Source organism: Ruegeria sp. CH2, assembly GCF_056537065.1.
Genome location: NZ_JBQFQV010000009.1, coordinates 1 through 56,148, shown reverse-complemented (window position 1 = coordinate 56,148; position 56,148 = coordinate 1). Strand labels below are relative to the sequence as shown.

Sequence of the window (56,148 nt, the reverse complement as noted above, 5' to 3'; positions counted from 1 at the left end):
CATTATCGCGGCGCTGATCGGTCTGTTCGCGATCCCTCAGGTGCTGACGATGTTTGCAAAGGGACGCCACGACACGGGTGCTGAAGTCATCGAAGTACAGCGCCATTCGATCATGGCCGCATTGCGAGAACTGTTCAGCCGCACCCGAGCACTTAGCATCGGCACACTGACAGGTTCCATCATTGGCCTGATCCCAGGCGTTGGCGGGCAAATTGCCGGGCTGGTTGCCTATGATCAGAGTAAGAAGTTTTCAGCCGAGAAGGACAAGTTCGGCACGGGTCATTCCGAGGGCGTAATTGCCGCGGAGTCCGCCAACAATGCGATGGTGGGCCCATCTCTGGTACCGTTGTTGACCTTGTCGATCCCGGGTAGCCCAACCGCAGCCGTTTTGCTGGGCGGGCTGCTGATTCACGGAATTTTTCCGGGCTCGGATCTGTTCGACAACCACCCGGACGTTGCGTGGACGTTCATAAACTCCATGCTGATCGGCCAGGTCCTGATGTGCGTCTTCGGCCTATACATTGCTGGTCTGGCCGCGCGTGTCGCGCAGGTGCCGCAATCGGTCATGGCGGCCGTTGTTTTGGCCCTTTCGGTCTTCGGCGCCTACTCGGTTCAGAGTTCGATGGGGGATGTCTATGTCATGGCGTGCCTTGGCATTGGGATGTTCTTTCTGGAACGATTTGGATTCTCGGCTGCTCCGTTGGTACTGGGATTGATCCTTGGTCCGATTGCCGAAGCCAACTTCATTCAGGGCGGAATGATCGCGGACGCGACCGTCGGCAAGGCCTCTTACTTCCTGACGGGCGGATTGAATCTTCTGCTGATCGCCGTTGTACTGGCTTCAATTGCCTACTCGGTTTGGATGGAACTTCGCCACCGGCGCTATACCACCAAAGAGGAGGCACAGGCATGAACCGCACACAACACATAATCGGGTCGGGTTTGGTTTTTGCCGTAGGACTTTGGGTAACCTGGGTCAGCTTTACTCAACAACCGGTCGAGGCATTTCTGTTTCCGCGTCTTATCGCTTCGGTCTTTGTGGTTTTGGCAGGGTGGACCTTCGGCAAAGCGCTGATGGGATTGTCCAAGGTAGGCAACGGCGTGACCCGCATGATGTTCATCAACATGCTGCCGGGCCTGTTCGTCACCCTTATCTATGTCTTCTGGGCGTCCAAATCGCTGGGGTTCTACACAGCAACGGCAATCGCGTTTTTCATTCTGCTGTCGATTTACGATCCAGACCCACATTCCGAAGCCAAAACCTGGGTCAAGCGCGGTGTCATCACAGCGATCTTTGTGGCGGTGATGTACGGGCTCTTTGCCATGCTTCTGCAAGTCTACACACCAAGGGAATTTCTGTTCTGACCGCAAGGGATGCGGGTGAACCAAAATAGGGAGGAAACGCAAATGAAACGGTTGATTACAGGGGCAGCACTGGCCCTCACGAGCCTGACGGGCGCGGCGGTTGCCGAGGAGTATCCCGAACGCCCAATCATGATGATGGTCAGTTACGGCGCTGGTGGCGCAACCGACTTTCAGGCGCGGATTGTCACCATGACATCCGGGAATGAAGACGCGCTGGGAATGCCAATCGCCATCATAAACAAACCCGGCGCCGGAGGGCGTGTGGGTTGGAACTGGTTCGCAACCCAGGCCGACGCCGATGGCTACACGCTTGCTGCCTACAATGTTCCACATTTCATCGCCCAATCGATTAAGGGTGGGGTCGAGTATTCGGTCGACAGCTTTGAGCCCATCGCCAACTGGGGTGCTGACCCGGCTGTCTTCGTGGTTGGTGCGGACAGCCCGTTCAACTCGATGGAAGGTGTTGTCGCATATGCCAAGGAAAACCCCGGCAAGCTTACCGTGTCCGGGGCTGGGCTTTTTGTTGGTCACCACATTGCGGCTCTTCAAATCGACAAGGCTGCAGGAACAACGATGGCCTATATCCCGACCAAAGGTGGCGGCGCAGCGGCCATGAAAGCGGTAATTGCTGGCGAAGTCATGGGTGGTATAAACAACCTGTCGGATGCGTTCCGCGCAAAAGAGGCGGGCAACGTCAAAATCCTGGGTGTCGCAGATCTTGAGCGAAACGCGTTCCTGCCCGACGTGCCGACTATGATGGAACAGGGGCTTGATGTCGACAACTCGTCGGTCAATTTCCGGGGCGTGATGGTGCCCAAGGGAACGCCGCCCGAGGTGATCGAGAAACTTGCGGAAACGGTTCCCGAGATGTTCGCCAACGATCGTGTGGTGAAAAAGATGGAAGCTGGCGGATCGCCCATGCACATCATGACACGCGATGAAGTGATCAAGATGTGGGAGAAACGTCAGCAAACACTGAACGAATTGTTGGCTGGGCTCTGAACCAGTCAACTCCCTACGGGGCGGAGTGGGTCCGCCCCGATCAAACAATCGAGGACCGAGATGAACGCTCAGGAAGGGGTTTCCCCCCAGATCGACGAAGTTAATCGCATAGTAGCGCATGCGCGCAAGGCCCAAGCGACCTTTGAAGAAAGCGGCAGTCAGGCGCTGTACGACAAGGCGGCGCTGGCGGCGGGATGGGCAATCATGGAGCCAACACGCAATCGGGCACTGGCCGAAATCGCTGTTGCGACCACCGGTCTGGGTAATGTTCCGGACAAGATTACAAAGAACCACCGCAAGACTCTGGGCTTGTTGCGCGATATCGCTGACGTGAAAACCCACGGCATCATTAGCGACAATCCAGCAACCGGCATGACCGAGATTGCACGCCCAATCGGTGTAATCGGTGCTGTGGTTCCATCGACCAACCCCGCTGCGACGCCGGCGAACAATATCATCAATGCGCTCAAAGGAGGCAACTCCATCGTGGTGGCACCATCCCCCAAAGGAGTCGCTTCCTGCGAGATGCTGATCGCTTTTATCCATTCAGAGTTTGACAAGCTCGGCCTCGATCGCGATCTGGTCCAGATGATCCCTGCGCCCGGATCCAAGGCCAAGACACAAAGGTTGATGGAAGCCGTAGATCGCGTGATCTGTACCGGCAGTCAGAACAACGTCCAACGCGCACAATCCTGTGGAACGCCAGCAGTGGCGGTTGGTGCGGGCAATGTGACGGTGATTGTGGACGAAACCGCAGATCTGGCCGCAGCTGCTTTCAGGATCACGGCATCGAAATGCTTCGACAACGCGACGTCCTGCTCGTCTGAAAATGCGCTGGTTGTTGTAGATGCGGTCTATGACGCCTTTGTCGCCGCGATCGCCGTTGAAGGCGGTGCCTTGGTACCATCTTCCGAGGCTGGAAACATCATCGCACGGCTGTGGCCCGATGGGCATCTCAACCGATCTGTAATCGCGCAGGACGCTGGCAAGATGCTTGAAGCACTGGATATGGCGGATAAGGTCCCCGAAGGGACCAAGTTCCTAGCCGTGGAAACTGACGGAATTGGCCCGGATCATCCTTTGTCGGGGGAAAAGCTCAGCCGGGTTCTGGCGCTTTATCGAGCGGCAAATTTTGAAGAAGCCAAGGTAATCGCGGCTCGTATTCTGGAACACCAGGGCGCGGGGCATTCTGTCGGAATCCATACCAGCGACGACGCGCGCGCGGTTGGGTTGGGTCGTGACCTGCCCACCTGCCGGGTCATTGTAAACCAGGCGCATACCTTTGCCACTGGTGGCAGCTTCACCAACTGCATGCCCTTTTCGCTGTCAATGGGCTGCGGCAGTTGGGGAGGCAATTCCATCGACACCAATCTGCATTGGCGGCATTTCGTACAAACGACAAAGATCATCCGTGAAACGCCGCCGCGCGAGCCCGAATTGGAAGCGATATTTGGCGGCTATTGGTCGGAGGCGGGGCAATGATCGAACCACCCAAGGGAACCGTCCGGGACTGGCTTGACCGTCGGGCAAGCCGCGGGGGAACCGGGTTCGTTTTCCCGGACGGGGCGCGGGACCTGAATTGGGGTGAATTGCGTGACTCAGCTCGCCGCATCGCAAGCATGTTGACCGAACGGGGTGTGGCGAAGGGAGAAAGCGTCGCCATCCTCTACCCCAATTGCCGGGAAGCGCTTGAGGTCCTTTTTGGCGTTCTCTATGGCGGATTTCGGGCCACGATGATCAATCTTGTCGCGGGTGACAGCGCCGTTGCCTATGCGCTGGAACACAGCGGCGCGTGCTATGGATTTGTACATTCCGATCAAACGGACCTGTTCAGGCGAACGGCCAATCCTGCGAGAATCAAACAGTTGAAGGTGGCAGATGCCGTTGAGTCCGGCAGCAACCTGCATAGCCTCTCGCCTCATAGCCACGCTTTGTTGATGTATACATCCGGAACAACCGGTCGCCCCAAGGGGGTGGTCCACACACATTCCAGCCTGTTGGCAGGGGGTTGGACGACCAAAATTGCCCATGAATTGTCCGAGGCTGATCGCGGGTTTTGCGTCTTGCCGATCTATCATATTAACGGGCTCTGCGTGACGGTGATGGGAACACTGGTCTCAGGCGGATCGTTGGCCATGTGCGAACGATTTTCTTCCAGCAAATTCTGGGACAATCTTGGAAAGGCCGAGGCAACGTGGTTCTCGGTCGTTCCGACCATTATCTCGCATCTGCTGCACTCTGAGACTAGTCCGGATGCGCAAACCCGGCAACGCGTGCGTTTCGGGCGCTCTGCGTCGTCAGCCTTGGCGCCGGACGTGCAGCGTGGCTTTGAGGATCGTTTCGAAATCCCAATCGTGGAAACCATGGGCTTGACGGAAACTGCCGCTCAGATTCTGTCAAACCCGCTGCCCCCCGGCGTTCGGAAGATTGGTTCACCCGGCATTGCATATGGAAATGAGGTTGCAATTCTGGACGCGGAATTTCGGCCTGTACCTACCGGAACAGAAGGTGAGTTGGTCATACGCGGTCCGAATGTGATGCTGGAGTACCTCAATGACCCGGATGCTACTGCGGGCACATTTACTTCGGATGGCTGGTTGCTGACCGGAGATCTCGCCCGCATGGATCAGGACGGGTATGTTTATGTGACCGGTCGATTGAAAGAACTGATCATTAAGGGAGGGGAGAATATAGCCCCTCGTGAGATTGACGAGGCACTTTATTCACACCCCGACGTTGTTGAAGCTGCGGCCTTTGCCCGCCCTTGCAAAAGCTACGGTGAAACCGTCGAGGCAGCGGTAAAAATTCGAGAAGGTTCTGAATTGACGCCGCAAGCTTTGTCAAAGATCTGTGAGTCCCAGCTAGGCCGTTTCAAGTCTCCTGACAAAGTTCACATTCTGATTGATCTTCCAAAGGGCCCGTCGGGAAAGATCCAGAGAAACAGGATCCTACAAATCGTTAGCGAGGAGGCGAGCGACTTGAAGATGTAGATGGCAATGCCGGTCCGACTCTACCTGAAAAATAAATGCCAAAACAAAAGCGGGAATAGCCACAAAGGCAATTACCGACGCCAGCTTCAGCAGTGCCGAAAGCCTTTCAATCGTCATGATAAGCGTGTTTCCATCAACGGTTCTAGGCACCCGTTGTGGCAGGTGCCTGAACGCCTCTCCTCTTTCAGAGCGATCTTACTCAACCGCCACCGTCACCGAGATTACCTTGCAGGTAAAACGCAAAGCTGCTTCGGTGCCGTTCGCTTTGGCCATCGGTGTGGAAAGGTCGAAGCCAACGTCTGCTGTATCGTCCGCCGAAAAGATGATGGCCTGCGTCTGGTCGGTCCTGCCCTGTGCCACCTGCATCTCGTCAACAAAGAGGGTGCCGTCCCACCTTTGCCAGGGCTTCCACCGTCATAATCGAAATCGAGGACGATTTCATGAGTACCTTCGGTCACAGGTTCGGACGCCGAAACGGTAAATATCTCGATCCCCAACCAGTTGTAGGCATAGGCTGGAACGCCATTTTCAACATAAAACGACCAGCCGCCAAAGCGGCCCGCTTGTGCGATAATAGCTCGGTGGTCTTCGTTAGAAGGTTCTTCGATATGTTCTGCAATGCGTTTGGAGAGGTGCTGGATATTCGGGGTCATGCCGGTCATGCCACTGCAATCGCCGAAGCTGCATGACGACGGAAAGGCCCATGCGATCACCCGAACTACTCGGCGCGCTCAACTCTGTGCAACAGAGCCTGACAAAGCTCAGTGATCTGACCCGTGGTATTCTGAACCGTGTGATACATGTAATGGACCACAGGCTTGCTGAAATGACGTCACTGATTCGCGTATTTTTTGGTTTGTCCGAGGCCAGAATGCAGTCGCCATTCGGGCACGAAGGATTGTTCGGATTTCGCGTGGCTTCACGAAAATGTCACGAAGACCGAGCTGATCCTCAGAAAATTGCCAGCGATAGGTCGTTGGAGATATTTCTGCTTGTGGTTGCCTAAAATTTCATCAAGGCTTTATCCCAGAGCCAAAAGATGTCACGGTTCAACGCAGTGAAAGACAACTTTCGCAACTTCTTTACCGACAGAAACCAAGAAAGCTGCGACGCAGTGTTCCTTGCGAATTGGCAAAACCAAAATCGAAATGAACGAAGTCCCAGCGGGCGTCGGTCTAATCCGGCTGCTGCGTGCGACCCCGATCAAGTGGGGCCGCGCGGCGACGAACATATGGGAGAGAAATCATGAACAGATACATTCGGAACTCAATGGCGGGGCTTTTGTCGTCGACCATGATCACAGGTGCCGCGTTTGCCGCTGGCACGCATCCTGAAACCGGCGAAGCGCTGGCGGACGATCAAACCTTTACCTACCGCATTCTGGACGAGCACAGCTCGGTCGATCCGCAGGTTGTCGAAGACGTTTCCGGTGCTGAAATTGTACGCGACCTGTTTGAAGGGCTGATGAACCAGGATGAGGATGGCAATCTGGTTCCGGGCGTTGCCACAGGTTACACCGTCGATGACAGCAAGAAAGTCTATACCTTCACACTGCGCGGCGATGCTAAATGGTCGAATGGCGACCCGGTAACCGCCGGAGATTTCGTTTTCGCATGGAAACGCGCTGTTGATCCGGCGCTGTCCTCTCCTTACGCGTGGTTCATGGAGCTGATGTCGATCGAAAACGCATCAGCGATCATCGCAGGCGAAAAGCCGGTTGATGATCTGGGTGTCAAAGCCATCGATGACACGACCCTGGAAGTCACGCTGAGCGCGCCGCTGCCGTATTTCCCGCAGATGACAACGCATTCGACGACCTTCCCGGCACCTCAGAAGGTGATCGCGGAATTTGGCGATGAATGGACCAAGCCCGGAAACATCGTGTCGAATGGCGCGTATGTTTTGACCGAGCACCTGCCGCAGGAACGTTCGGTACGTGAGCGCAACGAGATGTACTGGGACAATGACAACACCATCATCGACAAGGTTGTGGCACTGGTCATCAATGACGAAAACGTAGCCCTGACCCGCTATCTGGCCGGTGAACTGGACCGGACCGAAGTTCCCGCCGGTCAATTCCCGCGTCTGCAGGAAGAGCATCCGGGCGAGGCTATCAGCTTCCCGCGCCTGTGCAACTACTACTACACGTTTAACGTGTCGGACAGCGGCCCTGAAGAATTCAAGGATCCCAAAGTTCGTCAGGCCCTGTCGCTAGCCGTTGACCGGGACATCATTACCAAGAATATCAAGGCCGGTGGCGAGCCGCCCGCGTATACATTCGTGCCAGAAGCAACCGCAGGTTTTACTGTCCCGGTCGTTGAAATGGCATCGATGAGCCAGGCTGAGCGCGATGAACTGGCCAAGGAACTGCTGGCCGAGGCCGGCTTCGGCGCGGATAACCCTCTGACCTTCTCGATGGTCTACAACACTTCGGAAGCCCACAAGAAAGTTGCCGTCGCGCTGAGCCAGATGTGGAAGCAAAAACTGGGCGCCAATGTTGAACTGGCCAACATGGAATGGAAAGTCTTCCTGGAAGAGCGGGGCAACCAGAACTTTGATCTGGCCCGCGGCGCGTGGTGTGGTGACTATAACGAAGCCTCAACCTTCCTTGACCTGTTGCAGTCGGATTCGGGCTACAACGACGGCAAGTATAACAATGCCCGCGTGGACGAGTTGCTGGCCGAAGCCAAAACTTCGGACGATCCGGCACCGCTGTACACCGAGGTCGAGCGTATTATCGCTCAGGAAACCCCCGTTATCCCGATCTATCACTATGCTGGTGTCTACATGATGGATAGCGATGTCGGAAACTGGCCGGTCAAAAACGTAGAGCAAAACTGGTACTCCAAGAACCTCTACAAAATCGCCGAGTAATCATCTTCTGACCATGACCTGCCCCGAAGTTTTCTTCGGGGCAGCGCCATCTATTGGGGGCATTGAATGCTTGCCTATGTCATTCGGCGGGTCCTGACCGCCATACCGACGATTCTGCTGCTGATCGTCGCCTGTTTCTTCTTGATGCACTATGCGCCCGGTGGGCCCTTTACCTCGGAACGGACATTGCCGCCGCAGGTTCTGGCCAATATCGAGGCGCGGTACGGCCTGGACCAGCCGTTGTGGAAGCAACTCTGGGATTATCTGTACAATATCGTTGTGCATTTCGACTTTGGCCCGTCTTTCAAGTTCAAGGACCGCGATGTGAACGACATCATCGCGCAGGGCTTTCCGATCTCGCTGACCTATGGGTCGCTGTCCTTTCTGGTCGCTACTGTGGTGGGCATCGGACTGGGGATTGCCGCCGCAATCCGGCACAACAGCTGGATCGACTACTTTGCGGTTGGGCTGGGGATTGCAGCGCAGGCGCTGCCCAACTTCATCATGGGTCCGATCCTGATCCTGACATTCACCCTGTGGCTGGGATGGTTGCCCGGCGGCGGGTGGAATGGTGGTCAGTGGCCCTATCTGATCATGCCGGTTATCGCCCTTGCGACATCTTACATGGGATCGATTGCACGGATCACCCGGTCTTCAATGCTGGAGGTTCTGAATTCGAACTTCATCAGAACCGCCCGTGCCAAGGGCCTGCCGACTAGAACCGTGATCTGGCGTCATGCGATGAAGCCGACCTTGCTGCCGGTCGTATCTTATCTGGGACCGGTGTTTGTCTATGTGCTGACCGGATCCGTCTTTGTTGACATCTATTTCTCGACCGGTGGTCTGGGGCAGGCTTATGTCGGCTCGGCCTTATCACGCGACTATGCCGTGCTGCTTGGGGTTACGATCCTCTATGGCGTTCTGACCGTTCTGGTAAACCTGCTGACCGATCTGGCCTATGCCTGGTTCGATCCGAAGATCCGCTACTGAGGGGCTGGATATGCTAGGAAAATCACAAAAAGCCGCGCATCTGGCCGAAGAAATCACCGATTATACAGCCGTTCAGGGGCGTTCGCTCTGGCAGGATGCGCGAATGCGTTTTGTACGAAACAAAGCGGCAATGGCCAGCGTGTTCATTCTGCTGCTTATCGTGCTGTTCACGATCATAGGACCGTATTTTGCGGTCTGGAGCAATGAAGAGATCGACTGGAATGTCATGGGCGATGTCCGGGGCATGGGAATGCCGTCGATGGAAACGGGTCACTATTTCGGTGTCGATGATTTGGGGCGCGATTTGTACAGCCGCGTCATTCAGGCAACCACGACGTCCCTGCTTGTGGGGTTGATCGGGGCGGCGACCGCTTTGATCGTTGGTACGTGTTACGGCATTACTGCCGGGTATTTTGGCGGGCGGACGGATGGCGCGATGATGCGTTTTGTCGACATCCTTCTGGCTATCCCGACAACTCTGATCATCATCCTTCTGCTGGTTGTTGCCGGGCGATCCTTCTTCACGCTTTTCATCGCACTGGGCGCGGTTGGATGGCTGACCATGTCACGCATTGTGCGCGGGCAGACGCTTGCCCTGAAGAACCGCGAATTCATCGAGGCTGCTCGCGCCGCAGGCGTCAGTGAATTCACGATCATGTATCGCCATATCCTGCCCAATCTGCTGGGTGTCGTGATCGTCTATGCGTCGCTTCTGGTGCCCGAGATGATCCTGACCGAAAGCTTCATCTCATTCCTGGGACTGGGGATCTCCGAACCTTACACGTCGCTGGGAAGGCTGATCGCAGAAGGGGCGGGAACCATGGGCTATGGAACGCTGTGGCAATTGATGTTCCCACTGACATTCTATGTCGCCATTATCATCACGATGTTCTTCATCGGCGATGGTCTGCGTGACGCTTTGGACCCGAAGGACCGCTGATATGAGTCTGTTTTCCGTAAAGAACCTGAGCGTCCGGTTTGACACCCCCGATGGTGTCGTCGAGGCGGTCAAAGACATCAGTTTTGATATCAATCCGGGCGAATGCCTTGGCATCGTCGGTGAAAGTGGATCCGGCAAAAGTCAGACCTTCATGGCCGCAATGGGTTTGCTGCCCCCTGCCGGACATGCCAGCGGGTCAGCCAAGCTGAACGGTCAGGAGATTTTGAACCTGCCGGTGAACAAGCTGAACCAGATCCGCGGCGATGATGTCGGCATGATCTTTCAGGATCCTCTGACCGCTTTGACGCCACATCTGAAGATTGGGCAGCAGATGCGCGAAGTGCTGCAGGTCCACGAGGGCCTGAAGGGGTCAGCCGCGCGCGCACGCTGTCTGGAGTGGTTGGACAGGGTGCGCATTCCCGAAGCGGGCCGCCGTCTGGACCAGTACCCGCACGAATTATCCGGCGGAATGCGACAGCGTGTGATGATTGCGATGTCGATGCTGTGCAGTCCCAAACTGCTTATTGCGGACGAGCCGACGACGGCGCTGGATGTCACTGTTCAGGCAGACATCCTCGATCTGATGGTTCACCTGCAAAAGGATGAGGGAACCGCGATTGCACTGATCACGCATGACATGGGCGTTGTTGCGCGCATGTGCGACCGGGTTCAGGTCATGCGCATGGGCCAATTCGTCGAAGCCGGCGAAACACGCGCGCTGTTCCGAAATCCGCAACACGAATACACGCGGGCCCTGCTGGAGGCGATGCCCCGGATTGATGCCGGCGACGCGCCCCGCGCTTTGGAAAAGGCGGAAGAACCCCTTCTCAAGGTTGATGACGTCAAAGTTCATTTCCCCATTCATGTCTCTGGCGGGTTGTTCGGGCGCAAGGTTCCGCTGAAAGCTGTCGATGGTGTCAGCTTTGATATTCGCAAGGGCGAAACTCTGGGTGTCGTGGGCGAATCCGGTTGCGGAAAATCGACACTGGCGCGCGCGGTTTTGCAACTGATCGAACCCAGCGCGGGGGGTGTCAGCTGGTTAGGCCATCCGATCGTCGGCTTGAAGCGATCCGAGCTGAACAAGTACCGCAAGGACCTGCAGATCGTGTTCCAAGACCCGTTGGCCAGTCTTGATCCACGCATGACGATTTCAGCGTCGATTGCTGAGCCGCTGAAAACCTACCGCCCCGATCTGACCGACCGGGAACGCAAGCAGATGGTCGCCGCGATGATGGAACGGGTTGGTCTGCAGGCCAACATGATCAACCGTTACCCGCATGAGCTGTCCGGAGGGCAGAACCAGCGCGTCGGCATTGCGCGGGCGATGATCAACAAGCCCAGGCTGATTATCTGCGACGAGGCGGTTTCAGCGCTCGACGTTTCCATTCAGGCCCAGATTGTCGAGCTGCTAAAGGAACTTCAGCAGGAATTTGGCCTGTCGATGATTTTCATCAGCCATGACTTGTCCGTGGTGCGCGCGGTATCGAACCGGATCATGGTCCTGTATCTCGGGCGAATTGTGGAAATGGGTGATGGTGAGGTGATCTGTTCGGAACCGATCCATCCCTATACCAAATCACTGATCTCGGCCGTGCCGATACCAGACCCGGATGTAGAGCGGACGCGGCAGCGCCTCAAACTGCCGGGTGAACTGCCATCGCCGCTGGACCCCAAAGCCGCGTTGCGTTTTTTGCCCAGCCGACTGGTTAACGGTCACAGTGATTATGTTCCAAAGCTGCAGGAAGTCGCACCAGACCATTTTGTAGCGGAACACGACACACTGGATTCCATCATGGCCAATGGCTGAGAGAAGGGTCTGCTGCAGGTTTTCGGTGCTTGAAGCATGCGCCGAAAACCTGCGCAGGGACTGTACGAAGAAACCGTAGCGTGTGGTGGGGCTTAACGCTCGGGAATGAAAGACAATCCTGACACAAGCTGTCGCAGGCCAAGAGCTGCTCCGGCAAAGATCGCCGCAAAGGTTATAGGCGCGCTATAGGCCAGCAGAGAAAAAGCGGAGATGCCTTGCCCGACGCTGCATCCAACCGCAATTATTGCTCCGGGTCCCATTATTGCCGCTCCCAGCATCTGCCGCTTAAGCTCACGTGGATCTTCGCAGGCTTCCCAGCGGAAATGACCTTTTGACCATGATCCGAGGAAAGCCCCAATCAGAACCCCTGAAACCGAACCGACCGCAAACGAGAGCGTGTTGCCTGAGGCGGTCATGAGATAGAACACTGTATCACCCAAAGGCGCGGCAAACGTGTGTGTTTGCAAGGTCTCACCGTCAAACCCGTGTGTGGCTACCCAATTGGTGCCAAGCCAGCCTGAAACGACTGCCAATCCGACCGCCGCACCCCAAAAAACCTGCGCAGGTGATTTACGAAAACGGTCATTTGTCAGGGCAAACACTACTATGGCAGAGCCGACAAGCGTTCCTGTAACCCATGCCGGTATCGACGTCAGCCGTTCGGCTAGGTAGCTGACGCTTTGTGGATTACCGAGATCCATGGCTTCGGGAAAAAGCCAGATCCTGACATAGGCCAGAGGACCGGACATGACCACATATGCGGAAAGGCCCACGATCAGGACGATGACGAATGACCGAAGGTCGCCGCCGCCAAGGCGTGCAAGCGCGCCATAGCCGCAGTTTCCGCTGATGGCCATGCCATATCCAAACATCAATCCGCCAATAACCGATCCGATCGGATTCCATGTCTGCGCAATATAGGTCGTGCCGAGCGGGTCAATCCCACCCAACGCCATCCCCAAATGGCTGCCGACAATCGCAACACCAATCGCAACGGCCCACATACGCAGGCGCCGGTCGTCATTTGCATAAAGATAATCTTCAATCGCACCCAAGGTGCAGAACCGCCCAATGCGCGCGGCAAGACCAAGTACAATGCCGCCAACCAGACCGATCAGCGCAACTGTATTGGCGTCTCCCAGAAGTTCGAACATGGCCAGTCTCCTCCCAAAGCTGGCGGTGTTTCTCGCGGGCTTCTATTTGTCCCGACAGAAAAGATTGTAGACGACTTCCAGAATCTGAGTCGACCGGTCGTCCGCCAATCTGTAGTAGATCGTTTTGCCTTCGCGTCGTGTCTTGACCAGCCCTTCAAAGCGCAAGCGGGACAATTGCTGGGAAACGGCAGCCTGTCTGGCCGACAACATTTCCTCCATCTGCGTGACGGATTTTTCCCCTGATGACAAATAGCACAGAATCATCAGCCGCCCCTCATGGCTGATCGCCTTGAGGAAATTGGACGCCGTCTGGGCGTTATCCATCATCCTATCCAAGTCCTCGTTGCACATGTCCTTGGTGAACACGGGCAGTTTCGACGGTTTGTCCAACACGATCATCTCGCTTTCGTGGCTTCACGTATTCAAAACAGTATATGTAAATCCCGAGGATTTAACCAGAGCTCTCGATCTTAACTCCGGCGTCACGTAGTAAAACACCCAATAGCCCCCAGAAAAAGTCTTCGCCAGGATAACCCTCGATCCGGCCGATTTCGTGACCGTCCTCCAGCAATACAAAGGTCGGCGTATAAAAAAGCGGCCGGTCCAGAGTAATCCCTTCGGGCGTGGTTGCGTGGATGTCCGTTCGTTGCAGTGGGGCAGCTTTTCCTTCCGTTGTCAGCGGGTAGATCTCGGAAATTTCGGCGTCCCAGCGGGCGCACCACATACACCCGTCTTCTTCGGCCATCAGCAACACCATTTCGGCCCGCAACGTAGCAGGCCAGATCAGCAATGTGATGACGAGCAATGTATGTATTACGTGACGCATCAAAAGCTCCGATTGACCTGGGTGGTACACCTTTATTATTTTGAATGTGTGAATAGTAACCTGTCTGGACGGATTTGACCATGCTCGACATCACGTTTGCAGGGGCTCTGATCGCGGGGCTTTTGTCGTTCCTGTCCCCCTGCATTCTGCCCATTGTCCCGTTCTACCTCAGCTATCTTGCAGGCGTCGGGATGGAGCAGATTTCGGCCGGTTCGACGATCACCCCGGATGTTCGCCGTCGGGCGACCCTGTCAGCGATTGCTTTTGCTGCAGGGATCATCACGGTCTTCATGGCGCTTGGGGCCACGGCGTCGATCTTTGGTCAGCTGGTTCGCGCGTATTTCGACATTCTGCGATGGATCGCTGCGCTCATCATCATCGCGATGGGCCTGCATTTTCTGGGTCTTTTCCGCATCGGGTTCCTGTATCGACAGTTTCGTGCAGATATCGGCGAGACGACAAATGTAAGCGTGATCGGGGCATATGTTCTGGGGCTGGCTTTTGCCTTTGGCTGGACGCCTTGCGTCGGGCCGGTTCTGGCGGCGATCCTGTTCACGGCGGCCGGAACCGAGACCGCCTGGCGTGGCGCCGTGCTTTTGTTCGTCTATGGGGTTGGCATGACAGCGCCGTTTGTTCTGGCAGCCTTTCTGGTTCGGCCCTTCATGCAATGGATGGCACGTTTCCGGAAACATCTGGGAATGATTGAAAAGGCGATGGGTGTCTTACTGATTCTTTTTGGCATCCTGATCGCGACCAATTCCATAAATCTAATCGCACAATGGATGCTGGATCACATGCCTTGGCTGGCGGCCATTGGCTAATTCGGGAGAACACCATGAAACGGATAGTATTGTTCTTGATTGCAGGGCTGTTTGCTGGGGCGGTTTCCGCGGCTGAACTGGGGGATGACGGTCTGCATAAAACGCCGTGGATGCGGGACACGTTCAAAGACCTTCGTGAAGACCTTGAAGAGGCGACGGGGGAAGGCAAGCGGCTGGTTCTGTTCATTGAACAACAGGGCTGCATCTACTGCAAAAAGATGCATGAAGAGGTTTTCCCCCAACCCGACCTGTCTGCGTATATCGAGGAAAACTTCTTTGTCGTTCAGCTGGACTTACACGGAAGTACGATGGCCATCGATTTTGACGGAGAAGAAGCCGAGCAAAGATCACTGATGCGCAAATGGGGGATTCTGTTCACCCCTACTTTGGTTTTCCTGCCGGAGGACGTATCAGAGGATGCCACAGCAATCGAGGCGGCCGTTGCGGTCATGCCCGGGGCGTTCTCCAAGGGAACGACCCTCGATCTTTTTACCTGGGTCAATGAAGAACGGTACGAGCTTGATAATGGGGAAGATTTTCAACGGTATCATGCGCGCCGCATTCAAGAACGAAACAATGTTTCGCAAGATTGACGCGGTGCAGTATAAATAAAAAAATTCATTAAGATGAATTTAATGTTGCGATGAACCCTGCCCGTCGACTACGGTACACAGAGGCTTTGGGTCGCAAAGCGCCATCGGCGCGGTAGCAAATGGGAGGGATCATGAAGCTGAGACACTTGACTTTGGCTTGTATCATAACAGGCAGTGCCGCCATCGCGGCAGAAACAGGACCAAAAGAGGTACAGTTCGACGATTATGGCGCGGTGGAGGCTTCATTGACCGGCGTCGCTGGCGATGCGGCAAACGGTGCGGTCATCGTGGGCGAGAAATCCAAGGGCAACTGTGTGGCCTGTCATCAGGTCACGGCTTTGGCGGATATTCCGTTCCATGGCGAAGTCGGTCCGCTGCTGGATGGGGCCGGGGACCGGTGGTCCGAGGCGGAGCTTCGAGGACTGGTCGCAAATGCCAAGATGACGTTTGACGGAACGGTCATGCCGGCTTTCTACAAGGATGACGGCTATATCCGCCCGGGCGACGCCTATACGGGCAAAGCCCCGTCAGGGCCTTTGACGTCAATCCTGACTGCACAGGAAATCGAGGACGTCGTCGCGTTCCTCGCAACCCTAAAAGAACAATAATCACGCTTTCAGGCGTGAATTCGTGAGGATCCAAAGGAGATTGAAAATGGAATTTTCTCGTCGCGAGACTCTGGCTCTTGGTCTGGGCGCTGCGGTCCTGACCCTGATGCCGTTCCGCGCAAATGCGGCTGCGGAAGACGCGATAGCCGCGTTTACTGGCGGTGCAGACATGGCCGACGGCGGTGTGACGCTGACGGCGCCGGAAATTGCCGAGAACGGAAATACCGTTCCGATCGAAGTCAGCGCGCCGGGTGCGGCAGCAATTCTGATCGTAGCGGCTGGAAACCCCGAGCCCGGCGTTGCCACGTTCAACTTTGGCCCGCTGGCTGCTGCGCAGGCGGCTTCGACCCGCATTCGTCTTGCAGGAACGCAAGATGTCATTGCTGTGGCCAAAATGGCTGATGGTAGCTTTGCCAAGGCTTCGGCAACCGTAAAAGTGACAATTGGCGGCTGCGGCGGCTGATCGCCACGCGCCCTGAAGAACAGGAGAACAACCAATGGCATCCGGTGTAAAACCCCGCGTCAAGGTTCCAAAAACAGCCGCTGCTGGCGAAGCAATCACGATCAAAACACTGATCAGCCACAATATGGAAAGTGGCCAGCGTAAGGATAAGGAAGGCAACGTCATTCCGCGCTCGATCATCAATCGGTTCACCTGCGAGTTTAACGGAGAGCTGGTGATAGACGTGACGATGGAGCCGGCGATTTCGACAAACCCGTACTTTCAGTTCGATGCAACCGTGCCTGAAGCCGGGGAATTCGTTTTCACGTGGTATGACGATGACGGGTCCGTTTACGACACAAAAAAACCGATCGAGATCGCCTGACGGCTCGACCGTAACGGCAGATCAGCGCCGGTGCTTAAAACCTGCGCTGATCACCCAAGGGAGGAACGCAATGAATAAAAAAGCACTCACGGCGATCGCGGCAGTTCTGGCTTTCCCGATTTCAGTGGCAGCTGGACCTGACGAAGACAAGCTGGTGATCAACGAAGAGCTGGAAATGGTTTCGGTGACCGAGGCCCCGGCCCATGTCGAGAACTTCGATACGATCTACTCGGGGTGGCATTTCAGAACCGATGAAACGCAGGCGTTGCAGATCGACGATTTCGACAACCCGGCTATGATTTTTGTCGACCAGGCGGCTGATCTTTATGAGGCTGTCGATGGCGCGGCTGGCAAAAGTTGCTCTTCGTGCCACGATGATGTGGAAAGCTTCAAAGGGCTGCAGGCGTCCATGCCGAAGGTCGATGCGGATACCGGCAAGCTGGTTGTGATGGAAGATCTGATCAACAAGTGCCGTACGGAACGCATGGAAGCAGATGCGTGGAAATGGTCTGGTGCCGATATGCAGGGCATGGTCGCGCTGATTGCCTTTCAGTCACGAGGGCTGCCCATGAATGTCGCCATTGATGGCGATGCTGCCCCATATTGGGAGCAGGGCAAGGAAATGTACTACACCCGATATGGTCAGCTGGAGCTGAGCTGCGCCAACTGTCACGAAGACAACTGGGGCAACATGATCCGGGCCGACCATCTGAGCCAAGGGATGGTCAACGGTTTCCCGACTTATCGTCTGAAACAGGCCAAGCTGATCTCGCGCCACAACCGTTTCCGCGGCTGTATTCGTGATACACGCGCTGAAACCTTTGCTGAAGGTTCGGACGAATTCCGGGCATTGGAGCTTTATGTGGCATCGCGCGGCAACGGGCTTTCGGTCGAAACGCCGGCCGTGCGTCAGTAACAAAGAACCCGCGCCGGGATTCCCGGGCGCGGGTTTTTCATTTCTACTACATTCACACATTTATATGTGAAACAGGAAAGCCGACAAATGATATCGCGACGTGATTTTCTACAGGTCTCCATGGCGGCCTCAGCGCTGTACGGGGCATCCGGTTTCGGGAACTGGGCAAGGCTGGCGGCCCAGCAAAGCCTGACCCAGGACCAGTTGCTGGAATTTGAGACCTTTGGAAATATCAGCCTGATTCATATCACGGATATCCACGCGCAGCTCAAACCGATCTACTTCCGCGAGCCCGAGGTCAACCTGGGCATCGGAGACGCGCGCGGGCAAATGCCGCATGTGACGGGGGCCGCGTTTCGCAAGGCTTACGGGATCGACGATGGCAGCCCGTCCGCCTATGCGCTGACCTACAATGACTTTGCTTCATTGGCGAAGACCTATGGCCGCGTCGGAGGACTTGACCGGGTTTCGACCGTTATCAACGCCATCCGTGCCGACCGGCCAGATGCGCTGTTGCTGGATGGGGGCGATACCTGGCATGGCTCGTATACCTGCTATCAGACGGCGGGTCAGGACATGGTCAACGTGATGAATGCACTCAAGCCCGATGCGATGACATTCCATTGGGAGTTCACGTTGGGCAGCGAGCGGGTCAACGAGATCGTTGAAGGTTTGCCTTTTGCGGCGCTGGGTCAGAATATCTTTGACGCGGAATGGGATGAACCTGCGGAGCTTTTCAAGCCCTACAAGTTCTTCGAACGCGGCGGGGCCAAGGTTGCCGTCATCGGACAGGCTTTCCCCTATATGCCAATTGCCAACCCCAGTTGGATGTTCCCGGAGTACTCGTTCGGGATCCGGGATGAGAACATGCAGGCCATGGTGGACGAGGTGCGCGACGCAGGTGCCGATGTGGTCGTCGTCCTCAGCCATAACGGCTTTGACGTGGACAAAAAAATGGCGAGCCGTGTTCAAGGGATTGACGTAATCCTGAGCGGTCACACCCATGACGCTTTGCCTGAACCGGTTCTGGTCGAAAAGACGCATATTATCGCGTCCGGCTCGAACGGCAAATTCGTCAGCCGCGTTGATCTGGACGTGCGGGATGGCCAGATGATGGGGCTGAAGCACAAGCTGATCCCGATCTTTTCAGACGTCATCGCACCTGATCCGGCACTCACGGCCCTGATCAACGAACAGCGTGCACCATATGATGCGGCACTAAGCGAAGTGATCGGCAAGACGGACTCGCTGCTTTATCGGCGCGGAAACTTCAATGGCACGTGGGACGATCTGATCTGCGATGCACTGATCAGCGAGCGCGAGGCAGACATTGCCATGTCGCCGGGTGTGCGCTGGGGTCCGTCGATCCTGCCCGGTCAGGAGATCACGCGTGAGGATATCTGGAACGTCACTTCGATGTCCTATCCGAATGCGTATCGTACGGAAATGACGGGTGAATTCATTCACGTGATCCTCGAGGATGTTGGCGACAACCTGTTCAACCCCGATCCCTATTACCAGCAGGGTGGCGACATGGTGCGTGTCGGCGGCCTTGGGTACCGTATCGATGTTACCAAACCGCAAGGGCAGCGGATCAGCGACATGACCCTGCTCAAGACGGGTGAGGCGATTGATCCGGAGAAATCCTATGTTGTGGCCGGTTGGGCCAGCGTCAACGAGGGCACCGAAGGCCCGCCCATCTGGGATGTCGTCGAAAACCACATTCGTAATCAGGGCACCGTCACCGTCGAGCCGAATACATCGGTCGAGGTGATCGGAGCCTGACAGCGCGAACCGAATGTCAAACATTGAATACAAGATTTGCTGATCGAATGACGGAGGCAAACAAAATGAGCGAGAATCCAAGGGCAAAAGCCCCATCGCGTCGCCAGTTTCTAAGCGGTGCTGCCGCGGTTGGCGTAGGTGCGGTCGGTGCCTCAGCGGCGCGCGCCGCAGGCCCTGACCCGCTGATCACTCAGGTTCAGGAATGGGCACAGGCAACGGGCGAAGGTGTAGATGCAACCCCCTACGGCCTGCCAATCCAATTCGAGAGTGATGTCGTACGGCGCAACGTCGAGTGGTTGACCGCAGACACAATCAGTTCGATCAATTTCACGCCGATCCACGCGCTGGACGGCACGATCACCCCGCAGGGATGCGCATTCGAGCGGCACCATTCGGGTGCGATCGAACTGAGCAAGGCGGACTACCGTCTGATGATCAACGGTCTGGTCGAAACTCCGCTGATTTTCACATATGAAGACCTGGAACGTTTCCCGCGTGAAAACCGTATCTATTTCTGCGAATGCGCTGCCAATACGGGTATGGAATGGGCCGGTGCGCAGCTCAACGGCGCGCAGTTCACGCACGGAATGATCCACAACATGGAATATTCCGGTGTTCCGCTGCGCACTCTGCTGGAAGAGGCCGGGGTAAAGCCCGAAGGCAAATGGGTTTACGTAGAAGGCGCCGATGCTTCCTCGAATGGTCGCTCGATCCCACTGGAAAAGGCAATGGATGACGTACTTGTTGCGTTCAAGGCCAATGGTGAGGCTTTGCGCAAGGAGCACGGATATCCCGTTCGTCTTGTCGTTCCCGGCTGGGAAGGCAACATGTGGGTCAAGTGGTTGCGCCGGGTCGAGGTCACCGAGATGGCTATCGAAAGCCGCGAAGAGACATCCAAGTATACGGATACTCTCGAAGACGGAACATCACGCAAGTGGACATGGGTCATGGACGCCAAATCGGTCGTCACATCGCCCAGCCCGCAAGCGCCGATCACGCATGGGCCGGGGCCGTTGGTGATCACCGGGTTGGCCTGGTCCGGGCGGGGCTCAATTACCGGCGTCGACGTGTCGGTGGATGGTGGCAAGAACTGGGTTCCGGCACGTCTGGCGGCCTCCGGGACAGACAAGGCGCTGACCCGGTTTTATCTGGACTATAACTGGGACGGTTCAGAGATGTTGTTACAGGCCCGCGCGAAGGATTCGACCGGTTACGTCCAACCCAGCAAAGCTCAGCTGCGGGACGTGCGGGGCGAGAACTCAATCTACCACAACAATTGTATCCAGACCTGGTGGATCAAGGAAAACGGAGAGGCGGAAAATGTCGAAGTATCGTAAGCTATTGGCCGCCTCGGCCCTTGGGTTATGCGTGGCGGTTCCAGCCCATGCAGACAAGCTTGGACTTGGGCGCCCTGCGTTGCCCGAAGAAATCGCGGCGTGGGACCACGACATTGCACCTGACGGAACCGGATTGCCCGAAGGTTCCGGCGACGTGTTCACCGGCGAAGAGGTCTTTGCCGAACGGTGCGCGATCTGTCATGGCGATTTTGCTGAAGGTGTGGACAACTGGCCGAAACTGGCGGGCGGCGAGGGCACGCTTGCAGATAAAGACCCGCTGAAAACAGTGGGCTCTTACTGGCCGCACCTTTCGACGGTATGGGACTATGTGAACCGTTCGATGCCGTTTGGAGACGCACAAACGCTGGAGCCTGACGACGTTTACGCGATTGTCGCCTATATACTGTATTCCAATGACATCGTTGATGATGAGTTCACGCTGTCGCACGAAAATTTCCTTGAAGTGGAAATGCCGAATGCCGGGGGTTTCATCGTGGATGACCGCGAAACGGCCGAGGCGCATTTCTGGACGGATGAGCCATGCATGACGGATTGCAAAGAAGGCGTGGAAATCACCAAGCGCGCCGCCGTTCTGGATGTAACGCCTGACGAAGCCGGGGCTGACAGTCCGGACCAGGCGGCTGTTTCCGAAGAAGCATCCGTCGAAGTCGATGAACCTGCTGAGGACATAGCGGCACTTGATCCCGTGATGATCGAAAGTGGCGAAAAAGTTTTCAAGAAGTGCAAGTCCTGCCATCAGGTCGGGGACGGCGCCAAGCATCGCACCGGTCCGGCACTGAACGGTGTTGCCGGTGCCAATGCGGCTGGTGCCGAAGGCTTTAAGTACTCTCAGGCGATGAAAGCTGCTGCCGAGGATGGGTTGGTTTGGACAGATGAAGAAATGGCTGCATTTCTGGCCAAGCCCAAAGCCTATATGAAGGGGACACGTATGTCCTTTGCCGGCCTCAAGAAACAGGATGATATCGACGCTGTCATTGTTTACCTGAAGTCGTTCGGCAGCTGATCATGCGGCGGCGGTGGGCAACAGGTGTCATGTTTGCTGCGAGTATCTTGGCAACCGCTGCCGCCGCGACTGAGGACCTTGGCGATGCAGCAGCTGGCAAACTTGTGTTTGCCCAATGCGAAGGATGTCATCAGGTCGGCGCGGGCGCTGAAAACAGGATCGGTCCGCATCTGAATGGTATTTTTGGCCGCCGGGCTGCCGGGCTTGCGGAGTTCACCTATTCCAAAAGCCTGATCCGTGCGGGTACTTCGGGGCTGGAATGGCATGCCGACACATTGTCGGCTTACATTGAAAACCCCCGTGCCTTCGCATCCGGCACCAGAATGAGCTTTCGTGGGCTCGAGAACCCGGAAGATCGGGCCAATGTAATTGCCTATTTGCGTGTGTTTTCCGACAACCCGCAAGACATCCCCGAAGCCGACCCAACGGCAAAGGGAACGGACCATTCCGTCAACCCCGAAATCCTCGCGATTCAGGGCGATCCCGAATATGGCGAATACCTGAGCAGCGAATGCACGACGTGCCACCAGATAGAGGGTGGCGATGATGGGATTCCTTCGATCGTTTACTGGCCCGACCAGGATTTTGTTGTCGCCATGCACGCCTACAAGGACAAACAGCGGCCGCATCCCGTCATGCAGATGATCGCGGGCCGCCTGAGCAGTGATGAGATCGCGGCATTGGCCGCTTACTTCAACAACCCACAGTGACAATGCCTAAGGGGGAGGAAACGCGATGACACTCAACAGACGGACATTTCTGGGAACCGCAGGGGTACTTGCTGCCGGGCTGTCGGCCCCGATGGTGCTGGCGCAGGGCAAGCCCCGTGTCGTGGTGGTCGGGGGCGGGGCAGGCGGCGCAACCGCGGCGCGCTATATCGCCAAAGACAGCAAGGGTGAGATTGATGTCATTCTGATCGAGCCGTCCAAAACATATTACACCTGTTTTTTCTCGAACCTGTATCTGGGCGGGTTTCAAGAGCTTTCGGACATTGCGCACAGCTATGGCACGCTTGCCGCAAAATACGGTATCAACGTGGTTCACGATTGGGCCGTGGGTGTCGATCGTGACGCCAAAACTGTCTCATTGGCGGGTGGCGGATCTATTCCTTATGACAAATTGATCCTGAGCCCGGGTATCGACTTTGTCGATGGCGCGGTCGAGGGGTGGGATGTAACTGCACAGAACAAGATGCCGCATGCGTATAAGGCGGGCTCTCAAACCGAGCTGTTGAAGGCGCAGGTTATGGCGATGCCCGAGGGTGGAACCTTTGCGATGGTCGCACCGCCGAACCCGTACCGTTGCCCGCCCGGACCTTATGAGCGGGTTTCGATGGTTGCGCATGTGCTGAAGGCGAACAATCCGACAGCGAAAATCATCATTGCTGATCCGAAGGCCAAATTTTCCAAGATGTCTTTGTTCCAGGAAGGTTGGGCCGACCATTACGAAGGCATGATCGACTGGATCGGAGAGGATTTTGGCGGCGGCAATGTCTCGGTCAATCCGGATGCCATGACGGTGACCATCGACGGTGAAGAAACCAAGGTCGACGTCTGCAACGTGATCCCGGCCATGAAAGCCGGGCGTATTGCGGAAATGGCCGGTGTAACCGATGGCAACTGGGCACCGGTGAACGCGGTGAACATGTCATCGAAAGCTGACCCTGACATCTATGTTCTTGGTGATGCCAGTCAGCAAGGCGACATGCCGAAATCCGGTTTTTCGGCCAACAGCCAGGCGAAAGTCTGTGCCAATGCGGTTCGTGGCGCATTGACCGGATCAAAGATCTTCCCGGCCAAGTTCTCGAACACGTGCTGGTCTCTCATTGATACGGATGACGGGGTCAAGGTCGGTGCCACTTATGAAGCGACGCCTGAAAAAATTGCCAAGGTGGACGGCTTTATCAGCCAGACCGGCGAGAATTCCGACCTGAGAAAAGCAACCTACCAAGAGTCGCTGGGTTGGTATGCCGGCATCACATCGGACATGTTCGGCTAAGAAACGCCAAGGCTTTGACCGGTGTCAAAGCCTTGGCGGTGAAATCTGAAGAAATGTGGTTCAGGAGGAGGAACATCATCATGAAACACTTTATCGCATCAGCCGCACTTTCAGTTGTATTGGCAAACCCGGTTATTGCTGAGGAGGTCATTGCCGTTCCCTTTGATGGGAGCTTTGATGATGCAACCTTTGCCGTTGAATCAGCAATTGTTGGGCAGGGGCTGGTTATCGATTATGTGAGCCATGTTGGTGAGATGCTGAATCGGACGGGGGCGGATGTCGGCAGCGACAAGCAAATCTTCACAGCCGCTGAGATATTTATCTTCTGTTCCGCAAAGCTCTCGCGCGAGATGATGGAGGCCGACCCGATGAATATCGGCTATTGCCCCTACGGGATCTTCGTGGCCGAGGACGAAGGCGGTGTCAAAGTGGGCTACCGAAGCTATCCTGACGGACCGATGGAGAAAGTCGAAGCCCTGTTGGCCGGTATCGTAGAAGAAGCCGTTGGAAACTGACATGGACTACCAACAGTATTTTCGTGACCAGTTGAGGCAATTGCAGGACGAAGGAAATTACCGGGTCTTCGCCGAGCTTGAGCGTCATTGCGGAGCATTTCCAACTGCACACAACCACGCAGAAAACGGACCTGAGAAAGTCACTGTCTGGTGCTCGAACGACTATCTGGGAATGGGTCAGCATCCAAAGGTTCTGGCAGCCATGCACCGGGCGATTGATAGCTGCGGCGCAGGGGCTGGCGGGACCCGGAATATTTCGGGGACCGCGCATGAGCATGTTCTGCTTGAGCGCGAGCTTGCAGATCTGCATGGCAAGGAAGCAGCGCTGCTATTCACGTCCGGGTATGTTTCAAATTGGGCTGCTTTGGGAACTCTGGCCTCTCGAATTCCCGGTATCACGGTTCTGTCCGACGAATTGAACCACGCGTCGATGATCGAGGGTATCCGCCACAGTCGTTGCGCAAAGCGGGTCTGGAAGCATAACGATTTGAAGGACCTTGAACGACATCTCATGAACCTGCCGTCCAACTCGCCAAAACTGATCGCGTTTGAAAGTGTGTACTCGATGGATGGCGATATAGCACCAATCGCCGAAATCTGCGATCTGGCGGATCGGTACGGCGCGATGACCTATCTGGACGAGGTTCATGCAGTAGGGCTGTATGGGCCGCGTGGTGGTGGCATCGCCGAACGCGAAGGGTTGATGGATCGCCTGACGGTCATCGAAGGCACGTTGGGCAAAGCGTTCGGCGTGGTTGGTGGATACATCGCGGCGTCAAAGGAACTTGTCGACTTTGTCCGTTCCTTTGCCAGCGGGTTTATCTTTACCACCGCATTGCCCCCGGCCGTCGCCGCCGGTGCCGCAGCATCCGTTCGGCACCTCAAGCAAAGCAATGCGGAACGGTGTTTGCATCAGCAACGCGTAAGCGAGGTTCGCGGCAGGCTGGACGCTTTGGGCATACCGCACACACCCAACCCAAGCCACATAATCCCGGTCATGGTCGGCGACCCGGTTAAGTGCCGCTTTATCTCGGATGTCTTGATGCGCGACTATGGGATTTATATCCAGCCGATAAACTATCCCACTGTCCCGAAAGGCACCGAACGTCTTCGGATCACACCGTCACCTGTACATTCGTCAGAAGATGTAACCCGGTTGGTCGAGGCATTGGGTGCGTTGTGGACACAGTGTCAGCTTGCGCGCAAGCCAATGGCTGCACAGTGAGAACTTGACGAAAGGCAAAGACGGGCACGTAAAAAGGTGAGAGTTTTTGTCTATGGAACGCCTCATCGATCTGCTGGGAGATTCGGGCACATTGGCTGTAGCCGGTTTGCTTGTTGGCATCCTGTTTGGAGTTACCGCTCAGAAATCTCATTTCTGCTTGCGGGCATCCACTGTTGAAGTCGCTGAGGGCGAGCTTGGGCCCCGTCTGGCCGTCTGGCTGATCGCATTCACGTCGGCGCTGACCCTGGTTCAGGGGTTCGTTTCGATTGAATGGCTGGATTTGTCCGGGGCGCGTTCGATTGCGTCAACAGGCAGCCTGAGCGGGGCGGTGATCGGCGGTCTTATGTTTGGCGTCGGAATGATTTTGGCGCGCGGATGCGCGTCGCGCCTGTTGGTGTTGGCCTCATGCGGCAACCTGCGGGCAATGGTGACGGGGTTGGTTCTGACGTTGGTCGCGCAAGCGGCTTACACGGGTGTGCTCAGCCCCGCGCGCGAGACGCTCTCCGGTATTTGGACGATCGCAGGTGGCAATGCGCGCGACCTTTCGGCACTACTTGGGTTTTCGCCCATCGCGTACACAGTCTTTGCCGCAGGGACCTTTGTTCTGGCCGTCGTGTTTGCAGTGCGCCAGCAGGTGACAGTGACAAAGATTGTCACGGCCGCCGGAGTTGGTGTCGCCGTGGCGCTTGGCTGGTTGATGACATTTGCGATTGCACAAGCCTCCTTCGAAGTCGTGCCGGTGTCTTCGGTCACGTTCACCGGCCCGGCAACGGATACATTGATGGCGCTGGTGGCCGAACGGAACATTGCGCTGTCCTTTGGCATTGGTCTGGTTCCGGGCGTTGCAATTGGCGCCGCTGTTTCTGCCGTTCTGTCCGGCGAGTGGAAGATCGAACAGTTCGGCCCGGATACTCCGATGGAGCGTTACCTTGTCGGGGCCGTCTTGATGGGCTTTGGTGCAATGTTGGCAGGTGGCTGCGCCGTTGGTGCCGGATTGTCCGGGGGATCGGCCTTGTCGCTGACTGCGTGGCTTGCCGTCTTCTCGATGTGGGTCGGGGCCGTCGCCACCCATCGGATGATGATGCGAATGCCCGTTCTTCGGCGGTCCTGACTTATTCGAATTCCATCTGTTCGTAGACCCGACCCGCGTTTTTCGTGGCCAGTTCTTCGAACGTGTCCAAATGGGCATAAGGGCTTTGGTCGACGTAATAGGCCTCGGCCAGATCCCCGCCAGCATCCATATGTTCCTGGATCTTTGCGCGCAGGTAGATCAGATAGTCGCGTGTATACCGGCGCACCTGATCCATGTTCGTAGGATGACCGTGCCCGGGGATCACATATCTGGCTTCCAGTGCCTCGAATTCGTTGTCCCAGGTCTCAAGCCAATCTGCAGTGTAGGTGTCCTGAAAGATCGGCAGCATACGTTCGTGAAATGCCATGTCACCGGCGATGACAAGGCTTTGATTGGGCAACCAGATCGAAATGTCGCCGGGGCTGTGCGCAGGTCCAAGATGTTTGGCCTCGATGCGAAAATCGCCGAGTTCGACAACGTATTCATCGTCAAACGTTTCTGTCGGACCGGCCAAAAACGTTCCTTTTGCCTTGTCCTTGTTATATGCCTGCATCCCTTCAAGGATTTGAGGCCCATATTCTTCGAATTCAGCCGCAGCATCTGAATGAGCGACGATGGGCACCCCAAGTTCCGACCAGTAGGCGTTCCCCAGCATAGCGTGCCCCTGACCGTTTTCGTTGAAGACAAGCATCACGGGCTGATCCGTGAGCGCTTGAATCTCCTTATGAAGCGCTTCGGCAAGCACATAGGCCGCGCCACCGTTGATGACAACAACGCCCTCTCCGGTTACGATAAAGCTGAGGTTATTGTTGTGGCCCGAATTCTCATAAGTCGGGGGTGCGGTTGCACCGATGGCGGAAAAGACGCCGGGAATAAATTCGACAGGTTTCGAGTAAAGAACGCTCTGCGGGTACTGGTCTGCAATATCCTCACTGGCCCAGGTTTGCGTGGCCAGGGTACAGGCAATCAACAATGCGCGCATCATGCAGGCTCTCCAATAAATCGATAGGTCGAACCGGCCTTTTCGACACGGCCAATTCCGCCATTTGGCAAATGGAATCCAATAATCTTCATTTGGGCATGAGAAATCTGATCCAGCAGCGATTTCCGGGCACTTGCCGCGGCGCCGGGGTCCTGATCCGTACCGCTCAGCCAGTCTGGACGCTCGAACGCGACGTGTGGATTGCCGAGCGCATCGCCCACGACCATCACCGCGTCACCGCCTTTGCGAATTTCGAACGCCATATGTCCTGGCGTGTGCCCGAAACTAGCGCGTGCTGCGATACCGGGAAGGATTTCCTGCCCATCATCAAAGAATGCAACCATGTCTTCGATGGCTTCCATGCGCCGCTTTGCGCCCACCGCGAATGCCGTGCGGTCGGCTCCTATCGTGTCAACGGTTGCAGGGTTCCACCAATAATCCCATTCCTTGCGGCCAAAATGATATCTGGCATTGGGAAAGAGGGGATCTCCGAAGTCGTCCAGCACACCCCAGATGTGATCCGGATGCGCATGGGTGAATATCACCTGCGTGACCTCATCCGGATATAACCCGACGGCGTCCAGAGTTTCCGGAAGTTTGCCAGCGGTTTGCATGAAATCCGGCCCGGCCCCAACGTCGAACAGTATGGTATTCTGGTCATCGCGGTAGAGCACGATGTTGCACTCGGGCTCGTAACTGGTCAGATCTGCCTGATAGCGGTTCAGAAGTTCTGTCAGCTCTGCCTCGGGCATTGCCCCAAAGACCATTTCGGGCGGCAATGACAGATACCCATCTGCCAAAGTTGATATCCTTGCCGATTGGCCAAGTGTCATTTCCGCAACCGCAAAGCTGGGTCGCAGGCAGAGCGCCGCCAGACATGCGCCTTGGGACAGGAAGTTCCGCCGGGAGAAATTTGGGTCTCTGCTCATACAAAATCAATAAGATGAATGTTTATATTTGTAAATGATGAATGGCACGGGCGGCACATTCTCTCTGGGGCTTTTCACCACTTGCGTTGGAACGTTCGCAGCAAGGTGTCGCATATCTGGCCCTTCCCAAAGTACCTTTGACACGTCTTGGCGAAACAGGTTCAGTAAGGACTATCTGGAGCGGCGGTGAAAACCTGAGCATCGCGGCGCAGGACGTCTTGTTGCAGGTGCAGGGCACCCGCCACGACTTGCCGGAGATTTCAACGCCAAATGACCCACCAATTCACTTTAGTTGTGACGTCACCCAGCCAGTGCATGCGGCAGGTGTTCAACCAGTGCCCGTTGCACGACCGCAAATCTTGGCGTGTGTGCGATTTCCTCTAGCGTTGCGACCCAAAGTGGAACCTCGATTCGGGGATCAATGTTGTTCAACCTATGAAGCCGGGGATCAGCGTCGCCTATAAACGCAGGTAAAAAAGCTCTCCCCACACCGGATGCAACCATCTGCTGAAGCACCAGAAAACTGTCTGCTCCGTTTGTCATGTCATCAGCGCGAACATGTTCAGCCAACCATTTGGCCGGGAGTGAACGGCTGAGGGCCCCATCAAGCCGCATCCATTTTTGATCATGGGTACCGTCACTATAAACCCCGAAGCGCAACGTTCCTGCGCGCTCTCCAGTCAAGCCTTCACCTAGTTGAACCGAAGGGCGGACAACTATATCTGCGGTTAACCTGGTCAGATCATGGTGGCTGTTTCCGCTGAGGATCGTCAGTTCGAGGCTGGGGTAGAGAGCGGAAATTGAGTTTAGTATCTGTGGCAGGACAAACTGGCAAAGGCTGTCCGTGGACGCGATACGCACATGACCCGCAGGCGAACGATTTGCGCCCACAACGGCGCGTTCGACCGAAAGTACGGCGTCTTCAACGCTTTCCATGGCGGACAGAATTGTTCTGGCTTCAGGAAGAACCGAATACCCCGACGGGTCTTTCCGAAAAACAGCGCAGCCATATCGGTGTTCAAAGGCGGCAACCCTGCGCAGGACGGTTGCATGTGCAACGCCCAGGGCTGTTGCCGCCGCATTCAACGAGCCGTGTTTGCTGACGGCGAGGGCATACCGAATATTGTCCCAATTGTCGTTGTTCATAAATGAACAGGTGAGGCCGAATAACAAACAATTACAAGAAAAATCGTTCAAGCTATCATATGGCACATTAAACAGGGAGCCACACCATGATGAAGAAATCTTCGATCTTTGCGGCAGGTCTTTTGTCCTTGGCCGTAGTTGGAACTGCAATTGCTCAGGATAGCGAAAACCCGGCCGTAAAAGCGCGGACTTCAATTATGCAGCTTTACGCTTTCAACCTTGGCACGCTGGGTGCCATGGCCAAGGGAGAGGCAGAGTATGATGCCGAAGCGGCTACGCGTGCCGCAAATAATATCGTCGTCGTGTCGCAGATCGACCAATCCGCGATGTGGCCAGCCGGATCGGATAATGTGTCAGACCCGTCCACCCGCGCCTTGCCCACTATTTGGGAGAACTTTGCAGATGTCGGCGCTAAAGGGCAGGCACTGGCCGATGCCGCTGTTGCGATGCAGGCTGCGGCAGGTCAGGATGTTGAAGCCCTGAAAGGGGCGATGGGCCAACTTGGCGGAGCCTGCTCGGCCTGTCACAAAGCTTACAGAGCACCAGAAAATTAAAGGAGTATCGATCAGTGCGGCGCATTCTACTTTTCGCCGTTCTAGTCATGCTTATGGCCGGGTTGGCCGGTTTGCTGCTAACCCGGCCGCAAAGAGTTGATCCGGCACAGTTGGCCGGTCTGACCCCCGACGTGACCAGAGGGGCGTCTGTTTTCTATTCAGCAGGATGCGCCTCATGCCACTCGGCCCCGGATGCCCGCGAGGAAGGAAAGCTTGTTCTTGCTGGCGGGCGCCGGTTTGAAACGGATTTCGGTACGTTTGTAGCTCCAAACATTTCCAGTGATCCAGACGCCGGAATTGGATCATGGTCTGCGCTGGATCTGGCCAATGCCCTGAAACACGGAACAGGCCCCAAGGGACAGCATTATTACCCGGCCTTCCCCTATACGTCTTATGCCAAGATGACAGTCGGGGACGTCGCGGCGCTTCATGCGTTTTTGAACACCCTGCCTGCGTCTGATGCGGCAAGTATCCCGCATGACGTCGGTTTCCCTTTCAACATCCGGCGCGGGCTGGGGTTGTGGAAGCTTCTGTTCTCAGGCTCGGGCTGGGTGGTCGAAGGTGATCTGACCGATCAGCAAATCCGGGGCCGGTATCTGGTGGAAGCTTTGGGGCACTGCTCAGAATGCCATACACCACGAAACGGACTGGGAGGGTTGAAGCGGGATCTTTGGCTGACCGGAGCGCCAAATCCGAATGGCAAGGGCCGCATCCCCGGTCTGACCACTGCCCAGCTTGACTGGTCTGAGGCTGACATCGCTGAATATCTGAAATCCGGTTTCACACCGGATTATGACAGCGCCGGAGGCGAAATGGTCGAAGTCATCGAGAACACCTCGAAACTAAGCGATGAAGACCGATTGGCCATTGCTGCTTACCTGAAATCCGTTCCCGATCAGTGAATTGGCTACTGGTTGCAGAAACTCTGGATTTTGTCAGCGCAGGTCTTATGGCACTGGGTCAAACCAGCGCGTCTACATTGCTCAGATCTCTGGCAATACGGATCAGCGGGCATTGCTCTCCTATGGCCAGCCGACCCGCGTCGGTTAATCCCATCACTTCGGCGGGTATGCGAGTTGCGGCGGCCAATGCGTCTTCCAGCGGCACTTCTGCTTGCGTGGTCAGGACACGCAGCGCTGTGGTCAAGTCCAGATCAGCCCCCGCCAAAGTACCATCAGACAGTGTCAAACGCCCGTCTTTGCGGGAAATGCGGCGGCCTTCCAGTTCGAACATGCGCTGGTCCGTGCCAGCCGGTGCCATCGCATCGCTGACCAGAAATATCCGGCTCGGGCCCCGCTTGGCGACCCAGGCTGTGCGCATGGCTTCGGGGTGAACGTGAATGCCGTCAGCGATCAGTCCGGCGTTCAATCGACCCGAGGCCAGAACCGCCCCGACAAGCCCCGGAGATCGATTGCCGAGTTGACTCATGGCATTGAACAGATGCGTGACGCAGGACGCACCGGCCTCGGCATAAGACAGGCAGGTATCAAAATCCGCATCACTGTGGCCCAGCGATACAACGGCACCGGCCGAGACCAGCGCTTTTACCTGCGCAATTGATACGTTTTCAGGCGCAACCGTCAGCATCAATGCGGGCAGGGCATGCGCAGCCGTGACAAGCGTCGTCAGGTCTTCGTCATCAATGGGGCGGATCAGGGCTGCATCATGGGCACCTTTCCGAGCCACCGAAAGATGCGGCCCTTCCAGATGCAGGCCAGCGATCCCCGGAACACCCGCAGAAATCGCGGCCTTGACCGCTTCGATGGCGGCGCGGGTCTTGGCTGCGGTATCCGTGATCAGGGTGGGTAGGATCGAGGTTGCCCCAAGCGTCCGGTGCGCCTCGGCAATACGCGCAAGCGTTTCGACAGACGGGGCGGCGTTGAACATCACTCCGCCGCCGCCATTCACTTGCAGGTCAACATAGCCGGGGGCCAGTATGTCGCCTTGCAGATCGACAAGCTTGCAAGCGTCTGTATTCACGTCAACGCCTATGTCAGTGATGCGGCCAGCCTCCAGCCGCAGCGCGGCACCGTCGTGCAATTTGGTGCCGTCAAAAACAAGCCCGCCGTGGTAGATGGTCGCCTGGCCGCTCATACCGTTTCCGTCACTTTTCGCAGGTGACGTGGCGCGTCCGGGTTGATCCCGCGTTGTACAGCGACCTGCTCGACCATTGAATAAAAGGACACGATGGCGGCTACCGGGTCCGTCAGCCAGTGATCCGTGCGGACATGAGGCAGTACCTCGGCCTTTGTGACCATTGGGCTGGTGGCAAATACCTGTGCCCCCTTGGCCGCGAGCGTGTCGGCAACCTCGGCCAACAGCGGCTCTGCGGGATCATTGGCGGCAAAGGCAATAACCGGGAATCCGCCTTCCACGATCGAAACAGGGCCATGCAGCACCTCGGCCGAGGAATAACTTTCGGCATGGATCTGGCAGGTTTCCTTGAATTTCAGCGCGGCCTCGTTCGAGATCGCCACGCTTGGTCCGCGACCAAGCGTATACAGCGAGCTTTGGGTGACAGCCGCCGCCGCCCTGCTCCAGTCACACCGAGTCGCGGCATCAAGGTGCCTGGGCAGGCCACGCAGCGCAGCCAGAAGATCTTTGTCGTCTTTCAGTTCCGCCAGCAGCCAAAGCCCGGCAACCAGCGAGGTCACGAAGGTTTTTGTCGCTGCTACACTAAGCTCGGGGCCTGCGTGCAGCGGCAAAGCCGCCTCAGCCGCCAGTGCAAGGGGGGAAGATGGGTCATTTGTGATTGCTACGGTGCTGGCCCCGGCCTTTCGGGCACTTTGCGTAAGTTGCACGATATCCGGGCTTTTTCCTGATTGTGAAACAGAAAGGCAAAGCGCCCCGGCCACATGCAGGTCAGCGCCATACACTGACGCGACCGATGGGCCGACGGATGCCATCGGCAAGCCAAGAAGCAATTCGCTTGCGTATTTCAGAAAGGTGCAAGCGTGGTCTGAAGAGCCACGCGCCGCCGAAATCATGAACTTCAGCCCACCGTTCCGGGCGACGTCCGCTGCTGTGCTCAGGGCGTCTCCGCCATTGCTGAGTAATCGCTCAACAGCGACAGGAATTTCTTCGATTTCCTGACGCATCAGGGTCGTTTTCGGGGTCATCGGGGCAGCCTTTCCATCAGAATCGCAGATCATGGAGTAAGTCGCAGCTCAGCCACAAAGTCATAGGCATCGCCGCGATAGTTGGATTTTGTGAATTCGGCGACGCGCCCGCCTTCCAGATGGGAAATCCGCTGGATGCTCAACCCTGCCGCGCCTTCGGCGACACCAAGCAGAGCTGCATCTTCAGCCTCAAGATTTACGGCGGAAATCTTCTGGATGGCGCGAACAGGTCGGCAGCCGCTTTCTTCCAGTAGATCATAGAGTGAGTCGCGCACGGCAAGCGGATTTGGCAGAATGTCCAATGGCAACGAGGCACGTTCGACTGCCATGGGACGCCCGCCAGCCTCTCGCAGGCGGCAAATGCGCGCCACCTGTCCGTCAGCGGGCAGCCCGAGCACCGCCGTTTCCTCGGGTGATGGTAGAAAAACGCCCCGTTCCAACCACTTGGAGGTTGATTCCATACCGCGCAGGCGCATGTCCTCACTGAAAGACGTCAGATGCGAAAGCGATTGTTCCAATTTCGGCGCGGCGTTCCGTACGAAAGACCCGGAACCCTGCCGCTGTACGATTGCGCCCTGTTTCACCAGTTCCTGAATGGCCTTGCGCACGGTGACCCTGGACAGGCCGGTGATCTCGGCGATCTCGCGCTCGGGCGGTAATGAGGAATTCGGGGGAAGGACTCCAGCGTCGATGCCTTCTTCCAGCCGCTGGCGCAGCCGGACATAGCGCGGCCCGCCACCGTTCTCGAGCCAGTCGTCAGAAGCCAGAAAAGATGCTGCGTTCATGCCGAATGCTCCACTTGGAAAGCCCGGGCCAACGCGATGGCCCCGTCGATAGGCGCACCTTTGGGCTCTGTTACTGCGCCACGCGCACGATCCGGCAGATACGCCTCATAGTGAGGGCCAATACCCCCGGTCAGGCATAATGGCATGGCCGGGGTCCAGCCCATTGCTTCCAGTGCTTGCAAAAGATGCGCAGCACCTTCGTGCATAAGCGAAACCGCCCGCTCATCTCCTGACCTCGCCGCCGCTGTCACCTGTCGCGCGATCTGGCCGAATTCATGTGGTCGTGCCGCGGCCGCGAAAGCGACAATACCGCTTGTACTGCCAAATGCGTTCAGCAAGCCCTCAGTCAGGTTGGATTTTGGCACCAGCCCGTCCCATGCATCCAGCGTCACCGAAAGCGCTCTGCGCCCAATCCACTGAGCAGAGGCCTCATCCCCCAGCACAGAGCCCCAGCCACCGGCAAAGCGTCGGCCGGCTTGCGATTGCAGGGCCAGAAACGAACCCGTTCCGCAATGGGCGATTGCACCGTCGGTTGCTTGATGCGCGCCCGCCAGCGCAGGGTGGCGATCATCCTCGACCAGAATACTGTCTAACGGCAAATCCGCCGCCACCCGCTGGGCGATCTGATCACCTGTAACTCCCGCAAGTCCAAAATACGCCGGTATCGGCTTCAGGGTCTCGGGCTGAACACTGAGCTTGGTCGCAAGCATCTTCAGGCCGTCTTTCAGCCGTACAATCGCGCCGTCATAATCGCTGGCGACGTTGGCGGGGCCAACCTCGACCACCAGTCGCTGCTGGCCATCGTCATAGGCGATCCGACAGTTCGTTCCGCCGCCGTCTGCCGCGATGATTGGATTGTTTTTCGACCTAAGCATGATGATACCTATATAATGCCTATGCTGAGCTGTAAATGCCAAAGTAAATCCAATATGGGCGGAAAGATCGAAAATACGTTGAATTATAAGGCCAATAGCGGCTGAAAAAAAATTAGTGGACAAATGGTATTGTATAGGTATTCTTTCTGGCAACGAGGAGAAACACGTGCTGCCACACATCACCGAACAACTCCACCCGGACGCATACGATTTGGGTAACCGACCGCTGGAAGAGGCGGCGCTGGCCCTGTCCAGGGGTCAGCAGGAAGCGGCCGGTGCCCCGCAGGGCGCCCTGCGTGGGATATGCGACGGTGCCGACGCCATGGCCCGCAGTCTGGCATCAGGTGGTTCATTATATTACGCGGCGGCGGGGTCTTCGGGGCTGATGGCTGCGGCTGATGCAATGGAACTGGGCGGCACTTTCGGCATCGACGAAAACCGAATCCATATCCTGATGGCCGGAGGATTGCCGCAATCCGCGCATATGCCCGGTGGGACCGAGGACGACACCGACGGGTTGGTTGAAGGGCTGGCCGGGCTTACCTGCAACGACACGGTCATTGCTGTCTCTGCCAGCGGCAGCACCCCTTATACACTTGAGGCCGCGCGACTTGCGCGTGCTGCGGGTGCCAGCACGATCGGGATAGCCAACAACCCGGGCAGCCCACTGTTGACGCAATGCGATCACGCGATTCTGCTTGCCACCCCGCCTGAACTGATTTCAGGCTCAACCCGAATGGGCGCCGGTACAGCCCAGAAAATCGCGCTGAATATGCTGTCCAGCCTTATGGCAATCAAGTTGGGTCATGTTCACGAGGGCATGATGGTCAACCTGCGAGCAGACAATGCAAAGCTGCGCGCGCGTGCGACCGGCATCGTCGCCCGGATCGCCGGAGTTGATGCAGGCACCGCCCAAAACGCCTTGGATGAAGCGCATGGAGACACCAAATCCGCCATTCTCATCGCCGCTCGCGGCGTTTCACTGGCGGCAGCCAATGCGCGCCTGAAAGAAACGGGCGGAGTTCTGAGCGCGGCACTGACACCTGATAAATAATTGCAAACCAAATGGGAGAGTACAATGAAACGTAATAGCCTGAAACTGGCCTTGCTTGGTGGGACGCTGTTAGCCTCTGCCGCCTATGCCGAGGACGTCACGCTGACCATCGAAAGCTGGCGAAACGATGACCTGACCCTGTGGCAGGACCAGATCATCCCGGCCTTTGAAGCAAAGCATCCTGGAATTAAAGTCCAGTTCACCCCGTCTGCCCCGGCAGAATATAACGCGGTTTTGAACTCGAAACTCGATGCGGGGTCTGCTGGTGACCTGATTACCTGCCGCCCCTTCGATGCTTCGCTGGCGCTTTATGAGGCTGGTCATCTGACCGATCTGTCCTCGGTCGAGGCGATGAACAACTTCTCGGACGTTGCAAAGTCTGCCTGGCAGACGGATGACGGTTCGGCCAGCTTCTGCGTGCCGATGGCATCGGTTATTCACGGCTTCATCTACAACAAGGACGCTTTTGCCGAGTTGGGCCTCGAAGTGCCGACCACAGAAGACGAGTTCTTTGCCGCTTTGGACAAGATCAAAGAAGACGGCACTTACATCCCAATGGCGATGGGTACCAACGACCAGTGGGAAGCTGCCACGATGGGTTACAATAACATCGGGCCGAACTACTGGAAGGGTGAAGAAGGTCGTCAGGCGTTGATCGCAGGCGAACAGAAGCTGACCGATGAAGCCTGGACAGCCCCGTACGCAACGCTGGCCCGCTGGGGTGCGTATCTGGGTGATGGCTACGAAGCACAGACCTATCCCGACAGCCAGAACATCTTCACTTTGGGCCGCGCGGCCATCTATCCTGCGGGATCATGGGAGATTTCCGGCTTCAACGCACAAGCCGATTTCGAGATGGGTGCATTCAAGCCTCCGGTTCAGAACGCAGGCGACACCTGCTATATCTCGGACCATACGGATATCGGCATCGGCATGAACGCGGCCACGAAGAATCCTGAAGCCGCTGAAGCATTCCTGACCTGGGTCGCAAGCCCTGAGTTTGCTGAAATCTTCGGCAACGCTCTGCCCGGCTTCTTCCCGCTGTCGAGCACTCCGGTCGAGTTGCAGGACCCGCTGGCCAAGGAAATCGTCGGCTGGCGTGAAGAATGTGAATCGACTATCCGCTCGACCTATCAAATCCTGTCGCGCGGCACACCAAACCTCGAGAACGAGACCTGGGGTGCATCCGTTGCCGCGATCAAAGGTGCCAAGTCGCCCGAAGAGCTGGGTGCAGAACTACAGGCGGGCCTCGCCTCGTGGTACGCACCACATCAGTAAGCTGAACCATACCCGGGCAGCATGAGTTGCCCGGGTACGCCCGGCATTCCATCGAAAGCGCTCCCCATGACCCGCCCCCGCATCCGCTGGCATATCGTCGTGTTTCTGGCACCAGCCGTGCTTGTCTACACAGCGGTGATGATCTTTCCCCTGTTCAACACGCTCCGTCTGGCCCTTTACTCTGAAGTCGACCAGAGCCGCATATTTGTTGGACTGCAGAACTTTCAAACGCTGTTCTTCGATCCGATTTGGTCGGAACAGTTCTGGAATGCGCTGGGCAACAATTTCTGGTTCTTTCTGATCCATATGCTGGTGCAGAACCCCATCGGTATCGCGCTGGCCGCGCTTCTCAGCCATCCGCGCCTGCGATTTGCGGTGCTCTATCGGTCGGCGATCTTCATTCCGACAATCCTCAGTTTTGTGATTGTCGGGTTTGCATGGAAACTGATCTTGTCGCCCATCTGGGGCATCGCGCCTTCGATGCTGGACGCGGTTGGGCTGAAATCCCTCTTTGCCCCGTGGTTGGGGAAGGAGGAATATGCCCTGACCACACTGGCTTTGATTTCGGTCTGGCAGTTCGTTGGCATCCCGATGATGTTGATCTACGCGGCCTTGCTGTCGATCCCCGAGGAAATCCTGGAAGCCGGGGAAGTGGATGGCATCACCGGTACAAGTGCCTTTTGGAAAATCAAGCTGCCGCTGATCCTGCCCTCGATCGGGATCATCTCAATTCTGACATTTGTCGGCAATTTCAACGCCTTCGATCTGATCTATGCTGCACAGGGCGCTCTGGCGGGGCCTGACTTCTCGACCGATATTCTTGGCACCTTCATGTATCGCACATTCTTTGGCTTCCAGCTGCAATTGGGTGATCCGCATATGGGTTCGGCCATCGCTGGTGCGATGTTTGCAATCATCCTGCTGGGTGTCTGTGTCTACCTTTTCGGCATCCAGACCCGGATGCGCCGGTACCAGCTTTAAGGAGCAGATGACATGAACAAGGCCCGCTCCAACCCGCTAAACACCTTCGCGATGCATGGTGCACTGATCTTCTATACGCTGATCGCACTGTTTCCGGTTTTCGTGATCCTGATCAACAGCTTCAAGACCCGCAAGGCGATCTTTCGCGAACCGCTGGCGCTGCCTGATGCCGACAGTTTTTCGATGATCGGGTATCAGACAGTGATGAAGCAGGGGGATTTCTTCCTTTATTTCCAGAACTCTCTGATTGTGACAGTTGCATCCCTGACCTTGGTCCTGCTGTTTGGCGCAATGGCGGCTTATGGGCTGAGTGAGTACCGGTTCAAGGGCAACATGCTTATGGGTCTGTACCTGGCGCTTGGAATCATGATCCCGATCCGCATCGGCACTGTGGCCATCCTGGAAATGATGGTGGCGACCGGGCTGGTGAACACCCTGTGGGCGCTGATCCTTGTCTATACGGCGCAGGGCCTGCCCTTGGCGGTGTTCATCCTCAGCGAGTTCATGAAACAGGTGAGTGACGACCTCAAGAATGCGGGCCGCATTGACGGGCTAAGCGAATACACAATCTTCTTTCGGCTTGTGTTGCCGCTGGTGCGTCCGGCAATGGCAACGGTTGCCGTGTTCAACATGATCCCGATCTGGAACGATCTATGGTTCCCGCTGATCCTCGCCCCTGCGGAAGAGACCAAGACACTGACGCTGGGCAGCCAGGTCTTCATCGGTCAGTTTGTGACAGACTGGAATGCGGTCTTGTCAGCCCTTTCAATGGCGATCCTGCCGGTGCTGATCCTCTATGTGATCTTCTCGCGACAGCTTATCCGCGGCATCACGTCAGGAGCGGTGAAATGACCCGCGTCCTGATTGCAGGCCTTGGGAACATGGGGCTGAGCCATGCGTTGGCACATCACCTTCACCCGGACGCGCAGATTGTCGGGTTGGTGAACCGATCCGGCCGCGTGGATCACCCTGATCTGACGCGCTATCCGGTGTATTCAAGTTTTGAAGCCGCTCTGATCGAAACCAAACCGGATCTGGTTGTGATTGCGACCTACTCGGACAGTCACGCGGATTACGCCTGCGCCGCGATGGAGGCGGGTGCGCATGTGTTTGTCGAAAAACCGCTCGCCACCAACGTTGCCGATGCGCAGCGTGTGGTCGAAACAGCAACGCGGCTGAACCGTAAGCTGGTGGTCGGCTATATCCTGCGCCACCACCCATCCTGGATGCGTCTGATCGCCGAGGCTCGCACTCTGGGTGGCCCCTATGTGTTCCGTCTGAACCTGAATCAACAATCCTCGGGCCCTGAGTGGGAGACGCACAAGGCCCTGATGCAGACCACGTCGCCCATCGTGGATTGCGGTGTGCATTATGTCGATGTGATGTGCCAGATCACCGATGCAAACCCCCTTCGCGTTCATGGCATGGGTCTGCGCCTGTCGGATGAAATCGCGCCTGACATGTACAATTACGGCCAGTTTCAGGTCGTGTTCGACGACGGTTCGGTCGGGTGGTACGAGGCTGGTTGGGGTCCGATGATGTCCGAAACCGCGTTTTTCGTGAAGGACATCGTGTCACCCAACGGGTCTGTTTCGATCACCGACGGAAACAAGGGCGCGTCAGCGGACATCGATGGTCACACCAAGGTTGGTGGCCTTCTGGTTCACACGCCGCAGGGCGACAGGATTATCGACATGCCTGATGAGCCCGGCCATCAGGAACTGTGCGATGCTGAACAAGCCTATATGCTGCGCGCCATCGCCGAGGATATCGACCTGACCCGCCATATGTCCGACGCCGTACAATCCCTTGCCATCTGCCTGGCCGCTGATCAAAGCATCCGCACTGGCCAACCCGTTTCTCTTGAGGAGACCCGCCAATGACCGCCCTTTCACTGAAAAACATTCACAAATCCTTTGGCAATGTAGAGGTCCTGAAGGACATCAATCTTGAGGTTGAGGACGGCGAGTTTGTGGTTTTTGTCGGCCCCTCCGGATGCGGCAAGTCCACTCTTCTGCGCGTTATTGCAGGGCTTGAAGATGCCACATCGGGTGAGATCAGAATTGCTGGCGAGCAGGTCAATCTGACCCCGCCCTCGAAACGTGGCATCGCCATGGTGTTCCAGAGCTACGCGCTTTATCCGCACCTGAATGTACGCGGCAACCTAACCCTTGCCCTGAAACAGGAACGCCAGCCGAAAGCCGTGATCGACGAGCGGGTCGCGGAGGCGAGCCGGATGCTGGGGTTGGAGCCCTATCTTGACCGCTACCCATCCGAACTGTCGGGGGGGCAGCGCCAGCGTGTTGCCATCGGTCGCGCCATCGTGCGCCAACCCAAGCTGTTCCTGTTCGACGAACCGCTCTCCAATCTTGATGCTGCTTTGCGCATGAACACCCGGATCGAGATCGCAAATCTGCACAGGCAACTCTCGGCCTCGATGATTTATGTCACGCACGATCAGACAGAAGCGATGACACTGGCCGACAAGATTGTGGTGCTGCGCGACGGACGGGTGGAACAGGTCGGCAGCCCGATGGAGCTGTACAACAACCCGGCAAACCGCTTTGTCGCGGGCTTTCTTGGTTCACCGTCCATGAATTTTCTGCCTGCGGACAACCTGACCCCGGGCGATGCGCGCGAACTGGGGTTGCGCCCGGAGGACATCCGCCTGGAAAGCGGCGGACCGATCGCCGGCACCGTTTCGCATGTTGAGCAGTTGGGCGGTGATACCAATGTCATTCTGCAAACCAGTAACGTGCCAATTACAGTTCGTTTGTTTGGCCAGCATGCAATTGCTCCGGGTGACGATGTACAATTCGGGTTTGATCCCAACCGTGCATATTACTTCGGAAATGACGGGCAGAGACTACAGTAACGGCAGTTTTCGACCCGTTCTGCATCAGTTTGTTCCGGTGTGAGCGTGACCCAAAGAGGGCAAACGCCGGAAAACGTGGCTGGTTAACCAAGATTGTGGCGTGTGAACATGAATTGCCCGGATGGTAGGTTCGACCGGAAGTCAGCGGCACGACCGGGCAGCACCCTGTAGAACTGACGCAAGCCGGGCTCGATGTCTTCAGCCAGTTCTTCGCACTGTTGGCACAAGGTCTTGACCAGGCTGTTCGGGTGTCGATTGGTGATCGCCAAAATCAGCTCTGCATGTGCAGCCCTGAGATCCTGGAATGCCGCTGTTTGCAACAGGGCCTGATCGCCCACCAAAACAAAGACGGGTTCCGGGTTGGCTTTGCCTTTCAGATCAACATGCCCGGCCTCTAACATGGCCAGATCCCCATGCGTGATTTCATGGACGCCGTTGGAAACGACGATGTCATAGTCGACTGTTCGACAGCATTGTTCGATCCGTGCTGAGACATTCACGACGTCACCGATAACCGTGTAGTTGAACCGTTTCTGCGAGCCGATGTTGCCGACGCAGGCCTGCCCTGTGGCAAGTCCCGTTGCCAGCGCGATAGGGGGGCGGTTTTGCATGATGTCGGATGCATTGAACTCTGCCAAAGCGCGCCGCATTTTCAGCGCGGCTAATGAAGCCCGGCACGGGTGGTCAGCGACAGGCAAAGGCGCGTTCCAGAACGCCATAACAGCGTCGCCGATAAACTTGTCGATGGTTCCTCGTTCAGCCAGTATCTGATCGCCGATACTGGAAAAAAGCGCATTCAGCAGTGAGACTAGCTCGGTGGCAGATGCGGATTCAGACAGAGGTGTGAAACCCCGGATGTCGGAAAACATCACTGTGATATCCTGCGTCTCGCCTCCCAATTGCAGCTGATGCCCGGTGGCTTCCATCTCATCAAGGATTTCCGGGGCGACGTAATGAGAGAAGACTTTCCGGATTTTGCGCTTTTCCCGTTCGGTGGACAAGAAAAGATACCCTGCCAGAAGCCCGAAATTGGCCATGCCACCGATAAGCGGAAATGTGGCGTCGAACAAAACCGACTGGTTTTGAAAAACCAGCCAACTGATTGTCAGAACGGCGGCAGCGGCGACACCGCCTGCAATGAAAGATGCAACCGCACCGAAACTGGACATGACGGCAATCACGACAAGCCCGAGAAAGGCGAAGGCAAGCATTTCCTGCGCTGCGGTCACGTCCGAGCGGCTTAGCATTTCGTTGGTCAACACCTGTTCCAGAACCTGGGCATGAATTGAAACACCGGGAACGCTTTCCCCAAGCGCCGTCTGATGCATATCGAATAAGCCGGCGGCCGACGTTCCGACCAGGATGATCCGCCCCTCAACTTCCGCCCGAACGTCCGCATCATCCGAGCTTTTGAGGATATCGTTGGCCGAGATATACAGCTCGGGCGCATCGCGCCGGTATCTCAGCCAAATCTCGCCGTTTTCTGTCGTTGGTATCCGGTATCCCCCGACCTCAACCGCCAACATGATGCCTGTTTCGTCCTGCGCCCCTTCGGCTACGATATTGGTTTCACCCAAGGCAACTCTCAGGGCTTCAATTGACAGACCCGGCAACAGCCCGTCCGGCCCGCGCCAAAGAACCGGCACACGGCGCATGATACCGGTTCCGCCGATGGGCGAGACGTTGACCCCACCAATACCCGCAGCGGTCCGGTCCAAAGGGGGCGCGATTGGCGTCCAATGAGGAACTGAAATTAGACCCGCGGCGGGATTTTCCCCGAACTCAATGATACCTGCTTTTGCAGTGATGGGGTTTCCTTCCGCCGACAATCGTGCGGCAGTCCCAAGAACGACTGGCCAATAGGCGATTTCCATCCCAAGCAAGACATCGTTATCGAGCTTCTGAGCGTGGCGTTCCACTGTGAGGACCCCTGCCAAAGATGGATCGTTCAGAAGACGCGAGGGCGAAAACCGGTCAGGTTCAGCGAACAACATATCAAACGCGATGGCCGCAGCACCGTATTCACCCAGATTTTGAACCATCTGCGCCACCAGTGTTCGGGGCCAGGGCCATTGCCCCCAATTGGCCAGAGAGGCTTCGTCGATATCTACAACCCGGATGGGGAGGTCAGGATTGAACTCTCGCGGAGACGACCTTTGCAGAACGTCGAAATAGATCAGACGGGTCATTCGCACAGGATAAGGATCCATGACTCGGATGAAACAACCCACCAGGATCAGACACAATCCGACAAGGCGGAACGCCCATTTCCCTGTCCTGGTTTTGCGCTTTTCGTCGCTCATGTCGTTCCCCGGACAAGTGAGTCCATTTCCGCTTTTTCGACATCGCTACCGGAACAGCTCACTATTTGATTCTTGCTGCTCTGGATCTTCCTGACCTGGTTCCTCTCGATCAGGTTCTTCGGGTTCCGGTTCAGGCTCTTCCGGATCAGGCTCTTCCGGTTCCGGTTCCGGTTCTTCTGGCTCCGGTTCCGGTTCTGGTTCTGGTTCTTCCAGCTCCGGTTCTGGTTCTACTTCTGGCTCTGGGTTTGACGGAGGTGCTGGCGGCGCTGCGACGCTGACTGGGCGCGGCTGGGGCGCAGTTCTGCGAAAATCGGCCCTGTCGACTTTGGCCTGCTGCACGGGCGCGCCTTCGCCAGAACATCCCTCAACCCGTACCTGCAAAGGAGGCAGAAGGCCTTCCTGCGACTGAATAAATGGGAATCCCTCTTTCAGTGCTTGATCGTACTGTGCCTGATCAGCGGGCCGCCCGACTGTTCCGCCTCCACCGGTGGCATACATGCTGCACACGCGGCCTGTGGACCTGCAAGACCCTTGTGCACTGCACATTTGAACAGTTCCGTGCAGGACAAGCATTGCGCTTTGGGTTTGTGATACGACCCACATATCGAAGGTTGTGCCACGAACTGCCATTGTCGCTGTCGGGGTCTTGATCGAATAGGCTCTTTTTCTGCTTTTGCCTGAAATGAATCGAAAGCTGCCGCCCAAGGCCTGCACGGCAAAGCTTTTGGCCTTTCGGTTGCCGCGCAGCATGGTCACATCCAAAACCATATGCGCATTGGGGCCTACGGCAATTTTGGTTTCATCCACAAATACGATCTGCACCAAACCGCTGTGGTCTGTAGAAATCGTATCGCCCGACACCACATCCATTCCTGAAATGACAGGCTGTGCGTTTCCGGCGCGAATGATCTGAGCGCCTTGCTTGGCGCTGATAACTGTCCCGATGTTGGCAAGGGCTTGCGCTGGCATGAGCGCAACAACAAATACAACCAACACAATCTTTAACCAAGTCAAACCAGAGCCCCTTCCCCCCACGGGTCTAAGTAAGCGCGAAGCGCGCCAAGCTCGATTTTTGCCCCCAAGAAATGTGTTATTCTTATTCAAATAGTCAAAAATGCTAACAATAAATATGCATTATGGCATGTATTTGTAGCAAGAGATTTTTTGATCGTGAATTTCTGCGTTAAGGCCGACGTGAGCCTCCCCACTTAACAGGCCAAAGTGTAGCCTCCATCAAATGAGAGCATTGGGCACCCGGCTCATCGCTTGCCCCGCGATGAGCCATGACGTTTTGGGTGTGTTTAGCCGAAAATTCAGAGGAACTGTTCTGGCAACAATGCGTCCGGCATGTTCTGGTAACATACGGGTCTTAAAAACCGCCGGATTGACAATGTGCCGACAGAGGTAGCACCGAAATTGGTCGAAGCGGGGTAGGGGCCGCCATGCACCATACTGTCGCAGACCTCGACGCCCGTGGGAAAGCCATTGGCCAGCACACGCCCGGCCTTGCGCTCGAGGATCGGCATCAGGGAACGCGCGGTGTCCAAGTCCGCATCATCCATATGCAGGGTGCAGGTCAGCTGACCTTGCAGACTGTGCGCGACGGCCCGCATTTCTTCAGGCGTTTCGGCAGTTACGATAACCCCCAACGGGCCAAAAACCTCTTCACCAAGGGTTTCGTTTGCCAGCCAGTTCACAGCATTGGTGCGATACAGGTAAGGGGACGCGGTGCGTTGATCACACATCGAGCTCAGAACCTCCTGCACATCTGCTGTATTGGCGATCCTTGCCTGACCGGCTCGATAAGCGTCGGCGATGCCGTCGGTCAGCATGGTTTGCGCGGGTGTCTCTGACAGGGCGGTTCGCGCGGTCTCAGCGAAGCGGTCCGCTGCTGCACCCGCCAGCATTACGGCGACCCCGGGGTTGGTACAGAACTGGCCTGCGCCCATGGTCAGCGACCCAGCCCAGTTCTGAGCAATGTTGTCGCCCCGGTTCGTCAGCGCAGCATCGAGAATGAACATCGGGTTGACCGAGCCAAGTTCACCGAAAAACGGGATTGGTTCAGGACGCGCGGCACACAGATCGAACAGTGCCCGACCACCAGCCAATGAGCCAGTGAATCCGACAGCCCTGATCAGCGGGTGTTGTACCAAAGCGGAACCTACGGTCCGGTCACCCCCCTGAATCAGACTGAAAACACCGGGATGAATTTTGCAGCGTTCGATGGCAGCATGTATGGCCTCGGCAATGATCTCACCGGTACCCGGGTGAGCGCTGTGCCCTTTTACGACAACGGGGCACCCAGCAGCCAAAGCGGCTGCGGTGTCGCCGCCTGCGGTTGAAAAGGCCAAAGGGAAATTCGAAGCACCGAATACAGCGACAGGGCCAATAGGGCGCTGAATCATTTTCAGATCCGGGCGCGGCAGCGGCGAGCGGTCTGGCAACGGGCCGTCGTGGCGCCGATCCAGATACTCACCGCTCAGAATATGTGTGGCAAACAAGCGAAGTTGACCCGATGTGCGACCCCGCTCTCCTTGCAGACGGGCCTCGGGCAGGCCGGTTTCCTGCGTGCCTATTGCAGTAATCGCCTCGGCGCGGGCTTCGATCTCATCTGCTATGGTATTCAGAAATGCCGCGCGGTCTTCCCGGGTCGAAAAACCATAGCTCCAGAACGCTTCTTCGGCAGCTTCCGCAGCTGCATCAACATCCTGAAGACGCCCCACCGAAAAACTGTGTGAAGATCCAAAAGCGGGCTGTGACTGAAAAACCGTGTCACCTGAAAGCCAATTTCCAGCGATGAGGTGCTTACCATGGGGGGAGCAGGTCATGAATGTTCCATATCTACGATTCTAATGTTATGGATAATGTATCCAATTAAGGAGGGCAATCAAGCGCCCTGTTAGGTCTCCTCCATGGCGCGTTTTGCCACGATCATCTCCAGCAGTTGTTCCTTTGTTCGCCGGATGTGCCGCATCAGCATGTCACAGGCTTCGTCGACGTTCCCTGCTTGCGCTAGTTTCAACAGCTCTCGATGTTCTTTTTTCGCCGGTTCCCGCTGCTTCATCACGCTCAGATGCATTCGGACATAGCGGTCTGATTGCAGATTGACGCGATCCAGCAATTCATTTGTCAGTTTCCTCTGCGATGCCGCGTAAAGGGCGGAGTGGTATTGATAGTTCAGGATCCCCCACTTCCCGACGTCATTCTCGTCATAAGACGCTTCCATCTGTGTCAATATGTCGTTGCATCGCGCAAAGTCGGCAGATGTCATCTGCGGAATGGCTCTGCGGAAAAGATCGACTTCAATAAGCATTCGAAGGTCGAATATCTCTCCGATTTCATTCAGGGAGTGCTTGGTGACTGATCCGCCCCGATTATTGGCCCATTGAATCAGGCCTTCAGCGTTCAGACGCTTTAGGGCTTCGCGGATGGGCATCCGCGATACGTCGTATTCCTCGGCCAGAGCTTCCTGGCGAATAGCTTCACCTTCGGCAAGTTCACCGTTCAGAATACGTTCACGAAGATCGTTCGCGATGACATCTGGTAGGCTTTGCTTGGTTATTGCGCGCTTTCCTGCCATATCTTTCCTGCCACTTGTTTGGGTACAGCTACCGGTTACCGGCGTTATTCCAAGCTGAGCCGCGACTCGGCCACCCAGAAAGCTGATTAAGGACACTCCGCTTGATAATGCATCCAATATCCATGGTGATTCAACCCTGCTGAGACAGCGAGGTAAGACCAAGAGCGAATGGAACCTTCTGTAACTGCCTTTCCCTGAGAGCGGGCGCGGCCAATGCACTGTTTAGTCAGACACCCCAGGTGTCCGACAAGCGATACCCGCCAGGCCAGGGGTCATCCGGGTCAAGCATGTGTTGGTGAATTCCGGTGATCCAGCCGCGCCCACTGATTTCGGGGACAATCGCGGTACGGCCGGCCACTTCGGTGGTATCGACAATCCGACCGGTGAACCGTGATCCGATGATCGAGACCGCCTCGAACGTCTGACCCGGCGACATCAATCCTTTTGCCGCCATCAGCGCCATGCGCGCGGAAACCGCTGTACCTGTAGGCGACCGATCAACCTTGCCGGGTTGGATCGCCACGGCAGATTTTCCGGTCAATCCGGTTTCGGTCTCGCTGATCGGGCCGCAGAAAGCACAGAATGAGATATGGTCCCAATCCGGGTTTTCAGGATGCGAAAACCCAAGCTGTTCATTGGCTGCATTGGTGATCTTCACCCCCAATCGGGCAATGTCACGGGCCTCATGTTCGACAATCTCGAATCCCAAAGCCTGTGCATCGACCACGACAAAACTGTCACCCCCATAGGCGGTATCAACCATGATCGTATCCAATCCGGGTACCTCAAGTGGGACAGACAGTTTGTCGGCAAAGCTGGGCAGGTTTTGCACGAAAATGCGTTGCGCTTTGCCACCGCTGCATTCTGCCCGGACATGAACCAGCCCGCCCGGGGCCTCAAGCACCATATGAGTTTCGGGTTCCTGCATCGGAATGATCCCGCCATCCAGCAATACGGTTGAAACACAGATCGAGTTCGAACCCGACATCGGCGGTGTGTCTTCGGGTTCCATAATGATAAAGGCCGCGTCGGCCTTGGGGTGTTTCGGGGGCACCAGAAGATTGACATGACGGAAAACACCGCCCCGGGGTTCGTTCAGAACGAAGTTGCGCAGCGTCTGGTCGCCCGCGACAAAGCTGCGCTGTTCCCACAAGGTGTCGCCCGGTGGCGGGGCAACGCCCCCAACGATAACATCCCCGACTTCACCTTCTGCGTGGGCTGAAATGACATGAACGGTTTTGCTGCTCCGCATCGGATCTCTCAATATTGTGCGACAGGCTCGCCCAGAGCGTCAAAAATCGGTGTAACGCCCAGACCCGGATGGGCGGGTGCGGTCATCCGGCCGTTGACACGCTTTGGCGCACCCTCGGCAATGTCCACCGTGCCGTAAGAGTTGAAATCCGTGGCAGAGAATGTGAACTCGGACGGCGTTGAACGGGCCAGATGTGCGATGGCCGCCGTGGTGATGTCACCGCCCCAGGTGTCTTCGATCGTCATGGGGATGCCGTGCGCCACGCAGAGGTCACGCATAAGACGGGCTTTGGTCAACCCTCCGACTTTCGAGATCTTCAGGTTGATCACATCCATCGCGTCTTCGGCAATGCCGCGGACCAGCGTGTTGGGAGTGTCGATCACCTCGTCCATCACGAAGGGCAACGCGGTGCGGCGGCGGATCGACACGCATTCCTCATAGGTCAGGCAAGGCTGTTCCACATAGACATCCAGACCCGAAATCGCGCCCACCACGCGTGCGGCCTCGTGCCGGGTCCAGCCGGTATTGGCGTCTGCTACAAGCAGGTCCGACTTTTTCAGAACGGCGCGGGTGGCGTGGATACGGTCGATGTCGTCATTGGCCTCGCCACCCACCTTGAGCTGAAACTTGGTGTAGCCTTCGGCGGCATAGCCTTCGATCTTTTTGGCCATGATCTCGGGTGCTTCCTGACTGATCGCGCGATAAAGCACCACATCGTCCTGCGCCGCGCCCCCCAGCAAGGTGTAAAGCGGCTGTTCCGTGGCCTTGCCCAGCAGATCCCAGCAGGCAATATCCACCGGGGCCTTGGCATAAGGATGACCCCGCAAGGCCGCATCCATCGTGCGGTTGATCTGACCGATATTCAGTGGGTCCTGCCCGATCAAATGCGGGGCCAGCTCTGCCAGCCCGGCCCGGACGCCGAGCGCGAAAGACGGCAGATAGGCCGAGCCAAGCGGGCAGCATTCGGCATAGCCTTTCAACCCTTCATCCGTGATGATTTCCAAAACGGTGCTGTCAAACACTTCGACAAAATTGCCGTTGGACCAGCTATAGCGGCCTTCTTTCAGCGGCAGATTCACCTGATATACGTTCAGCCCGGTGATTTTCATAAGGTGTTCTCCAGATTAGAAGCGTGTGGATGCGAAAGGTGACATATCGAGCACCGGCTTGGCGTCAGTGACCAGATCGGCCACCAGTTCGGCCGTGCCTGCGGATTGGGTCAGCCCCAGATGACCATGGCCAAAGGCATAAAGTACCTGTGGTGCGCGCGAAGATCGGTCAATCACTGGCAGGCTGTCAGGCAGTGAAGGGCGAAAGCCCATCCATTGCGTGCCGCCTTCCAGGTTCAGGTCTGGCATGAAGCGCCCGGCCTTGGCCAGCAACGTGTCAGCGCGCCGGTAATTCGGGGCCAGCTTCAATCCACCCAGTTCGACTGCACCGCCGATGCGCACGCCGCCGTTGATCCGGGTTACCACAAACCCATGCCCCCCAAAGGTCAGATGAGTGCGCAGGTCAAAAGCGCCTTCGGGAAGGGTCGTGTTATAACCCCGCTCGGTCTCAAGCGGGATATGATCCCCCAGGGTCTTGGCCAGTTGGTGTGACCAGGCTCCGGCGGCAACAATCACCTGACCTGCCGAAATGTCGCCGTTGTCCGTGTCAAGGCGCACGCCGTCATCGGTTGGTTTCAGTGCCGTGATCCCTGAGATCTTTACCTGCCCACCGCGCGCGATGAACTGTGCCGCCAGATGCTCGGTCCAGTGGGCAGGGTCGACGGTATTCATCCATGTCGAGGTAAAACCCGCATGGGTAAATCGCCGGTTCAGCCCGGGCTGAATTTCGGCAATAGCATCCGGGCTGTCCAGAAGATCAAACGGGATGCCATGGTCCTTGCGCAAGTTCCAGGTGGGCAGACTGGCACGGAATTCGCCCTCACTCTCGAACAACTGCAACTGGCCTTCGCGCTGCATCAGCGCCTCGCCGTCTACATGCTCGATCTGACGCTCCAGCGCCGCACGGCTGTGGTTCATCAGCGCGGCTTGTGCGGATAGTGAGGCTGCATAACGATCGCGCCAACTGGCCCGCCAGAACCGGAGCATCCACGGTGCAATACTCAGCGCATAAACGGGCGGGATCGACAAAGGCCCCAACGGATCAAGCAACCATTTTGGCGCTTTGCGCATGATCCCAGGCGTTGCAAGCGGCACGATATCTGTAAAGGCAAAGGCCCCGGCATTGCCCTTTGACGCCCCGGCTGCAACGCCTTCACGGTCCAGCACCAGCACCTGCCTTCCCCGCTTTTGCAACGCTAGCGCAGCGCTGATGCCAATGATGCCAGCACCGATCACAACTATGTCCGTCTTGGTGTCATGCTGCATGGTTACAGGTTCTCAAATAGTGGTACGGGGTCGGGGACCGGACAGCGTCTGTCCCCGGCCTTGACTTCAAAGCGCGATGCCATCACGGAACGGATCATTCGGCGCGAAAACCAACCTGCCTTCCGACATGATATGCGCCTGCCCGGTCAGGGTGGGAATGACACCCCCGTTCGGGCCGGGTTGGTAGCTCAGCACGTAGGGGCTGCCGATCACGCTTTCCTGCACAATCTCTTCCCCTGCTTCCAGCACCCCGTTTGCCGCCAGACAGGCGAGGCGCGCCGAACTGCCGGTACCGCAGGGCGACCGGTCATATTGATTGTCCGGGCACAGTACAAAGTTGCGGCTGTGAACATCCTTGTTGGGGGATTGATCCTGAAGGATCACATGGTCGACCAGTTCTCCGTTTTCGCCATGCACGCCCTGTGCGATGCAGGCTTCGCGTATGGTGATGGTCAGATCGGTCATCGCCCGAATGTTTCCCGGGTTCACCGGGATTGGGCTGGGATCAACAATGAAGAACCAATTTCCGCCAAAGGCAAGATCGCCGGTTATCGACCCATAGCCGCCAACCTCAATCTGCACTGCTGCCCGAACGCGACGGCTCTCGACATTTGTGACGCGTACGGTATTGGCGTCCAGTAAATCCACCGAGACGACACCGACCGGAGTTTCAACCCGATGCGTGCCCGGCCGGATTCTGCCCATATGTGCCAGAGTGACGCCCAGACCGATGGTGCCATGCCCGCACATGCCAAGAACTGCATCCGCATCAAAATAGATCACGCCGGTCTCACACCCTGGATCTTCGGGCGCGACCAGAAGCCCCCCCACCATTCCGGGCTGCCCACGCGGCTCCAGCAAGATGGATTTGTAGAACGCCTCATGCTCGGTGGCCAAGCGTCGTGCACGCTCTGCCAGCGGGCCGGACCCCAGATCGGGGCCGCCGTCGAGGATCACCCGCGTAGGCATTCCTCCTGTGTGACTGTCAATCACATGCATTCAGCAATGACTCCGCCCTGGCCGAACCAATCAGTAAACCAAGTGCGGAACAGGTCGTATTGCTGTTCGCAATAGTTGCGCTGGGCATCTGTCAACTCGTCGGTTTCGTTGAAGTGCAAACGGTATTCCTCTTCGCCGTTCAGGACCAGCAGGTGTTTGTAATACAGCACCAGATCGGTGCCCTCGTCAAAGCTGGCCAGCACACCAAAGGCCTCTTCCAGTTCCCGCGCGCGCAGGCGCGCTTCGGCATGACCGGCCGCCGCTTTCTGGCACAGGGCAGCCAGCAGCAGTGCTTCTTTCGGCAGGGCAGTGCCAATCCCTGTGATCGAACCGGTGGCGCCGCAATTGACGAAGCCATGGTAGACCTCGGTGTCCACACCAACCATCAGTGTAACCTGATCATCCTTCGAGGTAATGTGTTCCGCCGCATAGCGCAGATCGCTTTTGCCACCGAATTCCTTGAACCCAACCAGGTTGGGATGATCTGCGCGCAATTCCAGGAACAGATCGGCGCGCGTCGCGAAGCCGTAAACCGGGCTGTTATAGATGATTGCCGGAATATCAGGTGCGGCCGACAGGATCGCTTTGAAATGATTACGCTGCGCCGCGATGGACGATCCACGCGACAATACACGCGGGATCACCATAAGCCCTGCCGCTCCAACCTTTTGCGCATGCGCGGCAAGCGCCACGGCGGATTTCGAATTTATCGCACCTGTGCCGACGACAACGGGCAGTCCGGCCGCGATCAGACGTTCGACACCTTCCATCCGTTCGGCATCCGACAAGAGAGGCCAGTCGCCCATCGAGCCGCAATAGACCACGGCAGACATACCCGCTGCGATCATTTCCTTGCCCTTTTTCACCAGCGCGTCAAAATCCGGTGTCCGGTCCGGTTTGCAGGGGGTCATCAGGGCTGGCATGGTGCCGGTGAAGATATTCTGGGACATGAAGGTAACCTTCCTAATTGTTTTGGGGCGGGGGCTTTTATCGCACATTCGCCAGGAATTTGCGGGTGTGTTCAGATTGGGCTTCGTTAAAAATCTGGGCGGGCGGGCCGATCTCTTCCATCACGCCCTGATGAAAAAAAGCAACCCGGTCTGATACATCACGAGCGAAACCCATCTCATGCGTGACGCAAATCATCGTCATCCCTTCTTCGGCCAAAAGCCGCATCGTGTCGAGAACTTCGCCCACCAGTTCAGGATCCAGCGCCGAGGTTGCTTCGTCAAACAGCATGTATTCCGGCTCCATCGCCAGCGCGCGGGCAATGGCAAGACGCTGCTGCTGACCACCCGATAAGGCCGAGGGGAAGACGTTCAGCTTTTCGCCCAACCCTACATGGGTCAACTGCTTTGCGGCAATGTCACGCGCCTCGTCTCTCGACTTGCCTTTGACAATCTTCGGGGCCAACGCAACGTTTTCCAGTGCTGTCAGATGCGGAAAGCTGTTCCATTGCTGGAACACCATCCCCAGCTTTGTGCGCAGCTTGTTGATGTCGGTGCCTTTTGCATGAACATCAATGCCATCAACCCTGACCGATCCCTGCTGGATCGGTTCCAGCGCGTTGATGCAATAGAGAAGGGTCGATTTGCCGGAGCCTGACGCACCGATCACCGACAGAACTTCTCCTTTCTGCACATCCAGATCGATACCTTTCAGCACATGCAGCGATCCGAAATATTTGTGCAGGTCGCGAATTTCGATCATTGGGCCCACCTTTTTTCTAGCGACGCGGAATACCGCGAAATCGGATAGCTGAGCGCGAAATAGAACGCGCCAGCGATTGTCAGGATCAGGAATGGTTCCTGCGTGCGGGTGATCAGGATCTGGCTGGCTTTCAGCAGTTCAACATAGCCCAGAACCGAGACCAGCGCGCTGTCTTTCATCACACCCAGCGCGACCCCGACCCATGCAGGGAACACCGCGCGCCCTCCGATCGGGAAGACGACATATCGCAGATCCTGCCAATAGGTCATGCCCAGGCTGCGCGCGGCGCGGCGCATCGGATCACCAACGGCTTCAATCCCGCCGCGCGCCACATTCGCAACCAGTGCTGCCGTGTAGATGGACAGGATCACCACGCCCGAGGCAAACGGGTCCAGATTGAGCCCGACAATAGGTGCAAAGTTGTAAAACAGCACCAGCTGGATGATCAGAGGGACCGACCGGAAAATATCCAGAACCGGAGCCAACGTCAGGGTCGCTGCCAGTTTGCCCTCGTACAGAAGCCAACCGCACACCACGCCAAAAACCGTTCCAATGGAAATCGAAAGCACTGAAATCCAGAGCGTTCGCAGCGCGGCTTCGCCCAGAAACCACAGATCGTTGATGTTGAAGCCGCTGAAAAAGCTGACAGTGGGTTGCATCTGTGCCTCCTTCAGTAGCGGAAAAGCCGGGACGCCAGCAGGCGCGAGGCAAGCAGGATGATTTTGACGATCACGTAATAAATGACCGCGGTGACGGCGAAATATTCAAAGATTCGGAAAGTGCGCGAGGCAAAGAACTGGGTCTCGCCCGACAATTCCCGGAAGCCGACCAGCATACCCAGTGACGACATTAGAACAGCCCAGACCATCTGGTTCGTGATCGGATGATAGACAATGCGAAACACCTGCGGAATCACGACGCGTGTGTAAGCCTGCCACGCGGTCATGCCCAGCGATCGGGACGCGCGTAGCTGTGTCTCGGGGACGGCCTGAAAGCCGCCACGGAAGTTTTCAGCCAGATAACCGGCGCAATTGAATGTCAGCCCGGCCAGCACGATGAAGTACGGCGATAGATGCAGGCCAAAGGCACCAAGCCCGAAGCCGAAAAAGAACAGCTGGAACAGCGCCGGAGTATTGCGCGCCAGTTCGACCCAGGCTGAGGCGAACCAGTAAAGCGGACCTTTCAGGTGCAGCCGCGTCAGCGCCAGACAAAGTCCGATGATAATGCCAAGGACCATTGCCAGCACGGCAACCTGTATCGTCAGCAGCGATGCCTCAAGCAGGTCCGGCAGGCTTTTCATCACCGGCCGCCAATGGAAGTTATAGTCGAACACGGGTGTTCCTCACGCAATCTACCGGTCCTTTCGCCCGGCCATAGCCGGACGAAAGCATGGAGTAGGAAAGGGTCAGTACATTACGCCGGGAATGCGCAGCTCAGGCGCTTCGCCGCCGACATATTTACCCCAATGCTCCTGATAGCGGCCCGATCGCACCTGGTGGGTCACGAACAGGTTCAGGAAGTTCAGCCAGGTGACATCTTCGCGCTTGCCTACAACCGAAGTGTAGTCGGTGGTCCATGGCATGCGAGGGCCGGCAACAACAGTGTCATATTGCTGGGTAATCGGCAGCACGGCAGTGTTTGTGGTAATGCCGATATCGGCCTTGCCCTGAGCCACCGCTAGGAAAACCTCATTCTCGGACTGGTAGCCCTGGTAATTGCCTTCTTCGCCCCATTCGGCGGCGATCTTCAGCCATTCCTGCTCGGGCACGGTGCCGATCGCGGCGGCCACGCGCTTGCCACGGATATCCTCGAAGGTCTCAATGCCGCTTTCGGCATTCACGACACCCTGCGCATAATAGATGGCGTAAGGAATGGTAAAGCCCACCGTCCGCGCCCGTTCAAGGCTGTCCGAGGTTGCTCCGAACACAACGTCTGCGCGTCCGGTGACGATCACTGGCAGGCGTTCGGCCCAGGTCAACGGCAGGATTTCGGCCTCAACTTCAAGTGCGGCGGCCAGATCATTGCAGTATTCGACGTCAAAGCCTGCCGGTTCGTTATTCGCGTCGCGATACCCAATTGGCGGAAAATCCAACACAACTCCGCAGCGCAATGTCCCGCGATCTACGACATCGTCCAGCGTGTCCGCCATCGCAGGAGCTGTGGTGATAGTGGTGAGGGCCGCCAGTGCGGCGAGTTTCTTGAGCATGTGATCCTCCCTGAATCAATCGATACGCGCAGCTATAGAGGATATTGTATCCAACATCCAGTATTTTGTTGAGCAGGAAAAGCCAGCTTTCAAAAGGTGTCGTGGCTCTTGGATGTGATTGAAATGACTGACTTGGCCCGCGTGGAAGGCCCTCGTTCGTTGGCGGCCAAATGGATTTGACACCATGTGCTACTGGAGTTGGAGGTTTTTGGCTGAACGTGGCCCGTCGTCAAACGTGAAGGTGCATTGTGCTCAGAGGCTGGGGAGATTTCAGCTTGAGACGGAATACCTTTTGTGATGGGAGTGTGCGGTCGCCCAGGCAACTCCAGCCTGTGTCTTTCAAAGAAAAGCGGCAATGCTGACCCGCGCAGCCAAATGCGCGTTCGGTCAGACTTTGACGGCTTGTAGTTCTTCGAGCAGGTCGAGGAGTTGGTTGAGTTTTTCTCGTCCCATTTGTTTTTCGATGCTTTGGTAGA

General features: G+C 56.7%; 58 protein-coding genes (1 of these 58 only partly in view). 33 read left to right on the top strand and 25 right to left on the bottom strand.

What is annotated here, in order from left to right; genetic code table 11:
• The 5 genes in view from ACR0M9_RS13250 to ACR0M9_RS13230 are tightly spaced (at most 60 nt apart) and all read left to right on the top strand, a layout consistent with a single transcriptional unit that may run on beyond the window.
• On the top strand, positions 1-913 hold the 3' portion of the coding sequence (locus tag ACR0M9_RS13250; protein ID WP_480488014.1) for a tripartite tricarboxylate transporter permease. 599 nt of this gene lie to the left of the window's left edge; the window shows 913 of its 1,512 coding nt (coding positions 600-1,512); the start codon falls outside the window, past its left edge; the stop codon is at positions 911-913.
• Positions 910-1,365, top strand: coding sequence for a tripartite tricarboxylate transporter TctB family protein (locus ACR0M9_RS13245; RefSeq protein WP_480483463.1), 456 nt, complete (start codon positions 910-912; stop codon positions 1,363-1,365). Before ACR0M9_RS13250 ends, ACR0M9_RS13245 begins: the two co-directional genes overlap by 4 nt.
• 42 nt (positions 1,366-1,407) lie before the next feature.
• Positions 1,408-2,367: a Bug family tripartite tricarboxylate transporter substrate binding protein gene (locus ACR0M9_RS13240; protein ID WP_480488016.1), complete on the top strand. Its 960-nt coding sequence runs from the start codon at positions 1,408-1,410 to the stop codon at positions 2,365-2,367.
• A 60-nt stretch (positions 2,368-2,427) separates the two neighbouring features.
• Complete coding sequence (sauS, locus tag ACR0M9_RS13235; RefSeq protein ID WP_480773822.1) at positions 2,428-3,849, top strand: acylating sulfoacetaldehyde dehydrogenase; 1,422 nt, start codon at positions 2,428-2,430, stop codon at positions 3,847-3,849.
• Positions 3,846-5,357: a class I adenylate-forming enzyme family protein gene (locus ACR0M9_RS13230; RefSeq protein WP_480773821.1), complete on the top strand. Its 1,512-nt coding sequence runs from the start codon at positions 3,846-3,848 to the stop codon at positions 5,355-5,357. Before sauS ends, ACR0M9_RS13230 begins: the two co-directional genes overlap by 4 nt.
• A 195-nt stretch (positions 5,358-5,552) precedes the next feature.
• On the opposite strand, the gene ACR0M9_RS13225 is transcribed toward ACR0M9_RS13230, so the two are convergent.
• Complete coding sequence (locus ACR0M9_RS13225; protein ID WP_480773820.1) at positions 5,553-5,723, bottom strand: hypothetical protein; 171 nt, start codon at positions 5,721-5,723, stop codon at positions 5,553-5,555.
• A gap of 74 nt (positions 5,724-5,797) precedes the next feature.
• Between ACR0M9_RS13225 and ACR0M9_RS13220 the strand changes: the two genes are divergently transcribed.
• The 6 genes from ACR0M9_RS13220 (at position 5,798) to ACR0M9_RS13195 (ending at position 11,968) form a co-directional block, all read left to right on the top strand.
• Positions 5,798-6,046: a hypothetical protein gene (locus ACR0M9_RS13220; protein ID WP_480773819.1), complete on the top strand. Its 249-nt coding sequence runs from the start codon at positions 5,798-5,800 to the stop codon at positions 6,044-6,046.
• Positions 6,047-6,060: 14 nt separating this feature from the next.
• Entirely contained in the window at positions 6,061-6,363 is a 303-nt protein-coding gene (locus ACR0M9_RS13215; protein WP_480773818.1) for a hypothetical protein, read from the top strand.
• A gap of 239 nt (positions 6,364-6,602) precedes the next feature.
• Entirely contained in the window at positions 6,603-8,231 is a 1,629-nt protein-coding gene (locus tag ACR0M9_RS13210; RefSeq protein WP_480773817.1) for a peptide ABC transporter substrate-binding protein, read from the top strand.
• A 66-nt stretch (positions 8,232-8,297) separates the two neighbouring features.
• Positions 8,298-9,221: an oligopeptide ABC transporter permease OppB gene (oppB, locus tag ACR0M9_RS13205; protein ID WP_209507493.1), complete on the top strand. Its 924-nt coding sequence runs from the start codon at positions 8,298-8,300 to the stop codon at positions 9,219-9,221.
• A gap of 10 nt (positions 9,222-9,231) precedes the next feature.
• The gene (locus ACR0M9_RS13200; RefSeq protein ID WP_209507494.1) at positions 9,232-10,161 is read left to right on the top strand and encodes an ABC transporter permease subunit; all 930 of its coding nucleotides are present in this window, start codon (positions 9,232-9,234) and stop codon (positions 10,159-10,161) included.
• A gap of 1 nt (position 10,162) precedes the next feature.
• The gene (locus ACR0M9_RS13195; RefSeq protein WP_480773816.1) at positions 10,163-11,968 is read left to right on the top strand and encodes an ABC transporter ATP-binding protein; all 1,806 of its coding nucleotides are present in this window, start codon (positions 10,163-10,165) and stop codon (positions 11,966-11,968) included.
• A gap of 92 nt (positions 11,969-12,060) precedes the next feature.
• Here the strand turns inward: ACR0M9_RS13195 and ACR0M9_RS13190 are convergent, their stop codons facing one another.
• The 3 genes from ACR0M9_RS13190 to ACR0M9_RS13180 are packed head-to-tail and all read right to left on the bottom strand — an operon-like array spanning position 12,061 to position 13,948.
• On the bottom strand, positions 12,061-13,122 hold the full coding sequence (locus ACR0M9_RS13190; RefSeq protein WP_209507496.1) for a YeeE/YedE family protein: 1,062 nt from the start codon (positions 13,120-13,122) through the stop codon (positions 12,061-12,063).
• Between the two features lie 42 nt (positions 13,123-13,164).
• The gene (locus ACR0M9_RS13185; RefSeq protein WP_480483447.1) at positions 13,165-13,521 is read right to left on the bottom strand and encodes a metalloregulator ArsR/SmtB family transcription factor; all 357 of its coding nucleotides are present in this window, start codon (positions 13,519-13,521) and stop codon (positions 13,165-13,167) included.
• Positions 13,522-13,573: 52 nt separating this feature from the next.
• Entirely contained in the window at positions 13,574-13,948 is a 375-nt protein-coding gene (locus ACR0M9_RS13180) for a hypothetical protein (protein ID WP_480488022.1), read from the bottom strand.
• Positions 13,949-14,028: 80 nt separating this feature from the next.
• Here ACR0M9_RS13180 and ACR0M9_RS13175 point away from each other — a divergent pair, with 80 nt between their 5' ends.
• The 14 genes from ACR0M9_RS13175 to ACR0M9_RS13110 all read left to right on the top strand — a co-directional run bounded on the left by ACR0M9_RS13175 (position 14,029) and on the right by ACR0M9_RS13110 (position 26,708).
• A complete protein-coding gene (locus ACR0M9_RS13175; RefSeq protein WP_267366182.1) occupies positions 14,029-14,769 on the top strand; it encodes a cytochrome c biogenesis CcdA family protein in 741 nt (246 codons plus the stop codon).
• Positions 14,770-14,783: 14 nt separating this feature from the next.
• Positions 14,784-15,362 carry a thioredoxin family protein gene (locus ACR0M9_RS13170; RefSeq protein ID WP_480488024.1) on the top strand — a complete coding sequence of 193 codons (579 nt, stop codon included), beginning with the start codon at positions 14,784-14,786 and terminating at the stop codon, positions 15,360-15,362.
• A 131-nt stretch (positions 15,363-15,493) separates the two neighbouring features.
• Positions 15,494-15,970, top strand: coding sequence for a sulfur oxidation c-type cytochrome SoxX (gene soxX / locus ACR0M9_RS13165; protein ID WP_267366181.1), 477 nt, complete (start codon positions 15,494-15,496; stop codon positions 15,968-15,970).
• Positions 15,971-16,016: 46 nt separating this feature from the next.
• On the top strand, positions 16,017-16,433 hold the full coding sequence (soxY, locus tag ACR0M9_RS13160) for a thiosulfate oxidation carrier protein SoxY (RefSeq protein WP_209507502.1): 417 nt from the start codon (positions 16,017-16,019) through the stop codon (positions 16,431-16,433).
• A gap of 34 nt (positions 16,434-16,467) precedes the next feature.
• Positions 16,468-16,797, top strand: a complete 330-nt coding sequence (gene soxZ, locus ACR0M9_RS13155; protein ID WP_209507503.1) for a thiosulfate oxidation carrier complex protein SoxZ — start codon at positions 16,468-16,470, stop codon at positions 16,795-16,797.
• A 70-nt stretch (positions 16,798-16,867) separates the two neighbouring features.
• The gene (gene soxA / locus ACR0M9_RS13150) at positions 16,868-17,713 is read left to right on the top strand and encodes a sulfur oxidation c-type cytochrome SoxA (RefSeq protein WP_480539213.1); all 846 of its coding nucleotides are present in this window, start codon (positions 16,868-16,870) and stop codon (positions 17,711-17,713) included.
• An 87-nt stretch (positions 17,714-17,800) separates the two neighbouring features.
• Complete coding sequence (soxB, locus tag ACR0M9_RS13145) at positions 17,801-19,498, top strand: thiosulfohydrolase SoxB (RefSeq protein WP_480773815.1); 1,698 nt, start codon at positions 17,801-17,803, stop codon at positions 19,496-19,498.
• Positions 19,499-19,563: 65 nt separating this feature from the next.
• The gene (gene soxC, locus ACR0M9_RS13140) at positions 19,564-20,835 is read left to right on the top strand and encodes a sulfite dehydrogenase (RefSeq protein WP_480773814.1); all 1,272 of its coding nucleotides are present in this window, start codon (positions 19,564-19,566) and stop codon (positions 20,833-20,835) included.
• A complete protein-coding gene (locus ACR0M9_RS13135; RefSeq protein WP_480773813.1) occupies positions 20,819-21,859 on the top strand; it encodes a c-type cytochrome in 1,041 nt (346 codons plus the stop codon). Before soxC ends, ACR0M9_RS13135 begins: the two co-directional genes overlap by 17 nt.
• Positions 21,860-21,888: 29 nt before the next feature.
• Positions 21,889-22,569, top strand: a complete 681-nt coding sequence (locus tag ACR0M9_RS13130; protein WP_480773812.1) for a c-type cytochrome — start codon at positions 21,889-21,891, stop codon at positions 22,567-22,569.
• 25 nt (positions 22,570-22,594) lie between these two features.
• Positions 22,595-23,857, top strand: coding sequence for an FCSD flavin-binding domain-containing protein (locus tag ACR0M9_RS13125; protein ID WP_480773811.1), 1,263 nt, complete (start codon positions 22,595-22,597; stop codon positions 23,855-23,857).
• Positions 23,858-23,937: 80 nt separating this feature from the next.
• Positions 23,938-24,372 (top strand): DUF302 domain-containing protein, encoded by a 435-nt coding sequence (locus ACR0M9_RS13120; RefSeq protein ID WP_267366782.1) that lies wholly within the window; start codon positions 23,938-23,940, stop codon positions 24,370-24,372.
• A gap of 1 nt (position 24,373) precedes the next feature.
• The gene (hemA, locus tag ACR0M9_RS13115; RefSeq protein ID WP_480773810.1) at positions 24,374-25,597 is read left to right on the top strand and encodes a 5-aminolevulinate synthase; all 1,224 of its coding nucleotides are present in this window, start codon (positions 24,374-24,376) and stop codon (positions 25,595-25,597) included.
• A gap of 52 nt (positions 25,598-25,649) precedes the next feature.
• Positions 25,650-26,708 carry a YeeE/YedE family protein gene (locus ACR0M9_RS13110; protein ID WP_480773809.1) on the top strand — a complete coding sequence of 353 codons (1,059 nt, stop codon included), beginning with the start codon at positions 25,650-25,652 and terminating at the stop codon, positions 26,706-26,708.
• Between the two features lies 1 nt (position 26,709).
• Here the strand turns inward: ACR0M9_RS13110 and ACR0M9_RS13105 are convergent, their stop codons facing one another.
• The 3 genes from ACR0M9_RS13105 to ACR0M9_RS13095 all read right to left on the bottom strand — a co-directional run bounded on the left by ACR0M9_RS13105 (position 26,710) and on the right by ACR0M9_RS13095 (position 29,921).
• Positions 26,710-27,654: an MBL fold metallo-hydrolase gene (locus tag ACR0M9_RS13105; RefSeq protein ID WP_480773808.1), complete on the bottom strand. Its 945-nt coding sequence runs from the start codon at positions 27,652-27,654 to the stop codon at positions 26,710-26,712.
• Complete coding sequence (locus ACR0M9_RS13100; RefSeq protein ID WP_480773807.1) at positions 27,651-28,580, bottom strand: MBL fold metallo-hydrolase; 930 nt, start codon at positions 28,578-28,580, stop codon at positions 27,651-27,653. The genes ACR0M9_RS13105 and ACR0M9_RS13100 overlap by 4 nt, the downstream gene beginning before the upstream one ends.
• 300 nt (positions 28,581-28,880) lie before the next feature.
• A complete protein-coding gene (locus tag ACR0M9_RS13095) occupies positions 28,881-29,921 on the bottom strand; it encodes a LysR family transcriptional regulator (RefSeq protein ID WP_480773806.1) in 1,041 nt (346 codons plus the stop codon).
• 2 nt (positions 29,922-29,923) lie between these two features.
• Between ACR0M9_RS13095 and ACR0M9_RS13090 the strand changes: the two genes are divergently transcribed.
• The gene (locus ACR0M9_RS13090) at positions 29,924-30,280 is read left to right on the top strand and encodes a c-type cytochrome (RefSeq protein ID WP_480773805.1); all 357 of its coding nucleotides are present in this window, start codon (positions 29,924-29,926) and stop codon (positions 30,278-30,280) included.
• Positions 30,281-30,294: 14 nt separating this feature from the next.
• Entirely contained in the window at positions 30,295-31,182 is an 888-nt protein-coding gene (locus tag ACR0M9_RS13085; protein WP_480773804.1) for a c-type cytochrome, read from the top strand.
• Between the two features lie 58 nt (positions 31,183-31,240).
• On the opposite strand, the gene nagA is transcribed toward ACR0M9_RS13085, so the two are convergent.
• The 4 genes from nagA to ACR0M9_RS13065 are packed head-to-tail and all read right to left on the bottom strand — an operon-like array spanning position 31,241 to position 35,059.
• Positions 31,241-32,374, bottom strand: a complete 1,134-nt coding sequence (nagA, locus tag ACR0M9_RS13080) for an N-acetylglucosamine-6-phosphate deacetylase (protein ID WP_480773803.1) — start codon at positions 32,372-32,374, stop codon at positions 31,241-31,243.
• On the bottom strand, positions 32,371-33,399 hold the full coding sequence (locus ACR0M9_RS13075; protein ID WP_480773802.1) for an SIS domain-containing protein: 1,029 nt from the start codon (positions 33,397-33,399) through the stop codon (positions 32,371-32,373). Before ACR0M9_RS13075 ends, nagA begins: the two co-directional genes overlap by 4 nt.
• A gap of 29 nt (positions 33,400-33,428) precedes the next feature.
• Positions 33,429-34,184: a GntR family transcriptional regulator gene (locus ACR0M9_RS13070; RefSeq protein WP_480488043.1), complete on the bottom strand. Its 756-nt coding sequence runs from the start codon at positions 34,182-34,184 to the stop codon at positions 33,429-33,431.
• Positions 34,181-35,059 (bottom strand): glucosamine kinase nucleotide-binding domain-containing protein, encoded by an 879-nt coding sequence (locus ACR0M9_RS13065; protein ID WP_480488045.1) that lies wholly within the window; start codon positions 35,057-35,059, stop codon positions 34,181-34,183. The genes ACR0M9_RS13070 and ACR0M9_RS13065 overlap by 4 nt, the downstream gene beginning before the upstream one ends.
• Positions 35,060-35,225: 166 nt before the next feature.
• On the opposite strand from ACR0M9_RS13065, the gene ACR0M9_RS13060 reads away from it, so the two are divergent.
• The 6 genes from ACR0M9_RS13060 to ACR0M9_RS13035 all read left to right on the top strand — a co-directional run bounded on the left by ACR0M9_RS13060 (position 35,226) and on the right by ACR0M9_RS13035 (position 41,247).
• Positions 35,226-36,113, top strand: a complete 888-nt coding sequence (locus tag ACR0M9_RS13060) for an N-acetylmuramic acid 6-phosphate etherase (RefSeq protein WP_480773801.1) — start codon at positions 35,226-35,228, stop codon at positions 36,111-36,113.
• A gap of 24 nt (positions 36,114-36,137) precedes the next feature.
• Positions 36,138-37,391, top strand: coding sequence for an ABC transporter substrate-binding protein (locus ACR0M9_RS13055; protein ID WP_480773800.1), 1,254 nt, complete (start codon positions 36,138-36,140; stop codon positions 37,389-37,391).
• A 66-nt stretch (positions 37,392-37,457) separates the two neighbouring features.
• Complete coding sequence (locus ACR0M9_RS13050; protein ID WP_209597484.1) at positions 37,458-38,372, top strand: carbohydrate ABC transporter permease; 915 nt, start codon at positions 37,458-37,460, stop codon at positions 38,370-38,372.
• A gap of 12 nt (positions 38,373-38,384) precedes the next feature.
• Positions 38,385-39,224: a carbohydrate ABC transporter permease gene (locus tag ACR0M9_RS13045; RefSeq protein ID WP_480773799.1), complete on the top strand. Its 840-nt coding sequence runs from the start codon at positions 38,385-38,387 to the stop codon at positions 39,222-39,224.
• The gene (locus ACR0M9_RS13040; protein WP_480773798.1) at positions 39,221-40,255 is read left to right on the top strand and encodes a Gfo/Idh/MocA family protein; all 1,035 of its coding nucleotides are present in this window, start codon (positions 39,221-39,223) and stop codon (positions 40,253-40,255) included. Before ACR0M9_RS13045 ends, ACR0M9_RS13040 begins: the two co-directional genes overlap by 4 nt.
• On the top strand, positions 40,252-41,247 hold the full coding sequence (locus tag ACR0M9_RS13035; RefSeq protein ID WP_480483400.1) for an ABC transporter ATP-binding protein: 996 nt from the start codon (positions 40,252-40,254) through the stop codon (positions 41,245-41,247). The genes ACR0M9_RS13040 and ACR0M9_RS13035 overlap by 4 nt, the downstream gene beginning before the upstream one ends.
• 83 nt (positions 41,248-41,330) lie before the next feature.
• On the opposite strand, the gene ACR0M9_RS13030 is transcribed toward ACR0M9_RS13035, so the two are convergent.
• From ACR0M9_RS13030 to ACR0M9_RS12965, 14 genes are all read right to left on the bottom strand, one after another.
• A complete protein-coding gene (locus tag ACR0M9_RS13030) occupies positions 41,331-43,550 on the bottom strand; it encodes a CHASE2 domain-containing protein (RefSeq protein WP_480773797.1) in 2,220 nt (739 codons plus the stop codon).
• Positions 43,551-43,595: 45 nt separating this feature from the next.
• On the bottom strand, positions 43,596-44,519 hold the full coding sequence (locus ACR0M9_RS13025) for a FecR family protein (RefSeq protein WP_480773796.1): 924 nt from the start codon (positions 44,517-44,519) through the stop codon (positions 43,596-43,598).
• Between the two features lie 344 nt (positions 44,520-44,863).
• Complete coding sequence (locus tag ACR0M9_RS13020) at positions 44,864-46,378, bottom strand: aldehyde dehydrogenase (NADP(+)) (RefSeq protein ID WP_480773795.1); 1,515 nt, start codon at positions 46,376-46,378, stop codon at positions 44,864-44,866.
• A gap of 71 nt (positions 46,379-46,449) precedes the next feature.
• Entirely contained in the window at positions 46,450-47,130 is a 681-nt protein-coding gene (locus ACR0M9_RS13015; protein ID WP_480478132.1) for a GntR family transcriptional regulator, read from the bottom strand.
• 226 nt (positions 47,131-47,356) lie between these two features.
• Positions 47,357-48,382: a trans-3-hydroxy-L-proline dehydratase gene (locus ACR0M9_RS13010; RefSeq protein WP_480559080.1), complete on the bottom strand. Its 1,026-nt coding sequence runs from the start codon at positions 48,380-48,382 to the stop codon at positions 47,357-47,359.
• 8 nt (positions 48,383-48,390) lie between these two features.
• Positions 48,391-49,491 carry a cis-3-hydroxy-L-proline dehydratase gene (locus tag ACR0M9_RS13005; protein ID WP_480507655.1) on the bottom strand — a complete coding sequence of 367 codons (1,101 nt, stop codon included), beginning with the start codon at positions 49,489-49,491 and terminating at the stop codon, positions 48,391-48,393.
• A gap of 15 nt (positions 49,492-49,506) precedes the next feature.
• Positions 49,507-50,757 (bottom strand): NAD(P)/FAD-dependent oxidoreductase, encoded by a 1,251-nt coding sequence (locus tag ACR0M9_RS13000; protein ID WP_480773794.1) that lies wholly within the window; start codon positions 50,755-50,757, stop codon positions 49,507-49,509.
• Positions 50,758-50,823: 66 nt separating this feature from the next.
• Positions 50,824-51,756, bottom strand: coding sequence for a 4-hydroxyproline epimerase (locus ACR0M9_RS12995; protein ID WP_480773793.1), 933 nt, complete (start codon positions 51,754-51,756; stop codon positions 50,824-50,826).
• Positions 51,747-52,706, bottom strand: coding sequence for a dihydrodipicolinate synthase family protein (locus tag ACR0M9_RS12990; protein ID WP_480483381.1), 960 nt, complete (start codon positions 52,704-52,706; stop codon positions 51,747-51,749). Before ACR0M9_RS12990 ends, ACR0M9_RS12995 begins: the two co-directional genes overlap by 10 nt.
• A gap of 37 nt (positions 52,707-52,743) precedes the next feature.
• A complete protein-coding gene (locus ACR0M9_RS12985) occupies positions 52,744-53,466 on the bottom strand; it encodes an amino acid ABC transporter ATP-binding protein (RefSeq protein ID WP_480483379.1) in 723 nt (240 codons plus the stop codon).
• Entirely contained in the window at positions 53,463-54,125 is a 663-nt protein-coding gene (locus tag ACR0M9_RS12980; RefSeq protein WP_480483377.1) for an amino acid ABC transporter permease, read from the bottom strand. Before ACR0M9_RS12980 ends, ACR0M9_RS12985 begins: the two co-directional genes overlap by 4 nt.
• Positions 54,126-54,136: 11 nt before the next feature.
• Positions 54,137-54,799, bottom strand: a complete 663-nt coding sequence (locus tag ACR0M9_RS12975; RefSeq protein ID WP_209507537.1) for an amino acid ABC transporter permease — start codon at positions 54,797-54,799, stop codon at positions 54,137-54,139.
• A gap of 72 nt (positions 54,800-54,871) precedes the next feature.
• Positions 54,872-55,672: a transporter substrate-binding domain-containing protein gene (locus tag ACR0M9_RS12970; protein WP_480483375.1), complete on the bottom strand. Its 801-nt coding sequence runs from the start codon at positions 55,670-55,672 to the stop codon at positions 54,872-54,874.
• Between the two features lie 89 nt (positions 55,673-55,761).
• Positions 55,762-56,148, bottom strand: a 387-nt coding sequence (locus ACR0M9_RS12965) for a hypothetical protein (protein WP_480488061.1), incomplete at its 5' end; no start/stop codon positions are given.

Excerpts from the sequence above, each read along its gene's own strand:
- ACR0M9_RS13245 (WP_480483463.1), top strand. The coding sequence starts at position 910 with ATGAACCGCACACAACACATAATCGGGTCGGGTTTGGTTTTTGCCGTA.
- ACR0M9_RS13240 (WP_480488016.1), top strand. The coding sequence starts at position 1,408 with ATGAAACGGTTGATTACAGGGGCAGCACTGGCCCTCACGAGCCTGACG.
- sauS (WP_480773822.1), top strand. The coding sequence starts at position 2,428 with ATGAACGCTCAGGAAGGGGTTTCCCCCCAGATCGACGAAGTTAATCGC.
- ACR0M9_RS13230 (WP_480773821.1), top strand. The coding sequence starts at position 3,846 with ATGATCGAACCACCCAAGGGAACCGTCCGGGACTGGCTTGACCGTCGG.
- ACR0M9_RS13225 (WP_480773820.1), bottom strand. The coding sequence starts at position 5,723 with ATGCAGGTGGCACAGGGCAGGACCGACCAGACGCAGGCCATCATCTTT.
- ACR0M9_RS13220 (WP_480773819.1), top strand. The coding sequence starts at position 5,798 with ATGAGTACCTTCGGTCACAGGTTCGGACGCCGAAACGGTAAATATCTC.
- ACR0M9_RS13215 (WP_480773818.1), top strand. The coding sequence starts at position 6,061 with ATGCGATCACCCGAACTACTCGGCGCGCTCAACTCTGTGCAACAGAGC.
- ACR0M9_RS13210 (WP_480773817.1), top strand. The coding sequence starts at position 6,603 with ATGAACAGATACATTCGGAACTCAATGGCGGGGCTTTTGTCGTCGACC.
- oppB (WP_209507493.1), top strand. The coding sequence starts at position 8,298 with ATGCTTGCCTATGTCATTCGGCGGGTCCTGACCGCCATACCGACGATT.
- ACR0M9_RS13200 (WP_209507494.1), top strand. The coding sequence starts at position 9,232 with ATGCTAGGAAAATCACAAAAAGCCGCGCATCTGGCCGAAGAAATCACC.
- ACR0M9_RS13195 (WP_480773816.1), top strand. The coding sequence starts at position 10,163 with ATGAGTCTGTTTTCCGTAAAGAACCTGAGCGTCCGGTTTGACACCCCC.
- ACR0M9_RS13190 (WP_209507496.1), bottom strand. The coding sequence starts at position 13,122 with ATGTTCGAACTTCTGGGAGACGCCAATACAGTTGCGCTGATCGGTCTG.
- ACR0M9_RS13185 (WP_480483447.1), bottom strand. The coding sequence starts at position 13,521 with ATGATCGTGTTGGACAAACCGTCGAAACTGCCCGTGTTCACCAAGGAC.
- ACR0M9_RS13180 (WP_480488022.1), bottom strand. The coding sequence starts at position 13,948 with ATGCGTCACGTAATACATACATTGCTCGTCATCACATTGCTGATCTGG.
- ACR0M9_RS13175 (WP_267366182.1), top strand. The coding sequence starts at position 14,029 with ATGCTCGACATCACGTTTGCAGGGGCTCTGATCGCGGGGCTTTTGTCG.
- ACR0M9_RS13170 (WP_480488024.1), top strand. The coding sequence starts at position 14,784 with ATGAAACGGATAGTATTGTTCTTGATTGCAGGGCTGTTTGCTGGGGCG.
- soxX (WP_267366181.1), top strand. The coding sequence starts at position 15,494 with ATGAAGCTGAGACACTTGACTTTGGCTTGTATCATAACAGGCAGTGCC.
- soxY (WP_209507502.1), top strand. The coding sequence starts at position 16,017 with ATGGAATTTTCTCGTCGCGAGACTCTGGCTCTTGGTCTGGGCGCTGCG.
- soxZ (WP_209507503.1), top strand. The coding sequence starts at position 16,468 with ATGGCATCCGGTGTAAAACCCCGCGTCAAGGTTCCAAAAACAGCCGCT.
- soxA (WP_480539213.1), top strand. The coding sequence starts at position 16,868 with ATGAATAAAAAAGCACTCACGGCGATCGCGGCAGTTCTGGCTTTCCCG.
- soxB (WP_480773815.1), top strand. The coding sequence starts at position 17,801 with ATGATATCGCGACGTGATTTTCTACAGGTCTCCATGGCGGCCTCAGCG.
- soxC (WP_480773814.1), top strand. The coding sequence starts at position 19,564 with ATGAGCGAGAATCCAAGGGCAAAAGCCCCATCGCGTCGCCAGTTTCTA.
- ACR0M9_RS13135 (WP_480773813.1), top strand. The coding sequence starts at position 20,819 with ATGTCGAAGTATCGTAAGCTATTGGCCGCCTCGGCCCTTGGGTTATGC.
- ACR0M9_RS13130 (WP_480773812.1), top strand. The coding sequence starts at position 21,889 with ATGTTTGCTGCGAGTATCTTGGCAACCGCTGCCGCCGCGACTGAGGAC.
- ACR0M9_RS13125 (WP_480773811.1), top strand. The coding sequence starts at position 22,595 with ATGACACTCAACAGACGGACATTTCTGGGAACCGCAGGGGTACTTGCT.
- ACR0M9_RS13120 (WP_267366782.1), top strand. The coding sequence starts at position 23,938 with ATGAAACACTTTATCGCATCAGCCGCACTTTCAGTTGTATTGGCAAAC.
- hemA (WP_480773810.1), top strand. The coding sequence starts at position 24,374 with ATGGACTACCAACAGTATTTTCGTGACCAGTTGAGGCAATTGCAGGAC.
- ACR0M9_RS13110 (WP_480773809.1), top strand. The coding sequence starts at position 25,650 with ATGGAACGCCTCATCGATCTGCTGGGAGATTCGGGCACATTGGCTGTA.
- ACR0M9_RS13105 (WP_480773808.1), bottom strand. The coding sequence starts at position 27,654 with ATGATGCGCGCATTGTTGATTGCCTGTACCCTGGCCACGCAAACCTGG.
- ACR0M9_RS13100 (WP_480773807.1), bottom strand. The coding sequence starts at position 28,580 with ATGAGCAGAGACCCAAATTTCTCCCGGCGGAACTTCCTGTCCCAAGGC.
- ACR0M9_RS13090 (WP_480773805.1), top strand. The coding sequence starts at position 29,924 with ATGCAGCTTTACGCTTTCAACCTTGGCACGCTGGGTGCCATGGCCAAG.
- nagA (WP_480773803.1), bottom strand. The coding sequence starts at position 32,374 with ATGAGCGGCCAGGCGACCATCTACCACGGCGGGCTTGTTTTTGACGGC.
- ACR0M9_RS13075 (WP_480773802.1), bottom strand. The coding sequence starts at position 33,399 with ATGACCCCGAAAACGACCCTGATGCGTCAGGAAATCGAAGAAATTCCT.
- ACR0M9_RS13070 (WP_480488043.1), bottom strand. The coding sequence starts at position 34,184 with ATGAACGCAGCATCTTTTCTGGCTTCTGACGACTGGCTCGAGAACGGT.
- ACR0M9_RS13065 (WP_480488045.1), bottom strand. The coding sequence starts at position 35,059 with ATGCTTAGGTCGAAAAACAATCCAATCATCGCGGCAGACGGCGGCGGA.
- ACR0M9_RS13055 (WP_480773800.1), top strand. The coding sequence starts at position 36,138 with ATGAAACGTAATAGCCTGAAACTGGCCTTGCTTGGTGGGACGCTGTTA.
- ACR0M9_RS13050 (WP_209597484.1), top strand. The coding sequence starts at position 37,458 with ATGACCCGCCCCCGCATCCGCTGGCATATCGTCGTGTTTCTGGCACCA.
- ACR0M9_RS13045 (WP_480773799.1), top strand. The coding sequence starts at position 38,385 with ATGAACAAGGCCCGCTCCAACCCGCTAAACACCTTCGCGATGCATGGT.
- ACR0M9_RS13040 (WP_480773798.1), top strand. The coding sequence starts at position 39,221 with ATGACCCGCGTCCTGATTGCAGGCCTTGGGAACATGGGGCTGAGCCAT.
- ACR0M9_RS13035 (WP_480483400.1), top strand. The coding sequence starts at position 40,252 with ATGACCGCCCTTTCACTGAAAAACATTCACAAATCCTTTGGCAATGTA.
- ACR0M9_RS13030 (WP_480773797.1), bottom strand. The coding sequence starts at position 43,550 with ATGAGCGACGAAAAGCGCAAAACCAGGACAGGGAAATGGGCGTTCCGC.
- ACR0M9_RS13025 (WP_480773796.1), bottom strand. The coding sequence starts at position 44,519 with ATGCCAGCGCAAGCCCTTGCCAACATCGGGACAGTTATCAGCGCCAAG.
- ACR0M9_RS13020 (WP_480773795.1), bottom strand. The coding sequence starts at position 46,378 with ATGACCTGCTCCCCCCATGGTAAGCACCTCATCGCTGGAAATTGGCTT.
- ACR0M9_RS13015 (WP_480478132.1), bottom strand. The coding sequence starts at position 47,130 with ATGGCAGGAAAGCGCGCAATAACCAAGCAAAGCCTACCAGATGTCATC.
- ACR0M9_RS13010 (WP_480559080.1), bottom strand. The coding sequence starts at position 48,382 with ATGCGGAGCAGCAAAACCGTTCATGTCATTTCAGCCCACGCAGAAGGT.
- ACR0M9_RS13005 (WP_480507655.1), bottom strand. The coding sequence starts at position 49,491 with ATGAAAATCACCGGGCTGAACGTATATCAGGTGAATCTGCCGCTGAAA.
- ACR0M9_RS13000 (WP_480773794.1), bottom strand. The coding sequence starts at position 50,757 with ATGCAGCATGACACCAAGACGGACATAGTTGTGATCGGTGCTGGCATC.
- ACR0M9_RS12995 (WP_480773793.1), bottom strand. The coding sequence starts at position 51,756 with ATGCATGTGATTGACAGTCACACAGGAGGAATGCCTACGCGGGTGATC.
- ACR0M9_RS12990 (WP_480483381.1), bottom strand. The coding sequence starts at position 52,706 with ATGTCCCAGAATATCTTCACCGGCACCATGCCAGCCCTGATGACCCCC.
- ACR0M9_RS12985 (WP_480483379.1), bottom strand. The coding sequence starts at position 53,466 with ATGATCGAAATTCGCGACCTGCACAAATATTTCGGATCGCTGCATGTG.
- ACR0M9_RS12980 (WP_480483377.1), bottom strand. The coding sequence starts at position 54,125 with ATGCAACCCACTGTCAGCTTTTTCAGCGGCTTCAACATCAACGATCTG.
- ACR0M9_RS12970 (WP_480483375.1), bottom strand. The coding sequence starts at position 55,672 with ATGCTCAAGAAACTCGCCGCACTGGCGGCCCTCACCACTATCACCACA.